Here is a 55,066-nt window from a genome sequence, read left to right on the forward strand (position 1 = left end):
CAGCAGAATGCCGAGTGCGCTCGCCCAGAGTTTCGGCGGCTGATCGCTGAAAAAGTCGAGCACGACGCTTGAGACCATCTGGCCGCTGATGACGAGAAGTGCGGTATTGACCGCGCCGATGCGGGGGATGAGCCAGCTTCCCGAAGCGATGAAGACAACACCGATGGGGCCACCGATAAAGGCAAGCCACGGCGCGTCGGCCGCGCCCGGCGGAATGAGGCCACCGACGATGAGGCCGATGACGGTCAATACCCCGAAACCGACGATATGGTTCCAGAACGAGGCGATCAGCGGTGAGTTCGACAGGCTGAGGCGACCGTTGACCTGACGGCTCAGCGCCACAAAGACGCCGCCGGTAAACGCCATGGCTATCCAGACGATCATGCCGTTCTCCCGACAAGGATAATAAGTGCGCTGCCACAGAGAATCAGTGCCACCGCCGCCATGTCACGCAAATCCGGCCGCCGTTTGGGCAGGCCAAACAGGCCGAAGAAATCGGCCAGAAGGCTGAAGATCACCTGTCCGCCCAACCCGAGCGCGATGGTGCCGGAGAGGGCAAGCGGCGAATTGACGGCGGTGGAGGTGAGGATGACGATGGCCGCACCAATCACCCCACCGCAATAGGCCCAGAGCGGCGCCTTCGGTTTGTTCAGCGAACCCGCCTCCGTCTTCGGGCGCATGATCGCGAGATAGATCAGCGCCGCCACCGTGCCGGTGCCGTGTGCAGTCCAGGAGGAGAAAAGTGCGTTACCGTAGTGCGCAAGCTGGCCGTTGAAATGCACCATCAATGTCAGAAGACAGCCGCTTGCGAAGGCGGCGGCAAGGTGCAACGGGTTCAGGCGGGGAAGGGTCGTTTCTGTCATGGCCAGCCAAAATATGATTATTCAGCGAAGCGTTACAACATCGGCACCTGAATCGAAATCGATTTGTCAGTTGTTTCCAGAAACATGTGCAACCAGCGCAATCTACCTTCTTACTTAGCGCAGTCTGACATAACATCCGCGAAAAAATCGGCGATCAGCGTGGATACGCCCTTCGGGTTTTCCCAATGCGGATTGTGGCCATGCCCATCGAGCGTAACGGTTTGAGCCTCGGGAAAGGCGGCGGCCAATTTTCGACGATGCGACGCGCCGAAAAGGGGGTCTTCGAAACCGGCGAGGCACAGTACCGGTTTTTTTATTCTGGACGCGCTGTGATGCAGGTTTGTATCCGCAAAGCGCTCAACGACGCCATGCCAGATGGCAGCCGGCATGTTGGCGGCATCCTGTTTCATTTTCGACAAAAAATCATCGTCGACTGGCTGACTGCACGAATACCAGCCGCGCAGAAAGCCGCTATTGGGTCCGATCGGGTCCCGAAGTGCGAGAATATCTCTGGTCAACTGGCTTTCCGCGCCAAAATCCGGCTCAAGCGTTGCCGAGATGAGGGCAAGAGCCCGGATCGTGTCGCCTCGCCGGGCGGCAAGTTCGATAGTGGTCATCGCACCCATGGAGTGGCCGAGCAGAAACAGCCGTGAAATACCCAGGAGCGTTAGAAACCGATCGACCGTTTCGGCGAAATCAGCGACATGCAGGCTCTGTCCCGCCGAGGAAACCCCGTGTCCGGGCAGGTCAGGGACGATGAGCCTGTATTCGCTGAAAAAAGGCTCAAGCATGGAGAAGCTGCGGCTGGTGTCCGAAAAACCATGCAGCATCAGCAGGACTGGGCCCGGACCGCCGGTGTCGATGAAAGCCAGCTGGCGACCGCGGGGCAATTCTACATACTGCTTCCGCTTCTCCCAATCATCCTGCAATATTGCCGTCACAGGCCGATCCCCGCCTTTACGGCAGTGAGACCATCCTGCCCGTCGAACGTCGATACGCCCTTCAGCCAAGCGTCCAGTCGTTGCGGCTCATCCTTGATCGCCTGCTTTGCCGCGTCTTCCGGGGACATTCCACCGTTCATGATATAGTCCATGCCCTTGTTCTCGTACTCCACGTCGAATGCGAGATTATCGAGCAGCTTCGCCACATTCGGGCATTCCTGTAGGTAGCCTTTGCGTACCTGCGTATCGACTGTGGCAGCGCCGAAGTCGGGCCCGTAAAATTTATCGCCGCCCGTCAGGTACTTGATGTCGAATTTGCTGTTCATCGGGTGCGGCGCCCACCCCTGGAACACAATGAAGGACTTGTTGCGGGCGAAACGGGTTACCTGCGAAAGCATGCCCTGTTCGCTGGACTCGACCACTTCCCAATTGTGCAGTCCCAGTGCCGGATCGTTGACGGCATCCAGCATCAACTGGTTGGAGCCCGGTTCGATGCCGTAGAGCTTGCTGTCGAACTTGTCCGCGAATTTTTGCAGGTCGGAGAAATCCCTGACGCCGGCATCCCAAACATAGGTCGGAACCGCGAAAGTGTATTTGGCGCCCACCAGATTGGTTCGGACTTTTTCGACCGATCCGTCTTCCTTGTAAGGCTTGTAGTAGTTCACCATTGCCGGGTTCCAATAGCCCAGAAAGACGTCGAGATCCTTGCTCTTCAGGCTCGTGTAGATGACGTCGATCCCGAGAAGCTGGCTTTGCGGCTCATATCCCAGTGATTTCAACAGCGACATGGCGATGCCGGTGGTGAAAGCAAGATCGTTCCAGCCGGGTTCGGCCAGTCGCACAACCTTGCAAGTTTCAGCATCCGATGCGAGCGCGGAAGTGCCGACGGTTGTCAAAACCATCGCGGCCGAAAAAACACCTGCCCATTTTTTCATTGTTCCACCTTTTTTGTCTATTGGGTCATTAGATTGACCGGTGGGACAATAATTGATCTTTACGGAAAATTTGTCAATATTGCTCACGCAAGGAGACAAAGATGCGACTGACCAAGATAAGCGATATTCGCCGGGCGGAGCTGAGGCGGGCTGCATTCGAAGTTCTTCAGCGTGAGGGAATGGCGGGTGCCACGCTTGAAAGGGTGGCGGCACAGGCAGGCGCCTCGAAAGGCATCGTGCTGCATTATTTCGCCAACAAGCAGGAACTATTCGAGCACGCGATGCGCGAAGCCAATGTGAAGCTGAAGGAGGCCGTGGTGGCGCGCCTCAATCGGGCGGTCAGTCCGCGTGAGCGGCTCGATGCGATTATCGAGGCGAATTTCGACGAGAGCTTCTTTCAGCCCTCGATCTGCCACGCCTGGCTGTCGCTTTGCGCCGAGGTTCCGCGCGAGCCGCAGCTCGCCAGGATCCAGAAGGTGATCCATGCGCGGATGCGCTCCAATCTTTTGTCGGCTTTGGTGCATCTCGTGCCGAGGCAAGACTGCGCAACTGTCGCGCTTGGGATCACTTCGCTTATCGACGGCCTCTGGTTGCGCTCAGGATTGCAGTCCGGTGGTTTGACGCGCGACGAGGCAATGGAGCAGATGCGGGATTACCTGTCTCACAGGTTACCGCAGGCAAAAGCTGACAATCCGTAGGGAACCAGTACGCGCGCTTCGCATTATTCCACCATGAAGAAAACGACGCGCAAACCCTTGAACCGGATGACGATTTTCGTCATTTCGATTTTCACTCTCGCAGCTGTGATCGCGGCGGTCTATCTGGTTGGGTTCACGCCCGGCGAAGTGTAAGCCAGCGCAGTCAATTGCCGGTGGGAACGGTCTTGCCCTTGCGGCGCTCCAGCGCAACGGTCAGCTTGGCAACGGCAAACCGGAGGCTGCGCATGAGGAAACGGCTGGTTTCCAGAAAAGTGCGGTAGGGCAGCACGGTGAAGTAGCGCCAGCGGGGCAGACGGTATATCCGCAGATTGTTCTGGATCTGGCTTTCCCCGTCCGCATCCTGCGTGGCGCAGAGTGGGTAAATGAAGGCTGCCTTCAGGCCGGCGAGATATTCCAGGTCGAAGGCAATATCGTAGGCAAGCCGCATGGGGATCAGCTTCGAGATCCATTTGCCGGCACGGCGGTTGACGAGATATGCGCCCGAACCCTTTTCCCGCGTCAACGCAATTGCGAGTGAGCGTCCGCTAACGAGCTTGCGGAACGGAAACTTGCGACCGTTGCTGACCGTGGTCAGCCGAAGCAGATCCCAGTCGCTCCCGTTCACTATCGCCTCGTCGATCGCTTCCAGGAAATCCTTTTCGAAGACGACATCGTCTTCAAGAATGAGCGCGATATCGGCATCGCTGCCCATGAACCTGTTGGCACAGGCGACATGGCTGAGATAGCAGCCGATTTCCGGCGGCGAGGTGCGGCGGCCATGCATGAGCATGTAGGAAAGCTCGCTGAATTCCGGGATAGGATAATTCAGTTCACGGCCATTGACGCCCGGGACCCGCTCTGCCTTCAGCCCGATGGCGTCGAGGCGTGCGTTCATGTCCTCGAGGCGCTTGGTGGCGCTGTCCATATTGATCAGGAAAACGGCAAGCTTGCGCCCGCTTTTCGGTAAAATATGCAAAGCAGTCCTCGCCCGGTTTCTGCACCCTGTTGCAACTCCTTTATTGCAACGGCGTGACGGGGGCTATGGAAAAAACTGCATTCGCACACTCATAGTTGTCGAATCAAACCTTTTCCACAAATCCATCCAGCACACGCTTTTGTCCGGCGCGGTCAAAATCGATGGTCAGTTTGTTACCCTCGATGGCGGAGATGTTGCCATTGCCGAATTTGATATGGAAAACGCGGTCTCCGACCACGAATTTCGACGGTGTGTCGGCAACCGATTTGGCCACCAGTTCGCCGTCGATCGTGCGGGCGCGGGGGCCGCTTTCGCCATAACCAATCCTCTCGACCGCATGGCCGGAGCGTGTGCCCCAGTTATCGCGGGTCGCGTCGGACTTGTTGGCCTGGGCACGTTTCCAGCCGGGGGTGGAGTAGTTGTTGGCGAAGGGCTCCGCCTTGTCGAAACGGGACTGGCCATAACCGCCGCGTCCGCCGTAACCACCGTAATTGCTGTCGGATGCCGCGACATCCACGTGCGCTGGCGGCAGTTCATCGAGAAAACGCGAGGGCAGGGTGGATTGCCACAGACCATGGATACGCCGGTTCGATACGAACCAGATATGGCATAGCTTCTTGGCGCGGGTGATGCCGACGTAGGCTAGACGACGTTCTTCCTCCAGACCGGAGCGGCCGCCTTCGTCCAGCGCCCGCTGGTGCGGGAACAGACCTTCTTCCCAACCGGGAAGGAAAACGGTGTCGAATTCCAGCCCCTTGGCGGAATGCAGCGTCATGATGGAGACGGCATCGAGATTTTCGTTCTGCTCGGCATCCATGACGAGCGCGACATGCTCGAGGAAACCGCGGAGGCTCTCGAAGGCCTCCATCGAGCGGATGAGTTCCTTCAGGTTTTCCAGCCGACCGGGCGCTTCCGCCGTCTTGTCGGCCTGCCACATGGCAGTATAGCCGCTTTCGTCCAGGATCTGCTCGGCAAGCGTGGTGTGTTCGGTGTTTTCCAGAAGCCCCTGCCAGCGGCGGAAATCCTGCACCACGTCGAACAGCGCCTTGCGCGCCTTCGGTTTCAGCTCGTCGGTCTCGATGATGTCGGTCGCTGCCGCCAGCATCGGAATGTCGCGGGCGCGGGCGTAATCATGCAGATTGCGGATGGTCGTGTCGCCTAGGCCGCGCTTGGGGGTGTTGACGATGCGCTCGAAGGCCAGATCGTCGGCCGGCTGGCAGACAAGGCGGAAATAGGCCATGGCATCGCGGATTTCGAGACGCTCGTAGAAGCGCGGACCGCCGATGACGCGGTAATTGAGGCCAAGCGTGACGAAACGGTCTTCGAACTCGCGCATCTGGAAGGAGGCGCGAACGAGAATGGCCATGTCGTTCAGCTTGTGGTTCTTGCGCTGAAGCTGCTCGATTTCTTCACCGACGGCGCGGGCTTCCTCTTCGGAATCCCAGGCCGCATGCACCACGACCTTCTCATCGTCGGGGCTGCTGCGCTCGGTGAACAGGGTCTTGCCGAGACGCCCTTCATTATGGGCGATCAGATGGCCGGCGGTGCCTAGAATATGCTCGGTGGAGCGGTAGTTACGCTCCAGCTTGATGACCTTGGCACCGGGAAAATCCTTGTCGAAGCGCAGGATGTTGTCCACTTCGGCGCCGCGCCAGCCATAGATCGACTGGTCATCGTCGCCGACGCAGCAGACGTTTTGCGGCTCGCCTTTGGGGCGCTGGGCAAGAAGCCTGAGCCACATATATTGCGCCGTATTGGTGTCCTGATACTCGTCCACCAGAATGTAGCGGAATTTCTGGTGGTACTCCTTCAGAATATCGGGATTGCGGCGGAAGATGCTGATGGGGTGCAGCAGAAGATCGCCGAAATCGCAGGCGTTCAGCGTTTTCAGTCGGTTCTGATAGGCCGTGTAAAGTTCGCGGCCCTTGCCATTGGCAAAGGCACGGGAATCGCCCTCGGGAATATCCGGCGGTGTCAGTCCCTTGTTCTTCCAGCCGTCAATCATGCCGGCGAATTGTTTGGCCGGCCAGCGCTTGTCATCAAGACCTTCGGCCTGGATAAGCTGTTTGATCAGCCGCACCACATCGTCGGTGTCGAGAATGGTGAAATCAGACTTCAGGCCGATGAGTTCGGCATGGCGACGCAAGAGCTTGACACCGATGGAGTGGAAGGTGCCGAGCCAGGGCATGCCCTCAACCGCGCCGCCGACCAGAACGCCAATACGTTCCTTCATCTCGCGGGCGGCCTTGTTGGTGAAGGTCACGGCCAGAATCTGGCTGGGATAGGCGCGTCCGGTCGCCAGAATATGGGCGATGCGGGTGGTCAGAACGCGGGTCTTGCCGGTGCCGGCGCCCGCAAGCACCAGAACAGCGCCGTCCAGTGTCTCCACGGCCTCGCGCTGCTCCGGGTTGAGGCCGGAAAGATAGTCGGGCGTGGGCCGGGCCTGATCGCGTGCCGCCATGGCGCGCGCGGCAATGCCAAGCCCGCCGGCGTTGCCTGCATCGGCATTGTTCGTCGCCTTGCGCGGCGCCTCAGGTTCTTCGTCGAAGAACGGCATATCGTCAAAACTGTTGCTCATGCGGCCCAATGTAGTGATTCGGGATATAAAGGCTAGAACCGTGTTCTGCTTTTATTCCGGTATCATCCGTCAAAACGCCTATTCCAAGACGTTTTTTTCGTCTCAGGCCCGCCTGTCGGCATCAAAAGCCGCGTCCACCGGCAATTGCAGCGCCACGGCCAGTTGGTTGGTCTTGGCGGCAAGGGCGATGACGCGCATGAGATCGGCATGCTGTTCGCCCGTCATGCCCTTGGCTTTTGCAGCCGCGGTATGGGAGTGGGCGCAGTAGGAGCAGCCATTGGTGACGGAAACGGCGATATAAAGCATTTCCTTCACCAGCGGATCGAGCGCTGAAGGTGTGGCCATCACCGCCTTGACCTCGGCCCAGGTCTTTTCCAGAAGATCGGGGTCGAAGGCGAGGTAGAGCCACATATTGTTGATGAAATCCGATTTCCGCGTTGTGCGGATATCGTCGAACACAGCCTTGACGCGCGGGTTGGCTTCGGCATTTTCGGCTTTCGTTACGGTGCTCATGCATTCCTCCGGTCATGGCTATTTCAGCTGCAGATTACCGGATTGGTGAATGTTTGCGACAGAAATGGCCGTCAGTGCGCTTTCGACGACAATTCATCACAAATTACAATTATGTAAGGAACGGATTTGTGCGTTGCCTTCGTTAACGCATGCGGGAATACTTCTACCGTTCCGAAAAGCTCTTTTCGGGGCGGGTTTATGCTGTGCGGATAATCGGAGAATTGTATGCGGGTGTGGAAACAGGTGGGTGTCTGTCTTGCTGTGGCGGGAGCAGGACTCTGTCTTTGGGGGTTTTATTCACCCGAAGCGCGGAATCTGCTCGCGGGTATCGGCATCGGCAAAACACCTGTTGGCGCGGTCGAGGTTGCCGCATCCGGTGCCAGAACACCCGGTTCGTCATCCGGCCAAAATGCCGGCGCCGCACGCCGCGATGACAATGCGACCCTGGTGGCGATGGCCCCGGTCAAGCAGGGCACGGTCAATGACAGGCTGAACGCCATCGGCAGTGGCGAGGCCATCCAGTCGGTCGTCGTCATGCCGCAGACATCAGGCACGCTTTCGGAAATCCGCATTTCATCCGGCGCCCGCGTCGTAAAGGGGCAGGTGCTCGCGCGGCTCGATGACGAGGAGCAGGTGATCGAGCGGGACAAGGCGCAGGTTGCGCTACGCAGCGCCGTCGAAAAATCGAGTTCCTACAGTAACCTGAAATCCGTATCCCGCCTTGATGTGCTGGATGCGCAGATTGCCGAGGAAGCCGCCAAGCTTGCACTGAGCACCGCCGAGCTGAACCTCAGGCGCCGCGACATCGTCGCACCGATTGAGGGTGTTGTCGGGATCGTGGCCGCCAATATCGGCGACAATGTCACCACGCAATCTACGATCGTCGGCATTGATGACCGTTCTCAAATTCTGGTCAATTTCTGGGCGCCGGAACGGTTCGTAACTGCAATTACCGTCGGAATGCCTGTGGAGGCCACCTCGATTTCACGCCCCGGCGAGACGTTCAAAGGTGAGGTCGAGGCCGTCGACAACCGTGTCGACGCCGCAAGCCGTACCATCCGCATCCGGGCACGGTTTGCTAACGACAAGGATGAGCTTCGGGCCGGTATGTCCTTCGGCGTTACCATGCGTTTTGCCGGAGAGACCTATGCATCCGTCGATCCGCTGGCCGTGCAGTGGGATGCCGAAGGTTCGTATGTCTGGCGCGTGACCGACAATAAATCGGCCAAGGTGCGGGTGCAGATTGTGCAGCGTAACCCCGACGCCGTTCTCGTGAAAGCGGAACTGGCGGAAGGCGATCAGGTCGTGACCGAAGGATTGCAGCGGGTGCGGGAGGGTGGTGCCGTCCGTGTCGCAAGCCAGCCGAAGCCCGAGGAGGTTGCCAGCCAATGACGACTCAGTCGCCTTCGGGTCAGGATTCCAAGCTCGCCTTCACCGCACTGTTCGTTCGCCGGCCCATTCTGGCAGCGGTTCTCAATACGTTGCTTGTGGTTGCCGGCCTTGCCGCGCTGGTTGGCGTTGAGGTGCGCGAGTTGCCGGATGTGGACCGGCCGTCCATCAGCGTCAGGACGACCTATGAAGGTGCGGCGCCCGAAACCATCGATCAGGAAGTGACGCAGACCATCGAGGGAGCTGTTGCGCGCGTCAGCGGCGTCAAAACCATCTCCTCCAATTCGCAATTCGGCACCAGCCGCGTAACGATGGAATTCGGCGACAATGTCGATATGGCCGTTGCCGCAAACGATGTGCGCGATGCCATTGGCCGCGTAACCAACCAGTTGCCTGATGATGCTGACGAGCCGCAGATCATCAAGGCGGATTCCGACAGCCAGCCGATCATGCGTCTTGCCGTCACTTCGTCCACGCTCAGCATGGAAGATCTGACCAAGCTGGTGGATGACGAAGTCATCGACCGCCTTGCCGCAGTCGATGGCGTGGCGGATGTGGAGCTTTACGGCGATCAGGAAAAAGTCTTCCGTGTCGATCTCAATCAGGCCGCACTTGCCAGCCGTGGTCTGACGGTGACGGATATTTCCACCGCGCTGGCCAGTGCCGCGCTGGATGTGCCGGCGGGATCGCTGAAAAGTTCGACGCAGGACATCGTCGTGCGCGCGACTGCGAGCCTCACGAAGCCTGAGGATTTTTCCAACCTTCTGATCAAGGACAATATCCGCCTGCGCGATGTGGCAACCGTGATGCTGGGTGCGGATGACGAATCCACCTCGCTGCGGTCCAATGGTGTGCAGGGCGTGGGTCTCGGCGTCATCCGGCAGGCGCAGTCCAATACGCTCAATATCTCCACCGGCGTGAAGGCTGCCGTCGAGGCCATGTCGGCCAACCTGCCGCAGGGTACGCGCATCGTGGTGACCAGTGACGACGCCGTCTTCATCGAAGGCGCGTTGCACGAGGTGGAACTGGCGCTTGGTCTTTCCGCACTCATCGTGGTTGTGGTGCTCTACCTGTTCCTGCGTGACTGGCGGGCAACCCTCATTCCGGCGATCACCATGCCGGTGGCTTTGATCGGCACGATCATCGCCATCTACATGGTCGGATTCTCGATCAACATCCTTACGCTGCTCGCCATCGTTCTGGCGACGGGTCTGGTGGTCGATGATGCGATCGTGGTGCTGGAAAATATCGTACGCCGCCGTGCGGAGGGCATGGGGCCGCGCGCTGCCGCTGTTCTCGGCACGCAGGAAGTGTTCTTCGCGGTGATTGCGACGACGGCGACACTTGCCGCAGTGTTCATTCCGCTCTCCTTCCTGCCGGGCCAGCTGGGTGGCCTTTTCCGTGAATTCGGTTTCGTTCTCGCCTTCGCTGTCGGTCTTTCCTCCATCGTGGCCTTGACGCTCTGTCCGATGCTCGCTTCGCGGATGCTGAAAGACGGATTGAAGGAACCCACGGGACCGCTGGCGTGGTTCGGCAATGTCTTTGCCTCCACCTACAAGAAGACGCTTTCCGCCTGCCTCAACAACCCGCTCATCGTCATCATCGTTGCGCTCGTCTTTTCGGGCCTGTCTTGGATTGCCTTCGGCATGATCCAGAACGAACTGACGCCGCGCGAGGACCGCGCCTCGGTGATGATGCGTGTGACGGCGCCGCAGGGTGTCAGCCTCGACTATACGCGCGACCAGTTGCAGCGGATCGAGGAAAATCTCCAGCCGCTGCGCGACAGTGGCGAAATCCGCAATATTTACTCCATCACCGGTATGAACGGTTCCTCGAACACCGGTTTTCTGGTGCTGACGCTGGCGCCGTGGGCTGATCGCGACCGCACGCAGAACCAGATTGCCGCCGACGTTACCGCTGCCGCCAACAAGGTGCCGGCGCTGCGCGGCAACGCCATGCAGCCGAACAGCCTGCGCATTCGCGGTGCGGGCAACGGCCTGCAGATGGCAATGGTCGGCAGCAATTATCAGGCACTGACAGCTGCGACGCAGAAACTACTGCTTTCCATGGAGGAAAGCGGCCTGTTCGAAACGCCGCGTTTGGACAACGAGCCCAACCAGGCGCAGCTATCCGTCTCCATCGACCGTGAGCGCGCCTCCGATCTCGGCATTGATATCACCGGCCTGTCACGCGCCATGCAATCGCTGCTGGAAGGACGTTCGGTTGTCGACGTCTTCGTGGATGGGGATGCAATCCCGGTCCGGCTGCTGTCCTCCACCCGGCCGATCAACGACCCGACCGATCTCGAAAACGTCTTCCTGAAAACGGGTGACGGCAAGATCGTGCCGATGTCGGTCATTGCCACCCTGAAGGAAAATGCGGTGGCGCCGCAGCTGAACCGCGAGCAGCAGCTTCCCTCCGTCGGCTTTACCGCCAATCTCAAGGACGGCGTTTCGCTCGGTCAGGCTCTGGAAAAGGTGAACGAGCTCTCACAATCCCTCCTGCCGCCCGGCGCCCGCCTTCTGCCGCTCGGCGAGGCGGCGACGCTTGAGGAAAATTCGAGCGGCATGCTGCTGACCTTCGGTTTCGCCATCGCCATCATCTTCCTGGTCCTGGCTGCGCAGTTCGAAAGTGTCCTGAGTTCGATCATCATCATGTCGACGGTGCCGCTCGGTCTTGCCTGCGCCGTCATCGCGCTGCTCGTCACCGGATCGAGCCTCAACGTTTATAGCCAGATCGGGCTTGTGCTTCTGGTGGGCGTGATGGCGAAGAACGGCATTCTCATCGTGGAATTCGCCAACCATCTGCGTGACCAGGGCGCCACCGTGCGCGAGGCCATCGAAAAAGCCACCAGCATCCGCCTGCGCCCGGTGATGATGACAATGATCGCGACCATTTTGGGCGGCGTTCCGCTGGTGCTGGCACAGGGAGCAGGGGCGGAAGCACGCATCGCGCTCGGCTGGGTCATCGTTGGCGGTCTGGGTTTTGCGACGCTGGTGACGCTTTACATCACCCCGGTTTCCTACCTGCTGATTGCCCGTTTCGCCAAACCGCAAGCCGATGAGGAAATCCGCCTCCACCGCGAACTGGAACTTGCCGCGCGTCGGAAGGCGCTGGAGGAGGACAAGCAGCTGCTTGCGGCGGAATAAACGGTCCTCGCCAAATGTGTCCCGCGCAATCGCGATGCTGGACAAAGCCTTAACCTTATCCCATACCACCCAACGGAATTTCGTAACGGATCGAGTCCGTTACGGCGGTATCTTGCGGTGGAGATGGACGATGGCGCTGAAAGATGTAGTCGCGGGAAAACGCAACGAGGAAGGCATCGCGTCGGTGCTTGCAGCGCTGAAGCAGCAGCTGGGTGACAAGCTCCAGACTGGGCAGGCGTTTCGCGAGCAGCATGGCCATACCACCACCTATCTGACCTTGCAGGCGCCTGATGGTGTCGTCTTTGCCGAAAACGCAGATGATGTGAAAGCTGTGGTGAAAGCCTGCGCGCTCTATAAGGTGCCGGTCATTCCTTTCGGTACGGGGTCGTCGCTTGAAGGGCAGGTCAATGCGCCTGATGGCGGAATCTGCATCGATTTCAGCCGGATGAATCGCATCATTGAGGTAAACGCCGAAGATCTTGACGTGACGGTGGAGCCGGGTGTGACGCGCGAGGACCTTAACGTCTATCTGCGTGATACCGGCCTGTTCTTTCCGATCGATCCGGGTGCCAATGCCTCTATCGGCGGCATGGCCTCGACGCGGGCGTCGGGCACCAATGCCGTGCGTTACGGCACGATGAAGGACAATGTGCTGGCCGTTACCGCCGTTGTTGCCAATGGTGAGGAAATCCGCACTGCTCGCCGTGCCCGCAAGTCGTCGGCCGGTTACGATCTGACGCGGCTTTTCGTCGGCGCCGAGGGCACGCTTGGGGTTCTGACCTCGGTTACGCTGCGGTTGCAGGGTATCCCGGAAAAGATCGCCGGTGGCGTCTGCACCTTCGACAGTATTCAGGCGGCCTGTGATGCCGTTATCATGACGATCCAGATGGGTGTTCCGGTTGCGCGCATCGAACTGCTTGATGAAGTGCAGGTGCGGGCCTGCAATGCCTATTCCGGCCTGAACTACGCGGAAAAACCGACGTTGTTCGTGGAGTTCCACGGCACCGAAGAGACGGCGGCCCTGCAATCGCAGCAATTTGCAGAGATCGCGGCGGAATGCGGCAGCGTCGATTTCCGCTGGACCAGCGATGCGGCCGAGCGCAACAAGCTGTGGAAGGCCCGACATGACGCTTATTGGGCCTCGCGGGCGCTCGCGCCGCATCTCGACGGTTTGTCCACCGATGTCTGCGTGCCGATTTCGCGGCTGGCGGACTGCGTGGTGGAAACGCAGCGGGATATCAAGGAAAACGGCTTTCTGGCGCCGATCGTCGGTCATGCCGGAGACGGCAATTTCCATGTACTCATCCTGTTCGATGGCAAGGATGCCGAAAGTGTCGCCAAAACCGAAGCTTTCGTTGCGCGTCTCAATCGCCGGGCCATCGCCATGGACGGCACCTGCACCGGAGAACACGGCATCGGCCAGGGCAAGATGAGTTTTCTGGCCGAAGAGGCGGGAAATGCGCTGGATGTGATGCGCGCCATCAAAACGTCGCTCGACCCCGATAACATCTTCAATCCAGGCAAACTGTTCCGTCTTGTCTGATCATTCTCACAATTGATTGGTACAAAAGGCTGCTTGCCGTTAAGGCAAATAAGAATAGGTTTGCAGCGTTCGCGAAGGGAGAAGCAGTTCAGTGCTCGGGCGTATTCTGGTTTTTCTGGGCGGACTGCTGGCCGTGGTGCTGTTTTCAGCGCTGCTCATTCCTTATTTCGTTGACTGGACGGATTTCCGCCGCGATTTCGAAGATCAGGCAAGCCGCATTCTGGGCAAGAAGGTGGTGGTGCACGGTCGCGTCGAAGCCCGGCTTCTGCCTTTCCCTTCGGTGACGCTGCATGACGTGCGCGCCGGAACGGATGCGGACGGATCGCCGCTCATTCAGGTGGCGCGTTTTTCCATGGATGCCGAGCTGGCGCCTTTCCTTTCCGGTGAAGCGCGTATCTTCGACATGCGCATCGAGGAACCCAAGGCCAAGATCCGGCTTTTGAAAGACGGCACTCTGGACTGGATGCGCGGCAGCCGGGCGGAAATTCCAGCCCGCACCGTGGTTCTGGAAAGTGTGCAGATCGAAGGCGGGCAGATCGAATTCATCGACGAGCAATCCGGCCGCAACCGTGTTGTGACGGGTCTTAACGCCGACATGTCCGCCAATTCGCTGGCCGGACCATGGAAGGCGGAAGGGCGCGCCGCCGTTGACGGGCATCCAGGCTCGTTCTCGCTGTCGAGCAGCGAGCCGGATTACGCCAATGGGCGCATGGGCCTGCGGATTCGCGTGGTGCCGGATGAACATCCGGTCGAGGTCGATCTGGACGGTGCGATTGCCGCGACTGCGGGAAAGCCCGCCTATAGCGGTTCCTTCGCCTTCAGTTTCCGTGAAGACCAAAAACAGAAGCAGCAGGGCGGGCAATCGCTGTTCTCGTCGCCGCGCACCCGCGGCAGCTTCGAACTGACGAATGAAAGCGTGCGCATACCGAGCTACCGCATGGAGCTCGGTGGCAACGAAAATCCTTACGTTGTGACCGGCGAGGCAACGCTGGATACCGGGGCCAAGCCTGAATTCCTGCTCACGGCGGATGGCCAGCAGATCGACGTCAATCGTTTCGCACCGCCCGTCGTGCAGACCGGCAAGACCTCGCGCCAGCCCACCGCCTCCGTGCGCCAGCGCATCGAGGCATTTGCCGCCATGGTCGCCCGCATTCCGGTTCCGCCGGTCCCGGGCAAGGCCAGTATCAGCCTACCGGCGCTGGTTTCCGACGACACGACAATTCGTGACATCCGGCTGGACGTGCGCCCTGATGGCAGCGGCTGGCAGGTGGTTAACGCCGTGGCAACGCTGCCCGGCAGGACGCAGCTAGAAGCCAAAGGTTCCCTGACGCTGCTGGATGGTCCCGCTTTCAACGGCAATCTGCTCGTTGCCTCCAACCAGCCATCCGGGCTGGCAAACTGGCTTTCCGGTTCTGTCGATCCGGCGATCCGCCAGCTCAATGCCGCCGGTTTTTCCGCCGACGTCTCGTTGACGACGCTGAACCAGCGTTTCGACAATCTCGAGCTTGCCATTGGCGACGCCTCTCTGAAGGGGAAGCTGGAACGGCGCTCTGACGGCAAGGCCTCCAATCTTTCGATCGATCTTGCCGGTAACGAGATCGATCTCGACGCCCTGAAGGCGCTTGGCAGCCTGGCGCTCGGCGATCAGGTCGGAAGTTCTGTTCTCGACCATCGCATCGACGCCAAGTTCAAGGCCGACCGGTTCAACATGGCCGGTGTGACTGCAAATCATGTGGAAACCGCCTTCACCATGGCGGGCGGCGTTCTCTCGCTTGAAAAGATGACGGCTGGCGATATCGCCGGTGCCGAAGTCAAGGCGAAAGGGCAGTTGCAGGGGTCGTTGCTGAAATATGCGGGCAAGGGCACGGTAAACCTGCATGCGACAGATATGCAGCCGTTCTTCGCCATGCTGCAGCAGAAATTGCCTGGTCATCCGTTCCTCAGCCGTCTGGCGGCGAGTTCTCCGTGGTACGCCAATTCCGACCTTGCCATGGATGTTTCGGTCAATAGCGAAAATGGCGGCGCCAATGTCGCCGTTTCCGGCACAGTCAACGGCAGCCGTCTTTCGGCCGTGGCCAAGATGCCGGATTTCCTGTCCATCACCGACGATACGGCGATGTCGCTGGAAGGGGTTTTGAAAAACCAGTCGACGGCGATCCTGTTCGGGCAGGCAGGGCTTGATCCTCTGCCGTTCGATGCCGACGGGGAAGGGCTGCTTTCCGTCAAGCTCAACGGCACGCTCGGTTCTCCCGTCCAGACCGATATCCGTTTCTCGACGGAGCGCACGCATTTCTCGATGATTGGATCCTTTGCCGTTGCCGCCGCCAATTTCGGCGAGGGTAGTGCGGATCTGGCGCTCGAAAGCGCCGATATAGAGCCCTATCTCATCATGAACGCCGTTGGCCTGCCCCAGCTTGGTGGTGGCATGGCGCTGAAGGCGAACGGAAAAATGGCGGTGGATGCGCAGAAGATTGCGTTTTCCGCCCTCGGCGGGCAGGCGGGCGGCAACCCCTTCTCGGGCAGTCTGGCGTTCCAGCGCGCGGCCCCCCATTCCGTCACCGGTGATCTTGCCCTTCGGACCGTCGATCTTGCCTGGCTCGGAGATGCGATCTACGGACCGGTGATCGACCCGGAGACGGGCACGCTCAACGCCAAGCCGCTGGCCATGCCGGCTTTCCCGCAACTCAAGGCCGCGCTGTCGCTGAAAGCGGAGAGTTTCGAAGCCGGTCCCTTCGGTACGGTCACGGGTCTGTCGACCAAGATCACGCATGATGATGGCAATCTCGCGCTTGATGATATCGCCGGCACCTTCATGGGCGGAAAGCTGACCGGGCGGCTTGCCATGTCCACAGGCGAGGGAGCGGGCATTTTCCGCACCAAGATTGCGGTGAACGACGCCAATCCCGAGTCGATATTGTGGGCGAACGCCAACGGCCCGGTCGCGACGGGCCGGGTGGCGATCGATCTGACCGCCGAATCGACGGGCAAAAGCGTTGGTGAAATTTTGAAATCGGCAGGTGGCTCGGGGGAAGTGCGTGCCAGCGGGCTTGTGCTCAAAGGGCTTAATCCCGGTGCCTTTCCGCCGATCCTGCAGGCGGCGGAAGGCTTGCAGCAGCCGATCGACGCGCCGAAGGTTCGGCCGCTGGTGGATCAGAGCCTGTGGCAGGGCGAAATACCGCTCGGCAACGTAGCCCTGCCATTCACCCTGAATGGCGGCGCGCTGCACTTCCAGAATTTGCGCGCCGGGATCGATCCGGTGACGCTTACCGGAGATGCGACGGTCGATATTGCAGCATCGACCGTGAATGGCGATCTCGATCTTATCTTCAATCCCGGCACCGAAGTAGTTGCTGGGGCCGAACCGTCGCTGCGTCTCAACTATAACGGTCCGCTCGCCGCACCGGCTTTGACGACTGATGTTTCGGCGCTCGGCAATTATCTGTCACTCCGGGCTTTCGAAAAGGAACGCCGTCGCGTCGAGGCCATGCAGGCCAGCGTTCTCGAAAAGCAGCGCCTGCGTCGTGAAACGGCGCTTTATCGTTCTCAGGCGGCTGAACGTCAGGCTGAAAAGGAACGGGTGGAGGCGGAAGCCAAGGCCAAGGCCGAAGAGGAGGCGCGCCTTAAGGCGGCGGCAGAGGAGCGTCTGCGGCAGGAAAAGGAACAGCAGGAGCGGTTGCAACAGCAACAGCAGCAGCAGCAGCAGCAACCTGTTCCCGAGCGGCAATCAACGCCGGCCCTGACGGTGCCTCCAACGGAAGATGCGATCAGGCAACTGGCGCCCGAAAACGCTCCGGCCAATCCGTAAGTTTGCCGCGACGACGGCGCGTTTTGGGGAGAGGTTAGAGCCCGTGTCTCAGGGCGAATTTTGACACGGTCCGGACAGCTGCCGCTTCGACCGCTTTGCCAAAATTATCCGTTAGCCTGTTAAATCCAGGCTTCACGCTTGCCGAAGGGCGTGTCGGCATCAAAATTCTTGGTGCCGATCCTGCTGCTTTCCCCCGACAGGCTGGGCTTGTCCGCGCTGTTGCTTGAGGAAGCCGATTTGTCGGAGCTGTTTTCGAGTGCCTCGAGCTGCGCTTGCAGCGATGCAATAGTACTCTTCAGTTCTTCCTGTGCTTTCGCTTCGGAGGTCTGGGCGAGTTCTGACTGCTTTTCGGCAATCTGCGATTTCAGTTCGGCAACGCTTGAAGACGAGGTGGATGAAGAGGAGAGGACGGAAACAGCGATGCTCGTTCCCGAAGCGGCGGAAACCATGGGTCGCCTCGTGGCGTGCGGATGGAAAGGAAAAGCTTGAAATACAAATCTGGAAGCAAGGCTACGCAGTACTGAAGCGCCTTGCAGTACAAATTAGCGCGCTAATGTTTAATGAATGCTTTCACGACATTATGAGTTTTCGGCAAGAATGTTTGTAGTCGGAGAATGGCTGGAGATGAGCCGGCGCATATGCGCGCCTCTGCAGTGTCATCTTTCGATGCCACCTTGCAGAAAGCTCACCTGCTCTTCAGCCAATTCAGCACATGGACCCGAAGGGATGAGGACAGATTGCTGTCGGCTGGCCGGTTGTCGTCTATTTCCGCAAGCAGGGCGGCGAAACTGATCTTGCGCTTTTCGGCGATGATTTTCAGCTCGTCCCAGAAGGCATCCTCGAGTGAAATGCTGGTGCGGTGGCCGTGCAATGTCGTGGAGTGCTTGCGGATCATCAGATCAATCTCTCCGGCTGGTCCGGTTGGGAATCTGAATCATGTCGTGCCTGCAAGCCTCTGTTTAGCGGTGTTTTTTCCGGTCTTCCGAAAGCTTGCCCGGGCAGGCCGGCTCTTCAATCCCTATCGGTCCTGTCATCGTCCTTTTCAAGCCGCCCCTGATCGAGCGCCTTTGCGGCTTTTTCGTTAAGGGCCGATGTGAGGTTTTTTTCCGCTTTGGTGCGACCGAAGGACAGGCGGTTCTGATCCGCCTGTTTTTCTTTTTCGCTACGGGCTTTCTGCTTCCGTAACTGACGCAGATTGACGATATCGGCGGGCATGCGGATATGTCTCCTTGAGCTTCACGCGGTCGGGCAAAAAGCCGTTATTGCTTCTTGCGGAAGGCATCCAGAGAAACGACGGAGCCTTCCTTCTTTTCCTCGCCGGACTTGGGCGTCTCCGACGTTGTAGCCGGCTTTGCTTCATGGGAAACGGGATAGGCGGTGATTTCGGCCTCTTCCAGCTCTTCCTCGTCTGCCAGGGGCACATCGAACTCAAGCTCGAAATTGACGGAAGGATCGTAGAAACCTCTGATGGCGTTATAGGGAACAACCAGCTTTTCCGGCGTATCCGAGAAGGACAGGCCGATTTCAAAGCCGATCTCCGTAACCTTCAGGTCCCAGAACTGATGCTGGATGACGATGGTCATCTGCTCGGCATATTTGGACTTGAGGTGCTGCGAAATCCGCACACCGGGCGCGCCGGTCAGAAATGTTATGAAGAAATGGTGGTCGCCGGGCAGGCGGCCGGTTGCGGCCACTTCACCCAAAACTTTGCGAATAACGCCGCGAAGGGCATCCTGTGCGAGAATGTCGTAACGGATATGATCCTGCCCCATGCGGTCCTGTCTTTCCCTTATTCGAACGTCTTTTAAAGCGCTGCGCACCAAGTGCGCCAAGGACGCTGTAACACTTTGAATCTTTGCGTAATCCGCAAGCCGGGATCAATTTCGATCCTGGCGGCTACGCATTACCCAAGTATACGCAATGTCCTGAACGGCAGCAACGGAAAAGCCGATGCTGTGTGCAAGTCAGCTATCATATAACCAATTCAGGCAAAATGGAGAAGGTGGAGGTTTCTGTTGCCAGGTACCTCCGAACCCCGCCTCACGGGGCTAACCGTGAGGACTTTAGAGCGGAATTCCCGCACCGCCATTAGGCAGCGAGAGCGTATTCCTTAGCGTTGTTGTCATTTGCAACTACACTTGTGACCCGATAACGGCGGTATCATGCCGAGCAAAAGTTCGATCTTTACGCCCTTGTCGATCCTATTTCGCCCCCATCAAAAGCCGGCCTTCATCTTGAAAAGCCGCCGGTTTTTGGTGGAGGCGCCGGGTACCGCCCCCGGGTCCAATAGGTTTATTACACCGACCGTTTATCGCCATAGCCGGGTTGCCCCGGCAAGGTTCATATAGGCGTTTCCCTTGGCGGAGAAAAGGGGCCGATGACAATTCCATGAAAAGATTTCGTGTTTGCCGCCCACAATTTAGACAATTCTTGACGACGAGGGATTGCTGACACATTCTCCCTACAACCGGTCACCACAAGCAACACCGGGCCGGGGACACACGAAGGAGTGGACATGACTGACTATCTCGCAGATGTGAAGAAATACGACGCAGCAGCCGACGAAGCGATTGTCGGCAAGATCGTCAAACATCTCGGCATTGCCCTGCGCAACCGGGATTCATCGCTGGTGTCCGCTTCCGATCCGGAAGAGCTTGCACGTGTGAAGGCGAACTGGTGCGGCAAGAAGCTTGGCGTTACCGATGAGAGCGCCGACAAGGCGATCGATGCAACCGCCAAGGCCATGGCCGCAGACCGCTCCAAGTCGCGTGTGACCTTTTATTATCTGGTGGCCAAGGAACTGGGCAAACTCCAGTCGCTCTGATTTTTTCGCGGGGATAAGCGACCCGCTGGTGATTGGTTCTGTCGCCCTGTGTTGTTATATTCCCTTGATATCAGGGAATCGGCGGCAGAACACATGAAACAATATCTCGATCTTCTCCGGCATGTGATGGATACCGGCTCCGACCGCGGAGATCGCACCGGCACGGGTACGCGTTCGGTCTTCGGTTACCAGATGCGTTTCGATCTTGCGGAAGGTTTTCCGGTTCTCACCACCAAGAAGCTGCATCTGCGCTCGATCATCCATGAACTCCTGTGGTTCCTGAAGGGCGACACCAATATCGCCTATCTCAAGGAAAACGGCGTTTCCATATGGGACGAATGGGCCGATGAAAATGGTGATCTGGGTCCGGTTTACGGAGCACAGTGGCGTTCCTGGCCGGCGCCCGACGGCCGCCACATCGACCAGATCGCGCTTTTGATCGAGGCCCTCAAAACCAATCCCAATTCCCGCCGCCACATCGTTTCGGCCTGGAACCCGGCGCTGGTGGACGAGATGGCGCTGCCGCCCTGCCATTGCCTGTTCCAGTTCTATGTTTCGGATGGAAAGCTGTCCTGCCAGCTTTACCAGCGCTCGGCCGATATTTTCCTCGGCGTGCCTTTCAATATTGCTTCCTACGCACTTCTGACGCTGATGGTGGCGCAGGTCACGGGGCTGAAGCCCGGCGATTTCGTCCATACGCTTGGTGACGCGCATATCTACGCCAACCATTTCGAACAGGCGAAATTGCAGATGACGCGGACCCCCAAGGCCCTGCCGACGATGCGCCTCAACCCGGATGTACGAGATCTCTTCTCCTTTAAGTTCGAAGACTTTACGCTGGAGAACTACGAGGCGGATTCAACCATCAAGGCACCGATCGCGGTATGAGCGAGCCGCGCATCACCATCATCGTCGCGGTGTCGGAAAACGGCGTTATCGGCCGCGACCTCGATATGCCTTGGAAGCTTTCCACTGACCTCAAGCGCTTCAAGGCGATGACGATGGGCAAACCGCTCATCATGGGCAGGAAGACATTTCTCTCGGTGGGCGAGCGTCCTTTGCCGGGCCGGCCGCACATCATCGTCAGCCGCAATGCCGATTACAGGCCTGATGGCGTGGATGTCGTGTCATCGCTTGAAGATGCCCTCGCGCTTGGCAAAAGCAAGGCTGCGGAACTGGGTGTGGACGAGGTTTTCGTGGCCGGTGGCGGGGAAATCTACCGTCAGGCCATGCCGTTTGCCGATCAACTTTCCGTCACCCATGTGGCCGTAAAGCTTGATGGCGACACTTTTTTTCCGGAAATCGATCCCGCCGTGTTTGAAAAAATCGAGGAAAATGCCGTTCCCGCCGGGGAAAAGGACAATTATCCGGTTCTGTTCACCACTTATTTGCGCAGAGCCGCGTCAAAGTGAACTATTTACCCTGATTGGGTATTTAGTTACCACCTCTGCGTTGAAACGCACGCTTCTCCTTCTTATAACGGGTCCATATTCCCGCCGCACGCGAGCAATCGCTTTCGAACGGGATCGGGAGAGGCTTTTATAAAGAGGTATTGATGCCCTGGAGCAATCAGAATGGCGGCGGCGGCCCTTGGGGCGGCGGCGGTGGTGGCGGAAACAACCAGGGCGGCGGTGGCGGCCCATGGGGGCAGGGACCTAACCGGCCTCGCGGCGGTGGCGGCGGCAATGGCGGCCCGCCCGATCTGGAAGAGATCATCCGGCGCAGCCAGGACCGCTTCAAGAATGTCCTGCCGGGCGGGTTCAATGGCGGCGCGATTGCGATCGTCGCTCTCGTCGTTCTGGTTTTCCTCGGCATTCAGTCCATCTACACCGTCCAGCCGGACGAGCGCGGCGTGGAGCTGCGTTTCGGGCGTCCGAAGGATGAGATTTCGATGCCCGGCCTGCATTTCCATCTGTGGCCGATCGAGACGGTTGAAATCGTCAAGGTGACCGAACAGCAGCAGAATATCGGTTCGCGCGCTTCGTCTTCCTCCGCGAACGGCGTGATGCTGACCGGTGACCAGAACATCGTCAACGTGCAGTTCTCGGTGCTCTATACGGTTTCCGATCCGAAATCCTACCTGTTCAACGTCGATAGCCCGGCTGAGACCTTGCAGCAGGTTTCCGAAAGCGCGATGCGCGAAATCGTCGGCCGTCGTCCCGCACAGGACATTTTCCGTGATAACCGTCAGGCGATCGCGGCGGATGTGCGCACCATCATCCAGTCCACCATGGACGGATACGGGGCCGGCATCTCCATCAATGCTGTCGCCATCGAAGACGCGGCGCCGCCGCGCGAAGTGGCCGACGCCTTCGATGAAGTGCAGCGTGCCGAGCAGGACGAGGACCGCTTCGTGCAGGAAGCCAACCAGTACGCCAACCAGAAGCTGGGTGCCGCACGTGGTCAGGCAGCACAGATCATCGAAGAGGCGAACGCCTACAAATCTCGTGTCGTCAACGAGGCAGAGGGTGAGGCACAGCGCTTCATTTCCATCTACGATCAATATCGCACGGCACCTGACGTGACCCGCCAGCGCATGTTCCTGGAAACGATGGAACAGGTCCTCAAGGGTTCCAACAAGGTCATCATCGACGAAAAACAGGGTGTGGTGCCTTATCTGCCTCTGAACGAGATCATGCGCGGCAATCCGGGCGCGGCACAGCAGGGAGGCAACTGATATGAGCAACCGTCTTACGGCCGTTCTCGTCGGTCTCGCCGCCGTGCTTTTCCTGGCCTATTCGTCGATCTTCGTCGTCACCGAGCGCCAGCAGGCCATCGTTGTGCGCTTCGGTCAGATCCAGGACGTAAAAACGGCGCCGGGCCTCTACTTCAAGCTGCCCTTCGCCTTCATGGATGCCGATCGGGTGCAATATATCGAGAACCGGGCGCTGCGCTTCGATCACGACAACATCCGTGTTCAGGTTTCCGGCGGCAAGTTCTACGAGGTTGATGCCTTCGTGGTCTATCGCATCACGGATGCCCGCCGCTTCCGGCAGACGGTCTCCGGTGACCAGATGTCGGCGGAATCGCGTCTACGCACTCGTCTCGACGCATCGTTGCGCCGGGTCTACGGTCTTCGCGGCTTCGAATCGGCGCTTTCGGATGCGCGTGCATCGATGATGCAGGAAGTACGTGACGATCTGCGTCCCGATGCGGAATCGCTTGGCGTCAGCATCGTTGATGTCCGTATCCGCCGCACCGATCTCACGCAGGAAGTCTCGCAGCAGACCTTCGAGCGTATGAAGTCGGAACGACTGGCCGAAGCCGAACTGATCCGCGCCCGCGGTAACGAGGCGGCACAGCGTCGTCGCGCTATTGCCGACCGTCAGGTCGTGGAATTCGAATCCGACGCCCAGCGTCAGTCCGAAGTCCTGCGCGGTGAAGGCGATGCGGAGCGTAACCGGGTCTTCGGTGAAGCTTTCCAGCGCGACCCTAGCTTCTTCGAGTTCTATCGTTCCATGGCGGCCTATTCCAGCGCGCTGTCTGGAACCGGCACTACGCTGGTCCTGTCTCCCGACTCGACCTTCTTCCGTTATTTCAACGACATCAACGGTGCTCCATCCACGGCTCCGGCCGCACCTGCCGCACCGCCGGCAAATTGATAACGGATCGATTGATTTTGGAGGGGCCGGTTTTAACCGGCCCTTTCTTTTTGAGTGAATGGCTGGGTGGCAGCAAAACGGAAAGGGGACAAAATCCTGTTGTCTCGCGCCCGGAAAGGGATATCCGTTTTCGCGCCGATGCTGTAGGCAGTGAGCAAGGCAGCCGTTGCTGTTCACGAAAAGGTATTTTTACACTTCATCATTCCGCCTTATGCTTTGACGATATATGCAGGGAATGACGATTTGAAACGCGAGGACGCTTATGGCCGTGACCCTTCTTTCGCCTTTTCGCAGCAGCATTGCCGCAGTCGCGGGCTTCGCACTTGTGGCGGGTAGCCTTTCGGCACCGGTTGCGGCATGGGCGCAGAGCCATGGGCCGGCATCGGTCGCTGATCTTGCCGCGCCGCTTCTTGATGCGGTGGTGAATATTTCGACGTCGCAGAACGTCAAGACCGAAGGCAAAGGGCCTGTGCCGCCGAAACTGCCGGAAGGTTCGCCTTTCCAGGAGTTCTTCAAGGATTATTTCGACAACCAGAAACCGGAAGGCGGCGACAAGGTCAGTTCGCTGGGATCCGGCTTCGTTATCGATCCGGCTGGCTACATCGTCACCAACAATCACGTCATTGAGGGCGCAGACGCCATCGAGGTGATTTTCCCGAATGGTTCGAAGCTGAAGGCAACGCTGGTCGGCACTGATACCAAGACCGATCTTTCCGTTTTGAAGGTAGAGCCGAAGGCTCCGCTGAAGGCAGTCAAGTTCGGCGATTCGCGCAGCATGCGCATCGGTGACTGGGTCATGGCCGTTGGCAATCCCTTCGGCCTCGGCGGATCGCTGACCGTCGGCGTCGTTTCCGCGCGCGGGCGCAACATCAATGCCGGTCCCTATGACAACTTCATCCAGACGGATGCTGCAATCAACAAGGGTAATTCCGGCGGTCCGCTCTTCAACATGAAGGGTGAGGTGATCGGCATCAATACGGCGATCATTTCGCCGAGCGGGGGTTCGATTGGCATCGGTTTCGCGGTTCCGACGGAACTCGCCCAGAATATCGTCGAGCAGCTCATCCAATTCGGCGAAACCCGCCGTGGCTGGCTCGGCGTGCGCGTCCAGCCGGTTACCGACGACGTGGCCGCAAGCCTTGGCATGGAAGCGGCAAAGGGTGCCTTGATTTCCGGCGTGGCCAAGGGTGGCCCGGTGGAAAACGGCCCGATCCAGGCCGGTGATATTGTGCTGAAATTCGACGGCAAGGATATTCACGAGATGCGTGACCTCTTGAGGATCGTGGCGGAAAGCCCGGTCGGCAAGGAAGTCGATGTCGTGGTCTTCCGTGACGGCAAGGAAGAGACCGTCAAGGTAAAGCTTGGCCAGTTGCAGGATGCGCCCGATGAAAAGGCCGCAACCGACGATCCGCAGGCCGAGGACGGTGACGGTGGCATGGTCGTGCCTGATGACAAGGGCGGTTCCGACGATCAGGCGCAGGACCAGACGCCGGAGGTGCGCGAAGCGCCGCAGCGTGTGCTCGGCATGAACCTCGTAGTGCTGAGCAACGAGTTGCGGACGGAGAAGGGCATTGCCGAAAGCGTCGAAGGCGTGCTTGTTGCCAGCGTCGATCAGGGTTCGCCGGCCGAACAGAAGGGCATGAAGGCGGGTGATGTCATCGTCGAGGTTGGACAGGACTTCATGGAGGTTCCGGGCGACGTGCTTGTGCGTGTCAACGGCCTGAAATCCGAGGGTCGCAAGAATGCGCATATGATGGTTGCCGATGCACAGGGCAATCTACGCGTCGTGGCGCTGCCGCTGGAGTAAAGCTTCTTTCGCCCGGTTCGGCAGGAATCGGGCGGCTGTGGTTCGGCTTGCTCTCTATTCCTCGGTCTCCGCCAAAGGAGGCCAAGGATATGAAATTATTGGAAAACAAGGTTGCGATCATAACTGGCGCGTCATCCGGCATCGGCCGGGCGACGGCAAGGCTGTTTGCCGAACAGGGCGCGGCCGTCATTATCAACGCGCGTGGTGCCGAGGCACTCGAGGACGTGGCTTCCGCCATTCGCCAGGCCGGCGGTCGCGTTCACCCCGTGGCGGGTGACGTCACAGTTGCGGAAACCCATGCCCGTCTGACGGATGCGGCCATGACCGTCTTTGGCGGTCTCGATATCGCCGTCAACAATGCCGGTGCCGTTGGCGCAACAAAACCGCTTGCGGAGATTTCGGTAGAGGAATGGGATCACGTGATCACCGCCAACCTCACTTCCGCATTTCTCGGCGTGCGCAGCCAGATCCCTGCGATGTTGAAGCGGGGAGGCGGTTCGGTCGTCTTCATCTCCAGCTTCGTCGGCACCAGCGCCGGCATACCCGGCATGGCAGCCTATGGCACCGCCAAGGCGGCGCTGATGGGGCTGGTGAAGGGCATTACTGCCGACTACGCCTTCAAGGGAATTCGCGCCAATGCACTGCTTCCCGGCGGAGTCGATACGCCGATGGCGGGAGATGCGGCCCAGAAGGAGTGGGCTGCGGGGCTGCATGCGATGAAGCGCATTGCGGAACCGGAGGAACTGGCGCAGGCCGCCCTTTTTCTCTCCAGCCCGATGTCGAGCTTTGTTGCCGGATCGGCCCTGTTTGCCGACGGCGGAAATGCGGCGGTGAAGTAATTGCCGAACTGGCGGACGAGGGCGCTACTGCGCTCGTCGTTCCCGCCACTCCGCGAGCGTCAGCGCATAGGTCACATGCGGGCGCAGATGCGGATGGGTGTCTTCCGGGACGCGCGGGTGGTCGAAGTCTCGTGACGGGTCACGCTTGAGGCCGATACGTTCCATCACCCGCGTCGAACGCTGGTTGTCATGGACGGCAAAGGAGACGATTTCCGGCGTTTCCTTTTCGTCAAAAGCCATGACGAGCAGCGATTGCGCGGCCTCGGTGACATAGCCGTGACCCCAGAAACGGGTGGCGAGCCGCCAGCCGATTTCCATGGTTCCGAGCGGGAAGGGCGGATCGAGGTTCATGACCGGCGATATGCCGCAAAATCCCATAACCTCGCCGGTTTCGCGCAGTTCCATGGCGTAGAAGCCGTAACCGCTGCCGCGGATCATGCCATTGATGGTTTCGAGAACCGCATCCGCTTCCGCATGGCTGCGGCGGAAGGGAAAAAATTCCATGACCTTTTCGTCGGCGTTGATTTCGCGGAACAGATTGCGGTCGCTCTCCTTCCACTCGCGCAGAATGAGCCTTGATGTTTCGCGGATGATCATGGAACGACAAAATCCGTCTTGCGGTAACCCTGAATATAAAGGAGTGCGGTCAGGTCGCCATGGTCGATGCGCATCTGCGCCTCGGCGGCGACGGCGGGCTTGGCGTGCAGGGCAACGCCCGCGCCGGCCAGATGCAGCATGCCGAGATCGTTGGCGCCATCGCCGACCGCCATTGCCTCGTCCGGCGAGATGCCGAGCTTTGCGGCGATATCGTTCAGCGCATCCACCTTGGCCTGTTTGCCGAGGATCGGTTCGGCAACGGTGCCATCCAACTGGCCATCGGCCTCGCCGAGAAGATTGGCGCGGTTCTCGTCAAACCCCAGCATCGCCGCCACCCGGCCGGTGAAGACCGTGAAACCGCCAGAAACGAGGGCGGTATAGTAGCCTTTCGCCTTCATGGTGGCGATCAGCTCCTTGCCGCCTGATGTCAGCGTGATGCGCTTTTCGATAACGTCATCGATGACGGAGACTGGCAGGCCCTTCAGCAGCGCCACGCGCTCGCGGAGCGCCGGCTCAAAAGCGATTTCGCCATTCATGGCGCGAGCGGTAATCGTGGAAACCTTGTCCTTCAATCCCACTTCGGCGGCCAGCTCGTCGATGCATTCCTGACCGATCATGGTCGAATCCATATCGGCGATCAGAAGCTTCTTGCGGCGCTTGTCCTGTTCCTGAACGACGATATCGATCGGCTGGCCCGAAAGCACGTCGGCAATCGCGTCACGTGCCTGTTCGGCATCGGTGCCAGAGGGCAGGGCAATATCGCAGGCGATGCCATCGGCCAGCCAGTAGAGACCGGATGCGTTTACGGCATTGGCGGCCGCTTCGCCGAGGGCCGGTGTCAGAACAGGATTTGACGGATTGGCGATAAGCGTGGCAACGAAAGCCATGATGAAAAACCTTGATGAGAATTTTGATGCGATCCTGATAACCGGCCCGACGGCAAGCGGCAAGTCCGCGCTTGCGCTTCGTATGGCGCGGGAGCGGAACGGTGTCGTGATCAATGCCGACAGCATGCAGGTTTATGACACGCTGCGGGTGCTGACCGCTCGGCCATCCGAGGAAGAAATGGCAGGCGTGCCACATCTGCTATACGGCCATGTGCCGGCAAGCAGTTCCTATTCAACGGGTGAATGGCTGCGGGACATTTCCGCCCTGCTTGGGGATTTGCGCAGGCAGCAGCGTTTTCCGGTCATCGTTGGCGGTACGGGGCTTTATTTCAAGGCACTGACGGGCGGCTTGTCCGATATGCCAGCCATTCCTGACGACATACGCGAGAGGCTGCGCGCCCGGCTGATCGAAGAGGGGTCAACGGTCCTGCACGCGGAACTGTCGCGGTGCGATCCCTTGATGGCACAGGGGCTTCAGCCGGGGGACGGCCAGCGGATCGTCCGGGCGCTGGAGGTCATGGAGGCGACCGGAAAGTCGATCATGGAGTTCCAAAAAGCCAGTGGTCCGATGATAGTTGATCCGGACCGAGCGGAGAAATTCGTGGTCCTGCCGGAACGGCCCGTGCTGCACGACCGCATCAATCGGCGGTTCGAAACCATGATGGAGAGTGGTGCTGTGGAAGAGGTGAAGGCTCTTCTCGCCCTGAAACTTGCGCCTGACGCCACAGCGATGAAGGCGATCGGCGTTTCCCAGATCGCCGATATGCTGGCTGGCGGTATGAGTGAGGTAGAGGTCATCGAAAAATCGGCGGCCGCGACCCGCCAATATGCCAAGCGGCAGATGACCTGGTTCCGCAACCAGATGGGGCCGGACTGGGCACGTATCCAGCCGTAAGGGCCGCGCTCAGTCCTTGCGGTAAAGGCTGCCTAGCGGCTTTTTCATCAGGCTCTCCCGCAGCGAAGGGCGTGTCTCTGATGGAGGCGGGCCACTCTGTGCCTGCATCTGGAAGCCGACTTTGCGCAATTCGTTGACAGCGCTGGTATCCGTTGCCGTTGCGGGCGACTGTGGCGCGAGGGTTGTGCGTCCGGGCAGCATGTCGGGGCGGTAAGGTTCGTATCCCTCTGTCGCCGCCGTCCCCAGTTCGCGTTTCCAGCGATCGACGTCGTCCGCCTCTCTGGGAGCGGACATCGGTTCCTGCATATCGGAGAAGGCCGCTTCGACGCTTTGCTGGAAGCCGGTGATGACGGGCTTGGCTACCGCGCGCATGCGGCTGACGATGGTGTTTAGATCCACCGTATCGGGCGTTTCGTGGGGCGTATGGCTGACTGCGCCGTTCGCCTTCGGCAATTTTGCCGTGGAGACGCGGTCGAAGCGCATGCGCATCGGTACGCCCACCGCCTCGCCAAAGGCGATTGCCTCGCCATTGCCGATGGACGAGAGGAAACTGGTGGTCGAGGTTGAGGCGTTCGGTACGGCGGACAGAATGATCTTCTGGTCGATCTCGTTCGTCAGCCGCATGGCAAAAACGGTCGAGCACTGCGACAGGATGGTCTGGTCCAGCTCACTCGGACGCTGGCTGATGACGCCAAGCGAAATACCGTATTTGCGGCCTTCCTTGGCGATCTGCGCGATCGCCTGCCGGGTCGGGAAAAATCCGCGCTCAGGGTCGGCGGGAACATAACGGTGCGCTTCTTCGCAGACGACAAGCATATGAAGCGAGCCGCGCGCCAGCACCGCGAGTTCGAAGGACATACGGCAAAGGACGGAGACGACCGAGTTCACCACTTCCGAGGGGATGCCGGACAGCTGGAAAACCGAAATCGGCTTGCCTTCTCCTGGAATACGGAAGATATGCGCCACCGTTTCCAGAATGGTGTCGCTGATCGTATTGCTGGAGAACATGAAGTTATAGCGCGTATCGTTGATGGCCGAGAGGATGCGGCCCTTGAGGGATCGCAGAGTCGGCTTTTCGCCGCGCCCTTCCAGCCGCCCGATGCGCTCGTCGATGAGGGCGAGAATATCGGCCATGCGGTAAGGCACCGGCGTGTCGGGCGTGATCGCGCTCTTGTCGGACGTGCGGCGAACGGCGGAGCCATCTGTGCCGCGAAATGCCTTTTTCGCTTCCGGAATGATGTCGCGAAGGACGTCCATCTCTTCCGGTACGGGCTTGCGTCCGCGGAAAATCACTTCCGCGAATTCTTCAAGGCGCATCAGCCAGAAGGGAAGGTCGAGCGTGTCGGTGTCGATGACGACAGAATGATCGGGAAAGGCGGCCGCAAATTCATTGTGCGGATCGAGAATGAGGACACGCAGCTTCGGGTCCGTCTCGATCGCCTTGTTCAGAAGAAGGGAGACGGCGGTGGTTTTGCCCACGCCCGTCGAGCCGACGACGGCGAAATGTTTCGCCAGCATCTGCTGGATGTTGATGGCCGCGCCAATCGTGTCGTCCTGCGTCAGCTTGCCAATGACGCATGTGTCTCGCTTGCCGCTGTCATAGATCTTGGAAAGGTCTCCCGTGCGGATGCGATGCGCGACCGCGCCCAGGTAGGGGTAACGGGAAATGCCGGTGGAAAAACGTTCGCTGCCATCTTCGGTGCGGTATACTTCGCCAACGAGTTCCACGTCGATCAGCAGCCTGTTCGGCTTGTCCGACGACCAGTGTTCTTCGCCCGTGCGCATGGCATATACCAGTGCGGCGACACGGCTCGTTCCCATTTCGATCGAGATCAGGCGTCCGACGGACCAGAGCTGCGCGACATCGGTTGAACCGATTTCAGTTTCTGCGGCGATTGTCGCATGGGCGCCATCACAGGCGATGACGCGGCCGAGCATGCGGTTAGCCGGCTGCTGGCCGGATCGCCGTTCGTTTTCGTCCATGCGGGACGCTCTATGAAACTCGTCACTATTCACGTCTTATCCCGGTACATGCGGATGATCGCGGTGGTTCGGGCATTATCTGCATTTTTGATTGTAAAAGATTATATTTAACAACCTGTGTATCTGTTGCGTTCGAAAATTTCGTCCATGGCGCCTTGCGGGTAATAAAAGAAGCCGACGCCGATTTTTTCCGCAATATGCGTTGACGACTGGCGCTTTTCTGGCTAACACTCCGGCCCATGAAAAATCTTAACGTACTTATCGTGGTGGGACGGCGCATGGGCAGGATGGTGTAACCATCCGGCGAAAGCACCCATGCGCTGAACGAGGCTCCTCTAGGGGCCTTTTTTTATGTCTTCAAACAGGCCCTCGGGCTCCTCGATATCCAAAGCCAAAGCGGGATGGAAACAGGCAATGACGGATAAGGATAATACGGAAAACAGCAATAGCATGACAGGTGCGGAGATTGTTCTGAAGGCGCTGAAGGACAACGGCGTCGAGCACATCTTCGGTTATCCTGGTGGTGCCGTGCTTCCGATCTACGACGAGATTTTCCAGCAGGAAGACATTCAGCATATTCTCGTACGTCACGAGCAGGGTGCCGGCCATGCTGCCGAAGGTTATGCCCGCTCCACCGGCAAGGTCGGTGTCATGCTCGTTACCTCCGGCCCCGGCGCCACCAATGCGGTCACCCCGCTGCAGGATGCGCTGATGGATTCCATTCCGCTCGTTTGCCTCTCCGGCCAGGTTCCGACATCGCTGATCGGCTCCGACGCATTTCAGGAATGCGATACCGTCGGCATTACGCGCCCCTGCACCAAGCACAACTGGCTGGTAAAGGACGTCAACGAACTGGCGGGCATCATCCATGAGGCCTTCCGCATCGCACAGACTGGTCGTCCCGGCCCCGTCGTCGTCGATATTCCGAAGGACATCCAGTTCGCCACCGGCACCTATACGCCGCCTTCCGCCGCCATTCAGCAGAAGAGCTACAAGCCGAAGGTTCAGGGCGATCTTAATGCCATTCACGCGGCCATCGAATTGATGTCTAAGGCAAAGAAGCCGGTTTTCTACACCGGTGGCGGTGTCATCAACTCCGGCCCGGAAGCGACACGGCTGCTGCGTGAACTGGTAGAGCTGACCGGTTTCCCGATCACCTCGACGCTGATGGGTCTCGGCGCCTATCCGGCTTCCGGCAAGAACTGGCTCGGCATGCTGGGCATGCACGGTTCATACGAAGCCAATATGACAATGCATGATTGCGACGTGCTGGTCTGCATCGGCGCACGTTTCGACGACCGTATTACCGGACGCCTGAATGCGTTTTCGCCGAATTCCAAGAAGATTCACGTCGATATCGATCCGTCCTCGATCAACAAGACCGTGCGCGTCGACGTTCCGATCATTGGCGACGTCAGCCATGTTCTGGAAGATATGGTTCGCCTGTGGCGCGCTTTGCCGAAGAAGCCGGAAAAAGCGCAGACCGCGGACTGGTGGCTGCAGATCGAGCGCTGGCGCGCCCGCAACTCCTTTGCCTACAAGAATTCCAACGATGTCATCATGCCGCAATATGCATTGCAGCGTCTTTACGAGGCATCGAAGGGGCGCGAGACCTTCATCACCACCGAAGTTGGCCAGCATCAGATGTGGGCGGCGCAGTTCTTCGGCTTCGAGGAGCCGAACCACTGGATGACTTCGGGCGGTCTCGGTACCATGGGATACGGCCTGCCGGCAGCTATCGGCGTGCAGGTCGCGCATCCGGAAGCGCTGGTTATCGACATTGCCGGTGATGCCTCGATCCAGATGTGCATTCAGGAAATGTCCTGCGCCATCCAGTACGGTCTGCCGGTGAAGATTTTGATCCTCAACAACCAGTATATGGGCATGGTGCGGCAGTGGCAGCAGTTGCTGCACGGCAACCGCCTGTCCAACTCCTATACCGAAGCCATGCCTGACTTCGTCAAACTGGCGGAAGCCTATGGCGCGGTTGGCATGTATTGCGACGATCCGAAGGAACTGGACGACAAGATCGCCGAGATGATTGCGGTCAACAGGCCGGTCATCTTCGATTGCCGCGTTGCCAATCTCGCCAATTGCTTCCCGATGATCCCATCTGGTAAAGCCCATAACGAGATGCTGTTGCCGGACGAGGCGACGGATGAAGCTGTTGCCAACGCCATCGATGCCAAGGGCCGTCAGCTAGTCTGAGCCGGGAGAGGAAAAGGACATGAACGCACACCTACAACCCACCGGCTCCGCCTATTTCATCCAGAAGGAAACGGCTGCCGTCGAAAATCACACGCTGTCGGTTCTCGTCAGCAACGAGCCGGGCGTTCTCGCCCGGGTCATCGGCCTGTTTTCCGGCCGGGGTTACAACATCGAAAGCCTGACGGTTTCGGAAACCGAGCATGAGGCGCATCTGTCGCGCATCACGATCGTAACGCGCGGCACGCCGATCGTGCTGGAGCAGATCAAGGCGCAGCTGGAACGCATCGTTCCTGTGCACCGGGTGCTCGATCTCACCGTTCGCGCCCGCGAACTCGGGCAGGAACGGCCGATCGAGCGTGAAGTAGCGCTGATCAAGGTCGCCGGTTCGGGTGAAGCCCGCGCCGAGACGCTCCGTCTTGCGGATGCGTTTCAGGCCAAGGTGGTGGACGCGACAGTCGAGCATTTCATCTTCGAAATCACCGGCAAGTCGTCCAAGATCGACCAGTTCGTGGCCATCATCAAACCGCTCGGCCTGATCGAGATCTGCCGCACGGGTATCGCAGCGATGAACCGCGGTTCGCAGGGGATGTGATCCTCCGCCTTTCGAATATCCTTGTAATACCAAGCCCGCGGTTCGCCGCGGGTTTTTTTTATGGGCTGCGCTCCGGTGAATTGATATTCAACCATATGGTTGACTTTCTAGTCTGGCGGCCTATATTCAACAACATGGTTGAATTATCTGTTCCACATCTCGACACTGTCTTTCATGCCCTTGGCGATGCGACGCGGCGCACGATGCTGCGCGATCTATCCCGTGGCGAGCGAACGGTGAGCCAGCTGGCCGAGCCGTTCGACATATCGCTGGCTGCGGCATCCAAGCACATCAAGGCGCTGGAAAACGCCGGGCTTATTCGCCGTGAGGTGAGGGGGCGTACCCATGTCTGCCGCCTTGCGCCGGAACGGTTGGCAGAGGCGCATGAATGGCTGGATTTCTACCGGCAGTTCTGGAACAGCCGCCTCGATATTCTTGAGCAGATGCTCAGGGAGGATGATCAGGGAAAATCCCCTGCAGATGGAGGAAATGACAATGGCTGATATTGCAATGCCTGACGCCTATGGCCGGCTCGTCGAGCCGACAACCCTGAAAATAGAACGGCTCCTGCCGGGACCAATCGAGCGGGTCTGGGCCTATCTGACACAGAGCGAACTTCGCCGCCGGTGGCTGGCGTCCGGCGAGATGCGGCTTGCGCCCGACGCACCATTTGAACTCGTCTGGCGCAACGACGAGCTTTCCGACCCGCCGGGCAGCCGCCCGGAAGGTTTTTCCGAAGAGAACAGGATGACCTCACGCATCATCACCGTCGTTGCGCCGCATCGCCTCGTCTTCACCTGGGGTGAGAGCGCAGAGGTGTCGATCGAGCTTCAGGCTCTGGGCAAGGATGTGCTTCTGACACTGGTTCACCGCCGGCTTGCGGATCGCACGACCAAGCTCAATGTCAGCGCCGGCTGGCATGCGCATCTCGACATTCTCGCCGCCCGTCTTCAGGAAAAGGAGCCGGGGCCTTTCTGGGATAGCTGGCTGGGGCTGAAAGAGGAATATGAGCGCCGCATACCGTAACTGGGTGCAGCATGTCTGGGAGACTGACGGCGCGGTTCGCTGCGCCGTTATTGAATTGAAATGGTGCAGCCCAAAGCATCAGTTCGCAGGGCTCACACTTCGATTCAATTGCTTGAGTGCGTGATTCCGAAAAACATTTTAATGCTTTGTTAAATCACAGCATTTCCAGCGCCGTCTTGCGTGTCGGTGGTGGGAAGGCGGCATCCAGTGCGGCCCAGTCCTCATCGGTGATTTCGAGATCGGTGGCACCTCGGTTCTCCTCCACCCGTGCGGCGCTGGCGGATTTTGGAATGGCGATGACGCCTTCTCTTTCCAGAAGAAAGGCCAGTGCCACTTGCGCAGGCGTAGCCTGATAGGCCTTGGCGATGCGGATGAGTTCGTGGTTGTTGAGGATGCGCCCCTGTTCGATTGGCGAATAGGCCATCAGCGGCACGCTGTGCCACTGACACCAGGGCAGAAGCGAAAATTCCGGTCCACGCCGGGAGAGATTGTAGAGCACCTGATTGGCGGCGCAATTCTTACCGTCGGGAACAGCGAAAAGCTCCTCCATGTCGTCGGTGTCGAAATTCGAGACGCCCCAGTCGCCGATCTTGCCGGCTTTTTTCAGCTTTTCGAAAGCGGCCACCGTTTCTTCCAGCGGGTGATCACCACGCCAATGCAGCAGATAGAGATCGAGCCGGTCGGTGCCGAGCCTTGCGAGGCTGCGCTCGCAGGCCTCAATCGTGCCTCGGGCGCTGGCGTTCCAGGGATAGACCTTGCTGACCAGAAACACCTCGTCGCGCCGGCCGGCAATCGCCGTGCCCACCACCTCTTCGGATCGGCCGTCTGCATACATTTCGGCCGTGTCGATCAGCGTCATGCCGAGATCGATCGCCTTGCGAATGCTCTCGACTTCCTGAGGAGCCGATGATCTCATCTCGCCCATGTTCCAGGTGCCGAGGCCAAGGGCTGGTATCTCTTTTCCGGATGGCAGGGTGACGGAAGGAATGTCGTCATACATCGGTTCGCTCCAGCGGTTGTTGACGGAGAATAGCCCTTTGTTCCGACTTCTCAAACCCGGCATGGAAAGGATCGATCCATCAAAAAATTTGACTACGCCTATCGGTTGATCGGACTGGTTTGATGGTGGTTCGGCGGATAGGGTCTTTTCACAGGAGAGATCATGACTGTCGAAACCCTCGTTGCGCTGGTGCTGTTTGCCTTCACAACCTCCATTACGCCCGGCCCGAACAATATGATGCTTTTTGCCTCCGGCGTGAATTTCGGTTTCCGCCGCACGATCCCGCATATGCTGGGCATCGGGGCAGGGTTCCTGTCATTGCTGATCGGCGTCGGATTTGGGCTTGGCGCGCTGCTGCACTCCGTGCCCTTGCTCTACACCGTGCTGAAATTCGCGGGCGGACTTTATCTCGTCTGGATCGCGTGGAAGATCGGCACGTCCCGCAGCCTGAACGAGGGTGCTGCTGCATCAGTGCCGATGAGCTTTCTTGCCGCCGCAGCCTTTCAGTGGGTCAACCCCAAGGCTTGGGTAATGGCCGTGACGGCGATGGCGACCTATACGGATGAGGGGCAATATCTCGTCACCGTTTTGATTGTCGGTGTGGTTTTCGCCGCCGTCAATCTTCCCAGCGTTTCGACCTGGGCGGGCTTCGGCTCGGCCCTGCGCGACTGGCTTTCCGTTCCCGTACGGCTCAAATGGTTCAACATCACCATGGCCGTCCTTCTCGTCGTCAGCCTCTGGCCGATGTTGAAATAGGGGTTCTCCCTTCATCCCTGTGCCAGTCGCATGGATGTGGGGTGGGGGTATAGGTTATTCTACGCAGGGAACTGGCGGTAACATTCCTCGGCGATCTTCTGCACCTCGGCGCGCGTCAGTTCGGCAGAAACCGCATAGCCCAGTTCGTTGTCGATCCAATAAAAAGTCTCGACGCCATCGGCGCTCGCCATGCGGAAGCTGGTGGTGCGGTTTTCCTCGTTGTGGCCGACCAGCACCGTTACCCGGCGGCCGGTCTTGTCCTGATACATCAGCATCGCCCCTGGCTTGCCGCTGACGGGGATCAGGCGCCCGCCGACGAGATCATATCCGATCTTGGAAAGATCGGGGATGGCGAAGGGATAACCGAGCCTTTTGCCGAGCCATTTTGCAAGGTGCTGCTGCTGTTCGGCTCCAACTTCAACGGGGTGGCGCACCTCGCTTGCATAGATGAGATAGGCCGATTTCGCCTGCGCGGGAATGTCAGTCGTCAACGACGCCAGAACCACGTCCTGCGGCGTGGCGAGCGGCGACGGCACAAGCCTGCCGGCTGCCGCACCCGCCGCGAAGATCAGCAACACAGCTGCCGTTCGCAGAAGAACCGGTTTCAGCCGCCACGCGGGCGCCTGTTTTCTTTCGGCAAGCATCGCGGTGTCGTGCGGATGTTCGGCGGCATAGGCGGCGAATGCGGCTCGCAGGGTTTCAGCCTGTTTTTTCCAGTCTTCCACACGCTCCCGCTCCTGCGGCCTTTCGGTCAGCCAGGCCTCGACAGCCGCGCGGTCGTCTTCGGACAAAAGCCCATCGACATACGCGTGCAGATCGTCTTCGGTAATGGCATCGGGCCTTTTCATCGTGGTCTCCGCAGGGGAATGATATTGTCCGCCGCCAGGTGCTGGCGCAGGGTTTCGCGGGCGCGGGAAAGTCTGGACATGACGGTACCCACGGGGATCGACAATGTCTCGGCTGCCTCCTGATAGCTGTAGCCTTCCACCGTCACCAGCATCAGCACCGCCCGCATCTCTGGCGACAGCAGCCCGAGCGCGACGTGCAGCCTATCGTTTTCCAGCGTGTCGCCGAGTGTGTCGGCAACGGCCAGGCTTTCATGGCCGTCGAGACTTTCGGACGGGTGACGTTTCGCGGCGCGGTGGCGGTTGCGATAAAGATTCGTCATTATCGCGTAAGCCCATGATTTCAAAGCCGTTCCGTGCCATTGCCTCTTGTTGGTCAGCGCCTTTTCCACGCAGTCCTGCAATAGGTCCTCGCCATCGGCGTCGGAGCGGGAAAGGCTGCGAGAATAACGCCGCAGCATGGGTATCAGCGCCAGCATCTCCGCCTCGAAGGAGCCGGCTGCGGGGGAGAGGCTCCCCCGCGTATTGCCATTCATGCCATCATGGTTTTGCGGCATCCCATACACCGTTCATACCGTCGCCGGTTGCATCGCCTTTTTTCATGTCCTTGGCCCAGTAGTAGAGCGGCATGCCGTCCTTTGCCCACTGCATCTTGCCGTCCTTGCGCGTCACGAGAGAATAGGCGCCTTCGGCCTTGTCGCCAGTAGCCGCGAAGAACGGCGGCCAGTTGGTGGCGCACTTGTCATAACAATTGGATACGCCCTTCTTGTCGTTCTTGAAAGTGTAGAGCGTCATGCCTTTTTCGCCCGCGAGCACATTGCCTTTGGCGGTCTTGACCGTTTCGACCGCGGGTGCCGCATAGGCCGTTCCGGCAAATGCCAAAACGAGGGCGGGAACGATAAAGCGGATTTTCATGGACATATCCTCCTTGGTTCGGGCGGCTTCTGCCGCCAGCACATCAAAAGACACCGCAGGTCACTGCTTTATTCCCTCCGCCGGTGCGATTTTTAAACTTATCCGTTGAGCTAAGTGTTTCGCCGTGATAGTTAGTCTTATGGATAACTATTCAGCCCCACTTGACGATATCTTCCAGTCCCTTGCCGATCCGACACGACGGGCCGTGCTTTTGCGGTTGGGCAGCGGGGATGCGAGCGTCGGCACGCTTTCCGAACCTTTCGCCATGGCCCTGCCGTCGTTCATGAAACACATCCGCCAGCTGGAAGGAGCGGGGTTGATCGTGACGCGCAAGCAGGGCCGGGTGCGGTTCTGCTCGCTGGAGAAACAACGGCTTTCGATGATCGAGGGCTGGCTTTCGCAACAGCATGCCATCTGGGAAGGCCGGACGGACCGGCTTGAACAGTTCGTCATGGCGCAGCAGGACAGAACCTCCGATAAAGGGGAGAATGACAAATGACCGACACTTTCAATCCCGATCTCGATCTGAAGATTTCAAGGATCATCAGGGCGCCGCGCCAGCTGGTCTGGAACGCCTGGGTCGACAAAAACAGCCTCGAACAGTGGTGGGTGCCGCATCCCGGCCAATGCCGTGTCGAGAAAATGGAGCTTTTCCCCGGCGGCGCTTTCGAGACCCGCTACAGCGAAGACGGGAAGGCATTTGGCGATCACATAAGCGGATGTTTCCTGGCGGTGGATCATGAGGAGCGTCTGGTCTTCACCGATGCGCTGACTTCAGGCTTTCGCCCGTCCGCGCGCCCATTCCTCACCGCGGTGATGAGTTTTCGCGATCATCCTGAAGGAATGGAATATGTGGCCTATGCCATGCACAGAAATCCTGGGGATCGCGACAAGCACGCGGAGATGGGCTTTTTCGACGGCTGGAACACGGTTGCCGAACAACTGGCGCAGCTTGTCGAAAGACAGGCGATCAATTGAGGCGCATCAACCGAACAGGGCAATATCCGGCTTGGTCAGCATCAGCCAGATGATGCCGAGAACCGCGAAGAAAGCCGGAAAACCGCAGGCAAACCAGATGCGGTAGAGACGGAACCATTGCGGCGGCAGGGCCTCGTCCGCAGCGACACAATCGCGGGCGATATCGCGTAGCTTGATCTGGATCCACACCACCGGCAGCCAGAAAATGCCGGTGAAGACATAAAGGCAGAGCGAAAGGGCGATCCAGCCTTCGCTCAGCGGCCAGCCGATGATGCGCGCCAGAAAATAACCGGTGACCGGCTGGATGATCGCCGCCGTGGCGGTGAAGATGGTGTCGGCGATGACGACCGTGCCCGAAACATGGGCGATCAGCGCCGGGTTTGCCGTCCGCCGCGCCATCACCATGAAAAACGCTATGCCAGCCCCGGTGCCGAACAGCACGGTTGCGCCGATGACATGGGCGAGCCGCAGAAGGTCTTCAGGTGTCATCAGCGTTCATCCAATGTGGCAAGGGCGACAAGTGTCAGGGCGATGGAGGGCAGGACCTTGACGAGGGGGCCGAGCGGATCGAGCCACAGACCCGGCTCCAGCAGACTGCCACCAGTCAGATAGGCGGCGGTGACCAGGAGCATGGCGACGAGTGCTTTTCTGGCAAGTGGTCTTATCAGGACGGTGACGCCCAGGGCGATATCGATGAGGCAGGTGGCGAGTGTGAGGGCGACGGCTGGCACTTGCGGCATGAAGGGCAGGAAATGCGCCGCCGAGCTGTCGATATCAAGCAGCGGTACGAGGCCGGACAATAACCAGAACAGCGACAGGCAGAGAATGAGGACGGGTTTGAGCAGATATGATCTGGCAAACCACAGGTCCTGCACGCCGGAAGGGTGAGCTGCCAGCGTGTCCCTCAAGCTCTTGAGCGACGTCGTCGCTTTTGGCGGGCTGTTCTCCGTCACGATACCTTCCGACATCACCGTCATGGCGGTTGAGCGCAACGGCGACCGCCAGCCGAGCTTTCCCGCAATATCCGCCGTGAGGGCGACAGGGCGCATGAAGGCAGCCGGAAGATTTAGCGCGGGAGCAGGGGTGAGGCCGAGCCATTGCCGGTGCGCAGCGACCACGCCTTGCAATGTCATCGTTTCGTTTGCTGCCAGCTCGATATCGCTACCTGACGGGATTTCGCCATCTATTGCCGCGCTGACTGCCAACGCGACATCTTCGACTGCGACGGTCTGTACAGGCATCTTGCCGTTTACGAGCGGCACAGCGAAGGGGAAGCTTGCAAGCGCGCGCACGAGTGATGTGCCGCCATGGGCGTTGCGGCCGACAACCAGTGCGGGGCGGAGAATGACAAAGCGCAGACCGCTTGCGGCAAGTGCCACATCGGCGCGGCGTTTGGTTGCGAGGAAGGGCAGTTGGGAAGCGGCTCCGGAAGTGCGGGCCGATATCTGGATCACAAGCTTGCCGCCCGCATTTACCGCTGCCCGGTAGAGCGCCAGCATCGCTTTTTCCTGCGTCGCGGCAAGATCATCCGACAGGCCGTCCTGAAGCGCACCTGCGCAATTGACAATGGCGTCATGGTCGCTAACGAGTGCCGCCCAGTCGGCAGCGCTGGTCATACGCGAGAGATCGGCCGGAACCCAGCTGGCGAAAGGCCATTTATCTTTCGCGCGCGCAATGGTGCGAGCCAGCCCAGTAACGGTGTGACCTTTGCCGTGAAGGCTGCGGATCACTTCGGAACCGATGAAACCCGTTGCGCCCAGAATCAATATCTTCATGCGCGGCATGATACCCGCCATGGTTTAAAAACCAGCCGTGTTTTATTGCCGCATTCTGATGGTGTGATTCATCTTTCGTTCTTTTTCTGTTGCGCACGGTGCTCGAATCCTGCGATGAGGGCGCATGTTATTTTCACCGCAACAGGACGAAGCGCTCAAGGCTGTTTCCCGCTGGCTGAAGGAAGGCCGGACGCCGGTTTTTCGGTTGTTCGGTTATGCCGGAACCGGCAAGACGACGCTTGCCAAACATTTCGCGGAAAATGTCGATGGCGAAGTGCTGTTTGCGGCCTTCACCGGCAAGGCGGCGCAGGTGCTGCGCTCGCGCGGGGCGACCAATGCCCGCACCATCCATTCGCTGATCTACCGCCCGCGCGGCGAAGAGACCGTGGAAGACGAGGAAACCGGCAAGACCTCGGTCGCACCGATGTTTTCCATCAACCGCCAGAGCCCGCTCGCCAAGGCGGCACTCATCATCATCGATGAATGTTCGATGGTGGATGAGCAGCTCGGCAAGGATCTCATGAGCTTCGGCACGCCGATTCTCGTGCTCGGCGATCCCGGGCAGTTGCCGCCAGTTTCAGGCGGTGGCTTCTTCACGGAGCAGGAGCCTGATTACCTGCTCTCCGAAATTCATCGGCAGGCCAAGGACAATCCCATCATCCACCTTGCCATGGATGTGCGGGAAGGCCGCGAGATCATGCGTGGCGATTACGGTGCCGCGCAGGTGATTTCCAAGTCCGAGGTGACACAGTCGCTCGTGCTCGATGCCGATCAGGTGCTCGTCGGCACAAATCGCACGCGACGCCGTTATAACCAGCGGCTTCGCGAGCTGAAGGGATTTACGGCCGATTATCCGCAATCCGGCGACAAGCTGGTTTGCTTGAGGAACGATCCGGCCAAGGGCCTGCTGAACGGCTCTCTCTGGCAGGTCATGAGTTCGTCGCGCGAGACGGTGAAACCCGGCATCAACCTGATGATCCGGCCTGAAGACGACGATATGGATCGGGGCGCGGCCAAGATCAAATTGCTGAAGGCGGCTTTCGAGGATGTGGAAACGGAAATTCCGTGGACCACCCGCAAGCGTTATGACGAGTTCGATTTCGGCTATGCGCTGACCGTGCACAAGGCGCAGGGTTCGCAGTGGAACAATGTGGTTCTCTTTGACGAGAGCTATGCCTTCCGCGATTCGCGCGAGCGGTGGCTTTACACCGCCATCACCCGCGCCGCAGAAACACTCACAATCGTTCGCTGAGATAGAGCATTTCCGGTGAATAGCGGGACACCTTCAATGCTCCATTTCTTTTGTCTGCGCATTGTCCGGACGGAAAACCGCTGTGCAGTATTCGTGGAAATGTTCTGTCAGGCGCGGATGACGCCCAGCAGAACCGCTTTGGCGACCGCCTGAAAGCGGTTGCTTGCACTGAACTTGCCGATGATCTTCGCCTCCAGTTCGTTGAGGTCGTTACCTGAAAGGCCGAGAGCGCGCGCGAGCCTTACCGGGGCGTACCCCTCCGCCATCAATTCCAGGCATTTTCGCTCGTTGTCTGTCAGCGCGATATCCTTGCCCGGTCCCCGCTCAGCCGCGTCGAGGCCATCAGTATCGTTATCGGTGGCGAGCAGTTCCTCGATCTGCTGGGCCTGGCGCTGAAGCGTGGAGCGTTCCGCGGTCAGTTCTCTTTTTCGCTGCCGCAGCGCGGAGTGGAATATCTCGTCCGCTTCTTCCTGCGAGAGAGAGCGTGCAAGTTTTTCCATGATGTCTGTAATGGCTGCGACGGAAATGCCGACTTCGCGACAGACATTTATCACCGCCATGCGTTGCACGTTGCGGTGGGAATAAACCCGCATCTGGCCGATGCGTTTCGAGGTCAGCAGCGCCTTTTCTTCGTAAAAATGCAGGGTCCGGTGCGTTACGCCGAAAATGTTGGCCATGTCGGCGATGGGAACCGGTTCGGCGGGCAGGGAGGAGGGCAGGCTTATATCCGGTAAAAAGCTGCTGATCCTTAGATTGGGTTTGTCCTCGTCGCCGTGTTCAAACGGCATCCTGCCATTCTGCATCGTTTCCCCCTTCGCGCGTTTTGACAGTGTGCCTGCTTTTTATGGCATTCGTTACTTGTTCCCCACCGCAGACCTGTCTTCTGATCAAGACATTTTGCCGATGCTGCATGAGAACCGTAACCTGTATTGCCTGCTTTCGTTCCCGTATCCTTAAAAAATTTTATCGGCCTCCTTGCGGTCGGCGTCAACCTGCGTGAAACAGGATGTCAATTCCGAACCGGAGCCTCGACTGTCATGCCCGCAAAACTTTCCGTCAATCTGAACGCAATTGCCATGCTGCGCAACCGTCGCGATCTCCCATGGCCGGATGTCGCGCATTTCGGGCATATTGCACTCGCTGCGGGTGCTAGCGGGCTGACTGTACACCCTCGACCGGACCAGCGCCATATCCGCTTTTCGGACCTGCCGGTGCTGCGTGCGCTCATCGATGACAGTTTCCCAAGTGCGGAATTCAACATCGAAGGTTATCCGACGGAGGATTTTCTAGTTCTGTGCGAACAGACCCAGCCTGAGCAGGTGACGCTGGTGCCCGACGATCCGTCGCAGGCGACATCAGACCATGGCTGGGATTTCCGCAAGCACGCGGTTTTCCTGAGAGAAGCCGTTGGGCGCCTGAAGGCTGGCGGTATGCGGGTTTCGCTTTTTGCCGATGGTGACGGCGAGCGCGAAGCGGTGGAGCTGGCGGCTGAGACGGGTGCTACCCGCATCGAGCTCTATACCGGTCCCTATGGCGGCTGTTTTGACGATCCGCAAAAGGGTGACGCGCTTCTGGAAAAACTCGGACAGACGGCGGACTACGCCGCAGCGCTCGGGCTTGCCGTCAATGCCGGGCACGACCTGATTGTAGCAAACCTGCCCAAGCTTATGAAACGCATACCTTATCTTGCAGAGGTCTCCATCGGTCACGGGTTGACGGCGGATGCGCTGGAATATGGCATGGCTGAAACAGTCCGGCGTTTTTGTCGCGCCTGCGGTCAGGCTATTTCATAACCAAAGTCAATTTTTTTGCCTATAATCTGCTTGCGCATGCTCCGTGCGCGAGCTTTTAAAGGCAGAGACACATGCAAGAACATCACGTTGTCGTCGTGGGTGGAGGCTTCGGCGGCTTACAAATGGTACACGGGCTGGAGGGGGCCCCTGTCCGCATCACATTGATTGACCGCCGCAACCATCATCTATTTCAGCCATTGCTTTATCAGGTTGCGACGACGGCTCTTGCGACATCCGAAATCGCCTGGCCGATCCGCCATCTTTACCGCGACCGCAAGGAAGTGACGACGCTGCTTGCGGAAGTGAACGGCGTAGACCGTGACGCCCGCACCGTGCATCTGAGTTCCGGTCAGGTCATCGGCTTCGATACGCTGGTGCTGGCCACCGGCGCCCGTCATGCCTATTTCGGCCGTGACGAATGGGAGCGTGCCGCTCCCGGCCTCAAGACGCTCGAGGATGCAACGACGATCCGCCGCCGCCTGCTTCTGGCTTTCGAGCGTGCGGAACTTGCCAGCAGCGAAGAGGAACGGCAGGCGCAACTGACCTTCGTCATCATCGGGGCAGGCCCGACGGGCGTGGAAATGGCGGGCATGATCGCCGAGCTTGCCCACAAGGCGCTGCCGCCGGAATTCCGCAATGTGGATACCAGAAAGAGCCGCGTGCTGCTTGTCGAGGCAGGTCCGCGCGTTCTGCCGGTTTTCACGGACGATCTTTCCGCCTATGCAAAGCAGGCGCTTGAAAAGCTCGGCGTCGAGGTTCTGCTCGGCACACCGGTGACGGCCTGCACCGATGAGGGCGTGACGGTGGGTGAGACCTTTTATCCGTGCCGCACGGTGGTCTGGGCCGCTGGCGTGCAGGCGTCTCCCGCTGCAAAGTGGCTGAATGCTGCTGCCGACAGGGCGGGACGCGCTATCGTCGGGCCGCATCTCAATCTGGAAGACGACCCCAATATTTTCGTCATCGGCGATACGGCCGCCGTCAATCAGGAAAACGGCAAACCGGTGCCGGGCATTGCGCCTGCAGCCAAGCAGCAGGGCGCCCATGTGGCAAAGGTCATCAAGGCGCAGCTATCCGGAGAGCCGGAGCCCGCGCCGTTCCGCTACAGCCATCAGGGTAATCTGGCGACCATCGGCAAACGCGCGGCGGTGATCGATTTCGGCAAGTTCAAGCTCAAGGGCGTGCTTGCATGGTGGATCTGGGGGCTTGCCCATATCTATTTCCTGATCGGAACGCGCTCGCGGCTGGCCGTGGCGTGGAGCTGGCTGTGGATTTACCTCAGCGGCCAGCACAGCGCGCGGCTGATCACCCAGAAAGAGACGTTGAAGGACGAGGCCTGAGGGCAGGGCGGGTAAAGGAAAGCGCGGGAAGCATTGGCTTCCCGCGCTTGCGTTTATGGTCAGTGCGCCAAACCATTCCTCCGTCACGCCGTATTAAGTGCGGGGTGACGGAGTGCGGATGTGGCGAGCTTGTGCCAATCCAGGGCTCAAGCGTCGAGCGATGCCATGTCGATGACGAAGCGGTAGCGAACGTCGCTCTTCAGCACGCGCTCATAGGCTTCGTTGACATCCTGGATGTTGATCGTTTCGATCTCCGAGACGATGTCATGCTCGCCGCAGAAATCCAGCATTTCCTGGGTTTCCTTGATCGAGCCGATCATTGAGCCGGAGAGGCTCTTCGCACCGATGATGAGCGAGAAGGCGTGGACCGGGATCGCATGTTCCGGTGCACCGACCACGACCATGCTGCCCTTGGGCTTCAGGAGGCCGAGATAGGCGTTCCAGTCGATTGCGACACCTGCCGTGCAGATGATCAGGTCGAAGGTGCCGGCCAGCTTTTCGAAGGTCGAGGCGTCGCTGGTGGCGTAATATTCCTTCGCGCCGAGCTTCAGTCCGTCTTCCTTCTTCGACAGGGTCTGGGAAAGAACTGTGACATCCGCGCCCATGGCAGCGCCGAGCTTGACGCCCATGTGGCCAAGACCACCCATGCCGACGATTGCGACCTTCTGACCGGGACCGGCGTTCCAGCGGCGCAGCGGCGAGTAGAGCGTGATGCCTGCGCATAGAAGCGGCGCGGAAGCGTCGAGCGGCAGGTTGTCCGGGATCGACAGGACATAACCTTCCTTGACGACGATCGAGTCGGAATAACCGCCATGGGTGGCTGTCTTCGTATTTGGATCAACATCGTTATAGGTCTGGACGAGGCCGGGCATGTAGTGTTCGTTGTCGAGGTCGCGGGTGGCGCAGCCGACGCAGGAATCGACGAAACAGCCAACGCCGACATGATCGCCGACCTTGAATTTCGTGACCTTGGAGCCGACGGCCTTCACGACACCGGCAATCTCATGGCCGGGAACGATCGGGAAGACGGCATTCTTCCATTCGTTGCGGACGGTGTGGATGTCCGAGTGGCAGATGCCGGCATATTTGATATCGATGACAACGTCGTCATCGTTAGGCTCGCGGCGTTCGAAGGTGAACGGGGTAAGCGGCTTCGACGCATCGGTCGCAGCATAACCTCTTGCAATGGCCATCTGAATATCCTTTCGGGAGTTGGGGACGGCGGAATATGCAATGGAAGGGTGCCGCGGCGTTAGAGCGATCCTCCGAGCTTTTTGCACGATCCTGCAAAAAATTGCGGTGGGCTATTTGCGGAAACTGGCCCGGCTTTCTAGATAATGCAAACAGACACGCTGCTTCCTTCCCTAAAGGGTTTCCCAGATGACCATGCCGTTCAATCTCTATCAGGAGATCGCCTCCATCGCCGCACGGCATGCCACCCGCGATGGCGAGGTCCAGACGGCAATCGAAACCCTCGGCATCAGCCGCCGGTCCACACCCAGCGCGCCGTGCCACGGCAGCTATCGTCCCTGTTTGGCAATGGTGATCCAGGGGTCGAAAAGCGTTCAGCTGGGAACGGACACCATCAATTACGGGGCCGGCGACTATCTTCTGACCTCGCTCGACCTGCCGGTTGCCTGGCGTGTGGTGGAAGCGAGCGAGGAAGTACCGCATTTTTGCATCGGGCTTGCGATCGACAGCGAAAAGCTGCTCGACCTTATGAGCCGCATGCCGATCGAGCGGCCTCAGGAGCCGGTAAGCGGCCAGCGCGGCATCGTGGTGAACGCCGCCACACCGGAGCTGCTTGATGCGGCCATCCGGCTGATGCGCCTGCTTGACCGCCCGGCGGATATTGCGGCCATGGCTCCGCTGATCGAGCAGGAAATCCTCTATCGAATCCTGACGGGACCAGCGGGTGGGCAGCTGATGAACATCGTCGCTGCCGGAAGCCACGGCAATCGGATTGCCCGCGCCATCGCCTGGCTGCGCGAGAATTTCGCGCGCCAGCTGCGTATCGAGGAACTTGCGGAGCATATCGGCATGAGCGTGTCGTCTTTCCATCACCATTTCAAGACGATCACGGCCATGACCCCCATTCAGTACCAGAAGCAGCTGCGGCTGCATGAGGCGCGCCGGCTGATGCTGCTGGAGCGCTTGGATGCAGGCACGGCCGGCCATCGTGTCGGTTACCAGAGCCCTTCGCAGTTCAGCCGGGAATACAGCCGCTTTTACGGGATGTCGCCCTCACGCGACGTCGACGCCTCGCGTGAGATAAGCGCGTCCGGATAAAGCGGCATTATGGTGCGGCGCATCCTGCTGCCGCATCGCGTCAATTCGTACATCACTGTGAAGAAAGCGCTTGACGGGCAAGCTGCCTCCGCTTAAATGGCGCTCGAACCGTACCGTACGGTACATTAATCGAGCCTCTGGAGTGGAAATAAGTGGCCTCCGACCCGATCACAGCGCAGGAATTTTCGCCGCGCCAGAACGCCGTTCTGGATCAGGCATTGCGTCTTCTGGTCGAGGGTGGCGAGAAAGCGCTGACGACCTCTGGTCTTGCGCGCGCGGCCAACTGTTCCAAGGAAAGCCTCTACAAATGGTTTGGCGACCGGGACGGCCTGCTGGCTGCGATGATCACCTTCCAGCAGAGCAAGGTTCGCACCTTCGAGAAGGCGGGCGACCGCGTGTCTGCGCCGCAGCTTGCCGATCATCTCGAGGTTTTCGCACATGATCTGCTTGATGTGCTGGCGGGCGATGTGTCGTTGGCGCTCAACCGTCTGGCGATAGGGCAGGCGAGCCGTGATGGTTCCAAGCTTGGCGATCTTCTTCTGGAACGTGGCCGTCGCCAGATCGACCGCCGCGCCCGCGGGTTGATCGAGGCGGGTCGCCGTTCGGGTTACCTGCGTTTCGATGACGCCGAAGAGGCGTATCGCAGTTTTTACGGCCTCATCGTTTCGGATCTGCATGTGCGCATGCTGCTGGGCGAGGCGCCTGACAAGGATTTTTCCGCCCGGGCAAAGAAGGCGGTGGTCGCCTTTCTAACACTCTACGGCACGGAAAAGGTACATTCGGAACTGGGCGGCAAGGTCGCCTGAGGTTCCGGTTCACACAGAGACAAGCATTAGGGAAGGACCATAAAATGCGCGTTTATTATGATCGTGATGCGGATCTCAATCTCATCAAGTCCAAGAATGTCGTCATCGTCGGCTACGGTTCCCAGGGCCGCGCCCATGCGCTGAACCTCAAGGATTCCGGCGCCAAGAACGTCGTCATTGCTCTGAAGGCCGGTTCGCCGACCGTCAAGAAGGCGGAAGCCGACGGCTTCAAGGTCATGACCGTTGCCGAAGCCGCCAAGTGGGGCGACCTTTTGATGATGGCGACGCCTGACGAATTGCAGGCCGACATCTACAAGGCCGACATTGCCGGCAACATCCGTGACGGTGCGGCGATTGCTTTCGCACACGGCCTCAACGTTCACTTCGGCCTCATCGAGCCGAAGGCTTCGCTCGACGTCGTCATGATCGCACCGAAGGGCCCCGGCCACACGGTTCGCGGCGAATACCAGAAGGGCGGCGGCGTGCCCTGCCTCGTTGCCGTTCACCAGAACGCTTCCGGCAACGCACTTGAACTCGCTCTCTCCTACGCCTGCGGCGTTGGCGGCGGCCGTTCGGGCATCATCGAAACCAACTTCAAGGAAGAGTGCGAAACCGACCTCTTCGGCGAACAGGTCGTTCTGTGCGGCGGTCTCGTAGAACTCATCCGCGCCGGTTTCGAAACCCTGGTCGAAGCCGGTTACGCACCGGAAATGGCCTATTTCGAATGCCTGCACGAAGTGAAGCTGATCGTTGACCTGATCTATGAAGGCGGCATCGCCAACATGAACTACTCGATCTCCAACACGGCCGAGTGGGGCGAATACGTCACCGGTCCTCGCATCATCACCGCTGACACCAAGGCTGAAATGAAGCGCGTTCTTCACGACATCCAGACCGGCAAGTTCACGACCGAGTGGATGCAGGAATGGAAGGCCGGCGGCGCACGCTTCAAGGGCATCCGTCGCAACAACGACGCCCACCAGATCGAAGAAGTCGGCGCAAAGCTGCGCGGCATGATGCCCTGGATCGGCAAGAACAAGCTGGTTGACAAGGCCGTCAACTAAGCTTCATTGCTTGACAGAATATTGGAAGGCCGGGGCGAGAGCTCCGGCCTTTCTGCATTGCGCCTGGCTAGGATCACACGATGGCGTCGGCTTCCTCGATAATGACCGATACGGGAAAGTGATCGGAGAAACCACCGAGATTGACGTTTTTGACTGCATCGCCTTTCGACAGGCCGAAGCGGATCGGCCCCTCATTCTTGCTGTGGCTGACCATGGCGGCAATGGCTTCAATTTTCGCGGTTTCCTCGCGCACCGCGAAGCCGCTGCTCCCGGTCAGAAGCGATCTTGAGACGAGGATCTGGTCGAAGATATTGGCGTCGCCGTTGAAATAGAGCGTGCCATAGATCGTTCTTGCCGTACCGACTGAATCCACCACCTGCTGGCGCAGGTAGTTCCAGGTGAGATTGTAGAACATTGCCGATTGCGAGCTTTCGACATCGTCGCGCTCGCGGGTGGAATTGGCGTGATAGCGCAGCGATGCATCGGAAGGGTCGTCGTTGAAATCGCCGAAGGCGACGACGGCGATGTCGTTTCCTTTTTCTTCCCTGATCCGCTGGTGCCAGTAGCCAAGCGTCTCACCGGCGGTCATGCGAAAACCGGCGCTTTCCACCGCGCCGCCGGAGCGCGACGGCCAGTGATTGGAAAGGGCGATAAGCTGGCGTCCGCCCTTGGTGATGAAGGTGCATTGGGTAATGTCGCGGGTACCGGTGCGGCGCATCACGAAATGGCTGAAAATCTCGGTTTCGTTGATCAGTAGCTTCTTGCTGTCATAGATGAAGGCCGTATCGATGCCGCGCTGGTCCTTGCTGGAATCTGCATGCACCACACGGTAGGCGCGCTCGGGCATGAGGTCGTTCAGATGTTCCGCAAGCGTCTCCAGAACGAAACGGTTCTCGACTTCGCACACGCCGAGCAGATCCGGCCCGGCGCCGCCGATCTGTCTTATGATCAAACCGAGTTGCCTGAGCTTGGTCTTGAACAGATCTTCGGTCCAGCCTTTCAGATCGTTCTTCAGTCGCTCGGCAATCCAAGGTTCGCGCGCCGGATAACCTTCCGGCGCAAACAGGTTTTCGACATTCCAGAACGCCAGGACATATTGGGTCATGATACCTCACACCTCCGGTTGGTTTTACAAAACCTAGTGGAAGTTTTTGCCACAACAACTTGAAATTGTCATGACGGGTTTAGCACACGACCCATTTTGCCGTTCGATCTTACTTGCCCGGAGGGATGACGCCCTTCGTCAGCAGGAAGCAGCCGTAAAAACGGGTCTCGCCTGTTGTGATGACGCAATATGCTTTTTTAGCCTGTTCATAGAAGGCGAAGCGTTCGATACCGTACATGGGGGCGGATTTTCCCTCCGCCGCGTCTATTTCCTTCTGCACTTCGACCTGTACGGGTTCCAGCTGGTCCGGTGCGCCCATCACTTCCATGCGTCCGACCGAAGGCTGCAGCGGCGTGTCGAGTGGCAGCACCGAGAGAATCGCCTGCATGGCGCGGGCGGCGGAAATGTTGTCCATGCGCAGCACCTTGCCGACCGTTGTCTGGCGAGCCACCGAATCGGAAGGGAAGTTGGTGTCGGAAATCACCAGCGTATCGCCGTGACCCATGGCGCGTAGCGCGTGAAGGACATCGGCATTCAGCGCCGGGTCGATATTTTTCAGCATGTCGTCAAACTCCCATGATGCTTTCGCCGTGTCGCGGCGCGTGGCCGCAATCCAGCCGGAAAACCTTGCCGCGTCAATCGCAAACGGAAGATTGTGAAGCTTTGCGCAAGGGTGTATTTGGCTTTGTCCGCCAAAGGCGGGCCCAAATGCGGGTAACGTGCAGGGAGGCAGAAATAATTCGAAAAACTGATAAGTCAGTATTGCTGACGTATCGACATTTCTGTAAAGATGCACGCATAAAAACGACACAAGAGGAAACGTACCCATGCTTGATTGGGAACAAATTTTCGCCACGCGCTCTTCGCGCATGAAAGCGTCTGAAATCCGCGAGCTGCTGAAGCTGCTCGAGCAGCCCGATATCATCTCCTTTGCCGGCGGTATTCCGGACCCGGCTCTTTTCCCCGCAGAGGAGTTCCAGCAGGCTTATGCGGAAATTTTTTCGGGTTCGCAGGTTAACTCGGCGCTGCAATATTCGGTGAGCGAAGGTTACAAGCCGCTGCGCGAATGGCTGGCGGGCGAAATGGCCGAGATCGGCATTGAATGCACTGCCGACAACGTCTTCATCGTTTCCGGTTCGCAGCAGGGTCTCGACTACCTCGGCAAGCTGTTCCTGTCGCCGAAGGATACCGCGCTGGTAACCTGGCCGACCTATCTCGGCGCACTTTCCGCCTTCAACGCCTATGAGCCGAATTACGACCAGCTCAATCCCGGCGGTAACCGCACGCCCGAAGCTTACCGCGAAACCGCGGCAAAGCTCGGCGGCGCGGTGAAGTTCGCTTATCTCTCTGCCGATTTCTCCAATCCGACCGGGGAAACCGTTGATCTTGCCGGCCGTGAAAAGGTTCTGGCGCTGGCTGACGAGCTGGATATCGCCGTCATCGAAGACGCCGCCTATCAGTCGCTGCGTTACGACGGCGAGGCGGTTCCGCCGATCATGGCGCTGGACATTGCCCGCTCGGGCGGCATCGAGAACACCCGCACCATCTATTGCGGCAGCTTCTCCAAGACGCTCGCACCCGGCCTTCGTGTCGGTTACATCGTCGCGTCTGCGCCTGTTATCCGCAAGCTGGTGCTGATGAAGCAGGCCGCAGACCTGCATTCCTCGACCATCAACCAGATCGCCATCGAACGTGTCGCTTCGCGCGGCTTCGACAAACAGGTCGCCAAGATCAAGGCTGCCTACAGCGCCCGCCGCGATGCGATGCTGGCTGCGCTCGACAGATACATGCCGAAGGGCACGCGCTGGACCAAGCCGGAAGGCGGCATGTTCATCTGGGTCACCCTGCCGGAAGGCATGGATGGCGCCGCACTGCTGGCAAAATCCATCGCAACGGAGAAGGTCGCCTTCGTTCCGGGTCGCGCCTTCTTTGCCGATGGCTCGGGCACGAACACGCTGCGCATAAGCTTCTCCTGCGCCAATGAGGCGATGATCGAGGAAGGCATGAAGCGGCTTGGCCGGTTGATCGCGACGGCCCAGGCGGAGACGACCGAAGTGGTTCCGGCGATTTGAGGGTTGCGAGGTTTTCGGCAGCGACGGAGGTGCGGCTTACCCCCTCTGTCCTGCCGGACATCTCCCCCACAGGTGGGGAGATCGACCTGTGGTGAGGTTTCGCCCATCTCAACGTTTGAAAATTAAGTGACGAAAGAGCGTCTTGCCGATCTCCCTCCTTGTGGGGGAGATGCCCGGCAGGGCAGAGGGGGGTAGGCCCCGGTCTCCACCTTGGCTACCGAGATCACACCCCTAAAATCCTGCCTGTCACATACATGTTATGCAATCATGTTTTAGCGGTCCCACGAAACAACAGGGACTGGACCTATGAAAACGCTGCTTTCCGCTTTTACCGCGATCGTATCGCTCGGCTTCATCGCCACCGCTGCCAATGCCGCCGATCTGGTGCTTTATACCAGCCAGCCGAACGAGGACGCGCAGGCGACCGTTGATGGTTTCAAGGCCGCCAATCCCGGTATCGAAGTCGAATGGGTGCGTGACGGAACGCCGAAGATCATGGCCAAGCTGATGGCTGAGATCAGCGCCGGCAATCCGGTTGCCGACGTGCTCTTGATCGCCGACACCGTCACACTCGAGCGCATGAAGCAGGATGGCCAGCTTATGGCCCACAAGTCCCCGGAAGCGAAGAACATCGACGCCTCGCTCTACGATGCGGACGGCTATTATTATTCCACCAAGCTCATCACCACCGGCATCATGTATAACACTGCCGCTGCGATGAAGCCGACGAGCTGGAAGGATCTTGCCAAGGCGGAAGCCAAGGGTCTCGTGACCATGCCAAGCCCGCTGACCTCTGGTGCAGCGTTGATCCACGCGCAGACGCTGGCCGCTGCCAACGGCCTCGGCTGGGACTATTACAAGCAGCTGAAGGCCAATGAAGCCATTTCCGGCGGCGGTAACGGCGCGGTGCTGAAGTCGGTTGCATCAGGTGAGAAGGCTTACGGCGTTGTCGTCGACTACATGCCGATCCGCGAAAAGGCCAAGGGCGCCCCGGTGGAGTTCGTCTTCCCGGAAGAGGGCGTTTCGGCCGTGACCGAACCGGTCGCGATCCTCAAGGGTACCAAGCATGAGGAAGCCGCTAAGAAGTTCGTCGACTACGTGCTTTCAGAAAAGGGCCAGCAGGGCTTCGTCAAGCTCGGCTACATCCCCGCGCGCGCTGACGCTGGCATGCCGGAAGGTTTCCCCGCCCGCGACAAGCTCAAGGTCCTGCCGCTAAACGCCGCGGACGCGCTGAAGAACTCAGAGCAGGATCTGAAGACCTTCTCCGATATTTTCGGCTCCAAGGGCTGATATAGCGGCATGTCCCGATCAAGTGCCTATGGAAACAGCCAGCCGCGCTGGCTGTTTCCTTTTGTGGTGAGCGTCGTTTTTGCGCTCAGCGCCCTGCCGCTCGGGCGGCTCGCCTATACCGGCATTGTTTCGTCACTCAACGGTGACATATGGCGATTGCTGGCTGATCCCGCCCTTTGGGATGCGGCGCTGAACACGCTGTCCACCTCTTTTTTCGGCATGCTGATTTCACTCATGATCGGCGGGGGCTTCGCGCTGGCGCTGACGCTTTGCGACATACGCGGCAAGTCGATCTTAAGCTTCCTCTTCATGCTGCCGATGATGATCCCGCCGCAGGTGACGGCGCTGTCGTGGATCGGCATGACCGGCCCGTCGAGCACGCTTTTAAAGGCCATCGGCCTTGCGCCGCCCATGGGCTCGCCGCAGCCGCTCTATTCCATTGCCGGTATCGCGCTTTTGCTCGGCGTGCAGCATGCGCCGCTTGTCTATCTGTCGCTGCGCGCCGGCCTGCTCGCTTTGCCGCAGGATGGCATCGAGGCGGCCAAGCTTTCCGGTGCCTCGCCTCGCCGCGTGCTGTTCGATATCATCCTGCCGCTTTCGACGCCGGGATTGATCGCCGGGGCGGCGATCTCGTTTGTGTCCAATGTCGGCAATTTCGGTATTCCGGCGATCCTCGGTATTCCGGCCTCGATCTTCACCCTGCCGACGCTGATCTACAGCCGCTTCGCCAGTTTTGGTGCGAGCACCTTCGGCGATATCGCCATTCTCTCGACCATGATCGCCATCATCTCCGTGGCCGGTCTTGCGCTGCAAGAGCGGGCAATGAAGGGCAGAGACTATCGCATCATCGGTCTTTCCGGCAAGGCCGCGACTTTCAAGCTGTCGCGCTGGCGTGTAGTTGCTGAGCTTGTCCTTTGGCTCGTGCTATTCTTCATGCTGGTCGCACCACTTGCTGCGCTGGTGGCAAGCTCGCTTGCCCCCGCCTATGGCGTGCCGCTCAGTCTCAAGACCGTGACGATGCACGCCTATGAGGAGCTGCTCTACCGGCAGAGCGTGACCCGCACAGCCTTCCGCAACTCGCTGTTTCTGGCGACGGTCACATCCCTTTGCCTGCTTGCGGTGACGGTGTTGACCGCCTA

The 55,066-nt window shown here is 59.2% G+C and carries 53 protein-coding genes and 1 other RNA gene (2 of these 54 running past the window's edge); 29 read left to right on the forward strand and 25 right to left on the reverse strand.

Going from position 1 to position 55,066, the window contains the following annotated elements; genetic code table 11:
• The 4 genes from ACQZ5Y_RS11830 to choX form a co-directional block, all read right to left on the reverse strand.
• A protein-coding gene (locus ACQZ5Y_RS11830; RefSeq protein WP_003513163.1) for a DMT family transporter crosses the window boundary here: on the reverse strand, positions 1 to 384 show its 5' portion. The gene continues 42 nt to the left of window position 1, outside the view; the window shows 384 of its 426 coding nt (coding positions 1-384); it begins with the start codon at positions 382 to 384; its stop codon lies off the left edge, out of view.
• The gene (locus tag ACQZ5Y_RS11835; protein ID WP_174049743.1) at positions 381 to 863 is read right to left on the reverse strand and encodes a DMT family transporter; all 483 of its coding nucleotides are present in this window, start codon (positions 861 to 863) and stop codon (positions 381 to 383) included. Before ACQZ5Y_RS11835 ends, ACQZ5Y_RS11830 begins: the two co-directional genes overlap by 4 nt.
• A 110-nt stretch (positions 864 to 973) precedes the next feature.
• Complete coding sequence (locus tag ACQZ5Y_RS11840) at positions 974 to 1,804, reverse strand: alpha/beta fold hydrolase (RefSeq protein WP_038491582.1); 831 nt, start codon at positions 1,802 to 1,804, stop codon at positions 974 to 976.
• Positions 1,801 to 2,739: a choline ABC transporter substrate-binding protein gene (gene choX / locus ACQZ5Y_RS11845; protein WP_038491579.1), complete on the reverse strand. Its 939-nt coding sequence runs from the start codon at positions 2,737 to 2,739 to the stop codon at positions 1,801 to 1,803. The genes ACQZ5Y_RS11840 and choX overlap by 4 nt, the downstream gene beginning before the upstream one ends.
• A gap of 101 nt (positions 2,740 to 2,840) precedes the next feature.
• Between choX and betI the strand changes: the two genes are divergently transcribed.
• A complete protein-coding gene (gene betI / locus ACQZ5Y_RS11850; protein WP_111790711.1) occupies positions 2,841 to 3,437 on the forward strand; it encodes a choline-binding transcriptional repressor BetI in 597 nt (198 codons plus the stop codon).
• Positions 3,438 to 3,600: 163 nt separating this feature from the next.
• Here the strand turns inward: betI and ACQZ5Y_RS11855 are convergent, their stop codons facing one another.
• From ACQZ5Y_RS11855 to ACQZ5Y_RS11865, 3 genes are all read right to left on the reverse strand, one after another.
• Complete coding sequence (locus ACQZ5Y_RS11855) at positions 3,601 to 4,413, reverse strand: glycosyltransferase family 25 protein (RefSeq protein ID WP_145166704.1); 813 nt, start codon at positions 4,411 to 4,413, stop codon at positions 3,601 to 3,603.
• A 103-nt stretch (positions 4,414 to 4,516) separates the two neighbouring features.
• The gene (locus ACQZ5Y_RS11860) at positions 4,517 to 6,991 is read right to left on the reverse strand and encodes an ATP-dependent helicase (RefSeq protein WP_025594016.1); all 2,475 of its coding nucleotides are present in this window, start codon (positions 6,989 to 6,991) and stop codon (positions 4,517 to 4,519) included.
• Positions 6,992 to 7,093: 102 nt separating this feature from the next.
• Positions 7,094 to 7,504, reverse strand: coding sequence for a carboxymuconolactone decarboxylase family protein (locus tag ACQZ5Y_RS11865; RefSeq protein ID WP_112290531.1), 411 nt, complete (start codon positions 7,502 to 7,504; stop codon positions 7,094 to 7,096).
• A 225-nt stretch (positions 7,505 to 7,729) separates the two neighbouring features.
• On the opposite strand from ACQZ5Y_RS11865, the gene ACQZ5Y_RS11870 reads away from it, so the two are divergent.
• From ACQZ5Y_RS11870 to ACQZ5Y_RS11885, 4 genes are all read left to right on the forward strand, one after another.
• Complete coding sequence (locus ACQZ5Y_RS11870) at positions 7,730 to 8,896, forward strand: efflux RND transporter periplasmic adaptor subunit (RefSeq protein ID WP_174059883.1); 1,167 nt, start codon at positions 7,730 to 7,732, stop codon at positions 8,894 to 8,896.
• Complete coding sequence (locus tag ACQZ5Y_RS11875; RefSeq protein ID WP_111783547.1) at positions 8,893 to 12,042, forward strand: efflux RND transporter permease subunit; 3,150 nt, start codon at positions 8,893 to 8,895, stop codon at positions 12,040 to 12,042. The genes ACQZ5Y_RS11870 and ACQZ5Y_RS11875 overlap by 4 nt, the downstream gene beginning before the upstream one ends.
• A gap of 130 nt (positions 12,043 to 12,172) precedes the next feature.
• Complete coding sequence (locus ACQZ5Y_RS11880) at positions 12,173 to 13,585, forward strand: FAD-binding oxidoreductase (protein ID WP_112154019.1); 1,413 nt, start codon at positions 12,173 to 12,175, stop codon at positions 13,583 to 13,585.
• A 91-nt stretch (positions 13,586 to 13,676) separates the two neighbouring features.
• Positions 13,677 to 17,390, forward strand: a complete 3,714-nt coding sequence (locus ACQZ5Y_RS11885) for an AsmA family protein (protein WP_174049741.1) — start codon at positions 13,677 to 13,679, stop codon at positions 17,388 to 17,390.
• Between the two features lie 119 nt (positions 17,391 to 17,509).
• Here the strand turns inward: ACQZ5Y_RS11885 and ACQZ5Y_RS11890 are convergent, their stop codons facing one another.
• From ACQZ5Y_RS11890 to ssrA, 5 genes are all read right to left on the reverse strand, one after another.
• A complete protein-coding gene (locus ACQZ5Y_RS11890) occupies positions 17,510 to 17,839 on the reverse strand; it encodes a hypothetical protein (protein ID WP_174049739.1) in 330 nt (109 codons plus the stop codon).
• Positions 17,840 to 18,075: 236 nt separating this feature from the next.
• On the reverse strand, positions 18,076 to 18,285 hold the full coding sequence (locus tag ACQZ5Y_RS11895) for a ribbon-helix-helix domain-containing protein (protein WP_003513131.1): 210 nt from the start codon (positions 18,283 to 18,285) through the stop codon (positions 18,076 to 18,078).
• A gap of 116 nt (positions 18,286 to 18,401) precedes the next feature.
• Positions 18,402 to 18,605, reverse strand: coding sequence for a DUF4169 family protein (locus ACQZ5Y_RS11900; protein ID WP_174049738.1), 204 nt, complete (start codon positions 18,603 to 18,605; stop codon positions 18,402 to 18,404).
• Between the two features lie 44 nt (positions 18,606 to 18,649).
• A complete protein-coding gene (locus ACQZ5Y_RS11905) occupies positions 18,650 to 19,162 on the reverse strand; it encodes an SspB family protein (protein WP_003513127.1) in 513 nt (170 codons plus the stop codon).
• 229 nt (positions 19,163 to 19,391) lie between these two features.
• Positions 19,392 to 19,764: a transfer-messenger RNA gene (gene ssrA / locus ACQZ5Y_RS11910) on the reverse strand.
• A gap of 141 nt (positions 19,765 to 19,905) precedes the next feature.
• On the opposite strand from ssrA, the gene ACQZ5Y_RS11915 reads away from it, so the two are divergent.
• From ACQZ5Y_RS11915 to ACQZ5Y_RS11945, 7 genes are all read left to right on the forward strand, one after another.
• Positions 19,906 to 20,214 carry a DUF2853 family protein gene (locus tag ACQZ5Y_RS11915; protein ID WP_025594008.1) on the forward strand — a complete coding sequence of 103 codons (309 nt, stop codon included), beginning with the start codon at positions 19,906 to 19,908 and terminating at the stop codon, positions 20,212 to 20,214.
• Positions 20,215 to 20,307: 93 nt separating this feature from the next.
• Positions 20,308 to 21,102, forward strand: coding sequence for a thymidylate synthase (locus ACQZ5Y_RS11920; RefSeq protein WP_013636479.1), 795 nt, complete (start codon positions 20,308 to 20,310; stop codon positions 21,100 to 21,102).
• The gene (locus tag ACQZ5Y_RS11925) at positions 21,099 to 21,626 is read left to right on the forward strand and encodes a dihydrofolate reductase (protein WP_019565314.1); all 528 of its coding nucleotides are present in this window, start codon (positions 21,099 to 21,101) and stop codon (positions 21,624 to 21,626) included. Before ACQZ5Y_RS11920 ends, ACQZ5Y_RS11925 begins: the two co-directional genes overlap by 4 nt.
• A 143-nt stretch (positions 21,627 to 21,769) precedes the next feature.
• Positions 21,770 to 22,891, forward strand: a complete 1,122-nt coding sequence (gene hflK / locus ACQZ5Y_RS11930) for an FtsH protease activity modulator HflK (RefSeq protein ID WP_003513120.1) — start codon at positions 21,770 to 21,772, stop codon at positions 22,889 to 22,891.
• Between the two features lies 1 nt (position 22,892).
• Positions 22,893 to 23,816: a protease modulator HflC gene (gene hflC / locus ACQZ5Y_RS11935; protein WP_003513118.1), complete on the forward strand. Its 924-nt coding sequence runs from the start codon at positions 22,893 to 22,895 to the stop codon at positions 23,814 to 23,816.
• Positions 23,817 to 24,078: 262 nt separating this feature from the next.
• Positions 24,079 to 25,623: a Do family serine endopeptidase gene (locus tag ACQZ5Y_RS11940; protein WP_003513113.1), complete on the forward strand. Its 1,545-nt coding sequence runs from the start codon at positions 24,079 to 24,081 to the stop codon at positions 25,621 to 25,623.
• Positions 25,624 to 25,712: 89 nt separating this feature from the next.
• A complete protein-coding gene (locus tag ACQZ5Y_RS11945; protein ID WP_174049736.1) occupies positions 25,713 to 26,462 on the forward strand; it encodes an SDR family oxidoreductase in 750 nt (249 codons plus the stop codon).
• 24 nt (positions 26,463 to 26,486) lie between these two features.
• On the opposite strand, the gene ACQZ5Y_RS11950 is transcribed toward ACQZ5Y_RS11945, so the two are convergent.
• Positions 26,487 to 27,059, reverse strand: coding sequence for a GNAT family N-acetyltransferase (locus ACQZ5Y_RS11950; protein WP_003513109.1), 573 nt, complete (start codon positions 27,057 to 27,059; stop codon positions 26,487 to 26,489).
• Positions 27,056 to 27,946: a phosphoserine phosphatase SerB gene (gene serB / locus ACQZ5Y_RS11955; protein WP_003513107.1), complete on the reverse strand. Its 891-nt coding sequence runs from the start codon at positions 27,944 to 27,946 to the stop codon at positions 27,056 to 27,058. The genes ACQZ5Y_RS11950 and serB overlap by 4 nt, the downstream gene beginning before the upstream one ends.
• On the opposite strand from serB, the gene miaA reads away from it, so the two are divergent.
• Positions 27,945 to 28,841, forward strand: coding sequence for a tRNA (adenosine(37)-N6)-dimethylallyltransferase MiaA (gene miaA, locus ACQZ5Y_RS11960; RefSeq protein WP_174049734.1), 897 nt, complete (start codon positions 27,945 to 27,947; stop codon positions 28,839 to 28,841). The two genes, serB and miaA, sit on opposite strands and share 2 nt — an antisense overlap.
• Positions 28,842 to 28,850: 9 nt before the next feature.
• Here miaA and ACQZ5Y_RS11965 read toward each other — a convergent pair whose 3' ends face one another.
• The gene (locus ACQZ5Y_RS11965) at positions 28,851 to 30,857 is read right to left on the reverse strand and encodes an ATP-binding protein (RefSeq protein ID WP_080580898.1); all 2,007 of its coding nucleotides are present in this window, start codon (positions 30,855 to 30,857) and stop codon (positions 28,851 to 28,853) included.
• A 381-nt stretch (positions 30,858 to 31,238) separates the two neighbouring features.
• Here ACQZ5Y_RS11965 and ACQZ5Y_RS11970 point away from each other — a divergent pair, with 381 nt between their 5' ends.
• From ACQZ5Y_RS11970 to ACQZ5Y_RS11985, 4 genes are all read left to right on the forward strand, one after another.
• The gene (locus ACQZ5Y_RS11970; protein ID WP_174049732.1) at positions 31,239 to 33,032 is read left to right on the forward strand and encodes an acetolactate synthase 3 large subunit; all 1,794 of its coding nucleotides are present in this window, start codon (positions 31,239 to 31,241) and stop codon (positions 33,030 to 33,032) included.
• 19 nt (positions 33,033 to 33,051) lie between these two features.
• A complete protein-coding gene (gene ilvN / locus ACQZ5Y_RS11975; protein WP_003513099.1) occupies positions 33,052 to 33,624 on the forward strand; it encodes an acetolactate synthase small subunit in 573 nt (190 codons plus the stop codon).
• Positions 33,625 to 33,758: 134 nt separating this feature from the next.
• Entirely contained in the window at positions 33,759 to 34,127 is a 369-nt protein-coding gene (locus ACQZ5Y_RS11980; protein ID WP_003513097.1) for an ArsR/SmtB family transcription factor, read from the forward strand.
• Positions 34,120 to 34,650, forward strand: a complete 531-nt coding sequence (locus ACQZ5Y_RS11985) for an SRPBCC family protein (protein ID WP_003513094.1) — start codon at positions 34,120 to 34,122, stop codon at positions 34,648 to 34,650. Before ACQZ5Y_RS11980 ends, ACQZ5Y_RS11985 begins: the two co-directional genes overlap by 8 nt.
• A 154-nt stretch (positions 34,651 to 34,804) precedes the next feature.
• On the opposite strand, the gene ACQZ5Y_RS11990 is transcribed toward ACQZ5Y_RS11985, so the two are convergent.
• Complete coding sequence (locus ACQZ5Y_RS11990; RefSeq protein ID WP_174049730.1) at positions 34,805 to 35,650, reverse strand: aldo/keto reductase; 846 nt, start codon at positions 35,648 to 35,650, stop codon at positions 34,805 to 34,807.
• Between the two features lie 162 nt (positions 35,651 to 35,812).
• Between ACQZ5Y_RS11990 and ACQZ5Y_RS11995 the strand changes: the two genes are divergently transcribed.
• Positions 35,813 to 36,406, forward strand: a complete 594-nt coding sequence (locus tag ACQZ5Y_RS11995; protein ID WP_065659219.1) for a LysE family translocator — start codon at positions 35,813 to 35,815, stop codon at positions 36,404 to 36,406.
• A 59-nt stretch (positions 36,407 to 36,465) separates the two neighbouring features.
• Here the strand turns inward: ACQZ5Y_RS11995 and ACQZ5Y_RS12000 are convergent, their stop codons facing one another.
• Genes ACQZ5Y_RS12000 through ACQZ5Y_RS12010 form a run of 3 tightly spaced genes read right to left on the reverse strand, consistent with a single transcriptional unit; the run spans position 36,466 to position 38,172 of the window.
• Positions 36,466 to 37,254, reverse strand: coding sequence for an anti-sigma factor family protein (locus ACQZ5Y_RS12000; RefSeq protein ID WP_174049728.1), 789 nt, complete (start codon positions 37,252 to 37,254; stop codon positions 36,466 to 36,468).
• A complete protein-coding gene (locus tag ACQZ5Y_RS12005; RefSeq protein WP_013636468.1) occupies positions 37,251 to 37,808 on the reverse strand; it encodes an RNA polymerase sigma factor in 558 nt (185 codons plus the stop codon). The genes ACQZ5Y_RS12000 and ACQZ5Y_RS12005 overlap by 4 nt, the downstream gene beginning before the upstream one ends.
• Entirely contained in the window at positions 37,792 to 38,172 is a 381-nt protein-coding gene (locus ACQZ5Y_RS12010; RefSeq protein ID WP_075807749.1) for a COG4315 family predicted lipoprotein, read from the reverse strand. The genes ACQZ5Y_RS12005 and ACQZ5Y_RS12010 overlap by 17 nt, the downstream gene beginning before the upstream one ends.
• A 133-nt stretch (positions 38,173 to 38,305) precedes the next feature.
• Between ACQZ5Y_RS12010 and ACQZ5Y_RS12015 the strand changes: the two genes are divergently transcribed.
• Together ACQZ5Y_RS12015 and ACQZ5Y_RS12020 are read left to right on the forward strand one after the other, a co-directional pair.
• Entirely contained in the window at positions 38,306 to 38,665 is a 360-nt protein-coding gene (locus tag ACQZ5Y_RS12015) for an ArsR/SmtB family transcription factor (protein ID WP_174049726.1), read from the forward strand.
• Positions 38,662 to 39,144: an SRPBCC family protein gene (locus ACQZ5Y_RS12020; RefSeq protein WP_013636465.1), complete on the forward strand. Its 483-nt coding sequence runs from the start codon at positions 38,662 to 38,664 to the stop codon at positions 39,142 to 39,144. The genes ACQZ5Y_RS12015 and ACQZ5Y_RS12020 overlap by 4 nt, the downstream gene beginning before the upstream one ends.
• Positions 39,145 to 39,150: 6 nt before the next feature.
• Here ACQZ5Y_RS12020 and ACQZ5Y_RS12025 read toward each other — a convergent pair whose 3' ends face one another.
• Positions 39,151 to 39,633: a DUF2269 family protein gene (locus ACQZ5Y_RS12025; RefSeq protein WP_003513079.1), complete on the reverse strand. Its 483-nt coding sequence runs from the start codon at positions 39,631 to 39,633 to the stop codon at positions 39,151 to 39,153.
• Positions 39,633 to 40,919, reverse strand: a complete 1,287-nt coding sequence (locus ACQZ5Y_RS12030; RefSeq protein ID WP_174049724.1) for an SDR family oxidoreductase — start codon at positions 40,917 to 40,919, stop codon at positions 39,633 to 39,635. The genes ACQZ5Y_RS12025 and ACQZ5Y_RS12030 overlap by 1 nt, the downstream gene beginning before the upstream one ends.
• 124 nt (positions 40,920 to 41,043) lie before the next feature.
• Here ACQZ5Y_RS12030 and ACQZ5Y_RS12035 point away from each other — a divergent pair, with 124 nt between their 5' ends.
• The gene (locus ACQZ5Y_RS12035; protein ID WP_003513075.1) at positions 41,044 to 42,171 is read left to right on the forward strand and encodes an ATP-dependent DNA helicase; all 1,128 of its coding nucleotides are present in this window, start codon (positions 41,044 to 41,046) and stop codon (positions 42,169 to 42,171) included.
• A gap of 107 nt (positions 42,172 to 42,278) precedes the next feature.
• Here the strand turns inward: ACQZ5Y_RS12035 and ACQZ5Y_RS12040 are convergent, their stop codons facing one another.
• A complete protein-coding gene (locus ACQZ5Y_RS12040; protein WP_003513073.1) occupies positions 42,279 to 42,974 on the reverse strand; it encodes a MerR family transcriptional regulator in 696 nt (231 codons plus the stop codon).
• Between the two features lie 234 nt (positions 42,975 to 43,208).
• Here ACQZ5Y_RS12040 and ACQZ5Y_RS12045 point away from each other — a divergent pair, with 234 nt between their 5' ends.
• Together ACQZ5Y_RS12045 and ACQZ5Y_RS12050 are read left to right on the forward strand one after the other, a co-directional pair.
• Positions 43,209 to 43,964 (forward strand): pyridoxine 5'-phosphate synthase, encoded by a 756-nt coding sequence (locus ACQZ5Y_RS12045; RefSeq protein ID WP_038491513.1) that lies wholly within the window; start codon positions 43,209 to 43,211, stop codon positions 43,962 to 43,964.
• A gap of 71 nt (positions 43,965 to 44,035) precedes the next feature.
• Complete coding sequence (locus ACQZ5Y_RS12050) at positions 44,036 to 45,301, forward strand: NAD(P)/FAD-dependent oxidoreductase (protein ID WP_174049722.1); 1,266 nt, start codon at positions 44,036 to 44,038, stop codon at positions 45,299 to 45,301.
• A 146-nt stretch (positions 45,302 to 45,447) separates the two neighbouring features.
• Here the strand turns inward: ACQZ5Y_RS12050 and ACQZ5Y_RS12055 are convergent, their stop codons facing one another.
• A complete protein-coding gene (locus tag ACQZ5Y_RS12055; protein ID WP_003513067.1) occupies positions 45,448 to 46,494 on the reverse strand; it encodes an NAD(P)-dependent alcohol dehydrogenase in 1,047 nt (348 codons plus the stop codon).
• A 187-nt stretch (positions 46,495 to 46,681) separates the two neighbouring features.
• On the opposite strand from ACQZ5Y_RS12055, the gene ACQZ5Y_RS12060 reads away from it, so the two are divergent.
• The 3 genes from ACQZ5Y_RS12060 to ilvC all read left to right on the forward strand — a co-directional run bounded on the left by ACQZ5Y_RS12060 (position 46,682) and on the right by ilvC (position 49,460).
• Positions 46,682 to 47,590 (forward strand): AraC family transcriptional regulator, encoded by a 909-nt coding sequence (locus ACQZ5Y_RS12060; protein ID WP_038491507.1) that lies wholly within the window; start codon positions 46,682 to 46,684, stop codon positions 47,588 to 47,590.
• A gap of 152 nt (positions 47,591 to 47,742) precedes the next feature.
• Entirely contained in the window at positions 47,743 to 48,396 is a 654-nt protein-coding gene (locus tag ACQZ5Y_RS12065) for a TetR/AcrR family transcriptional regulator (RefSeq protein ID WP_003513063.1), read from the forward strand.
• Positions 48,397 to 48,440: 44 nt separating this feature from the next.
• Positions 48,441 to 49,460, forward strand: coding sequence for a ketol-acid reductoisomerase (ilvC, locus tag ACQZ5Y_RS12070; RefSeq protein WP_003507583.1), 1,020 nt, complete (start codon positions 48,441 to 48,443; stop codon positions 49,458 to 49,460).
• A 73-nt stretch (positions 49,461 to 49,533) separates the two neighbouring features.
• On the opposite strand, the gene ACQZ5Y_RS12075 is transcribed toward ilvC, so the two are convergent.
• Both ACQZ5Y_RS12075 and ACQZ5Y_RS12080 read right to left on the reverse strand, forming a co-directional pair.
• On the reverse strand, positions 49,534 to 50,565 hold the full coding sequence (locus ACQZ5Y_RS12075) for an endonuclease/exonuclease/phosphatase family protein (RefSeq protein WP_019565331.1): 1,032 nt from the start codon (positions 50,563 to 50,565) through the stop codon (positions 49,534 to 49,536).
• Between the two features lie 109 nt (positions 50,566 to 50,674).
• Positions 50,675 to 51,127 (reverse strand): RbsD/FucU family protein, encoded by a 453-nt coding sequence (locus tag ACQZ5Y_RS12080; protein ID WP_003513061.1) that lies wholly within the window; start codon positions 51,125 to 51,127, stop codon positions 50,675 to 50,677.
• Positions 51,128 to 51,392: 265 nt separating this feature from the next.
• Here ACQZ5Y_RS12080 and ACQZ5Y_RS12085 point away from each other — a divergent pair, with 265 nt between their 5' ends.
• From ACQZ5Y_RS12085 to ACQZ5Y_RS12095, 3 genes are all read left to right on the forward strand, one after another.
• The gene (locus ACQZ5Y_RS12085; RefSeq protein WP_025593984.1) at positions 51,393 to 52,637 is read left to right on the forward strand and encodes an aminotransferase-like domain-containing protein; all 1,245 of its coding nucleotides are present in this window, start codon (positions 51,393 to 51,395) and stop codon (positions 52,635 to 52,637) included.
• 306 nt (positions 52,638 to 52,943) lie between these two features.
• A complete protein-coding gene (locus tag ACQZ5Y_RS12090) occupies positions 52,944 to 53,927 on the forward strand; it encodes an ABC transporter substrate-binding protein (RefSeq protein WP_174049720.1) in 984 nt (327 codons plus the stop codon).
• Positions 53,928 to 53,936: 9 nt separating this feature from the next.
• Positions 53,937 to 55,066: the 5' portion of an ABC transporter permease gene (locus tag ACQZ5Y_RS12095; RefSeq protein ID WP_025593981.1), read on the forward strand. 565 nt of this gene lie beyond the right edge of the window; only the first 1,130 of its 1,695 coding nucleotides appear in the window; its start codon is at positions 53,937 to 53,939; the stop codon falls past the right edge of the window.

Source organism: Agrobacterium sp. A3-95, assembly GCF_053521785.1.

What these genes read in the sequence shown, in the direction of transcription:
- ACQZ5Y_RS11835 (WP_174049743.1), bottom strand. Translation starts at nt 863, where the DNA reads ATGACAGAAACGACCCTTCCCCGCCTGAACCCGTTGCACCTTGCCGCC.
- choX (WP_038491579.1), bottom strand. Translation starts at nt 2,739, where the DNA reads ATGAAAAAATGGGCAGGTGTTTTTTCGGCCGCGATGGTTTTGACAACC.
- betI (WP_111790711.1), top strand. Translation starts at nt 2,841, where the DNA reads ATGCGACTGACCAAGATAAGCGATATTCGCCGGGCGGAGCTGAGGCGG.
- ACQZ5Y_RS11860 (WP_025594016.1), bottom strand. Translation starts at nt 6,991, where the DNA reads ATGAGCAACAGTTTTGACGATATGCCGTTCTTCGACGAAGAACCTGAG.
- ACQZ5Y_RS11865 (WP_112290531.1), bottom strand. Translation starts at nt 7,504, where the DNA reads ATGAGCACCGTAACGAAAGCCGAAAATGCCGAAGCCAACCCGCGCGTC.
- ACQZ5Y_RS11870 (WP_174059883.1), top strand. Translation starts at nt 7,730, where the DNA reads ATGCGGGTGTGGAAACAGGTGGGTGTCTGTCTTGCTGTGGCGGGAGCA.
- ACQZ5Y_RS11875 (WP_111783547.1), top strand. Translation starts at nt 8,893, where the DNA reads ATGACGACTCAGTCGCCTTCGGGTCAGGATTCCAAGCTCGCCTTCACC.
- ACQZ5Y_RS11880 (WP_112154019.1), top strand. Translation starts at nt 12,173, where the DNA reads ATGGCGCTGAAAGATGTAGTCGCGGGAAAACGCAACGAGGAAGGCATC.
- ACQZ5Y_RS11890 (WP_174049739.1), bottom strand. Translation starts at nt 17,839, where the DNA reads ATGGTTTCCGCCGCTTCGGGAACGAGCATCGCTGTTTCCGTCCTCTCC.
- ACQZ5Y_RS11895 (WP_003513131.1), bottom strand. Translation starts at nt 18,285, where the DNA reads ATGATCCGCAAGCACTCCACGACATTGCACGGCCACCGCACCAGCATT.
- ACQZ5Y_RS11900 (WP_174049738.1), bottom strand. Translation starts at nt 18,605, where the DNA reads ATGCCCGCCGATATCGTCAATCTGCGTCAGTTACGGAAGCAGAAAGCC.
- ACQZ5Y_RS11905 (WP_003513127.1), bottom strand. Translation starts at nt 19,162, where the DNA reads ATGGGGCAGGATCATATCCGTTACGACATTCTCGCACAGGATGCCCTT.
- ACQZ5Y_RS11915 (WP_025594008.1), top strand. Translation starts at nt 19,906, where the DNA reads ATGACTGACTATCTCGCAGATGTGAAGAAATACGACGCAGCAGCCGAC.
- ACQZ5Y_RS11920 (WP_013636479.1), top strand. Translation starts at nt 20,308, where the DNA reads ATGAAACAATATCTCGATCTTCTCCGGCATGTGATGGATACCGGCTCC.
- ACQZ5Y_RS11925 (WP_019565314.1), top strand. Translation starts at nt 21,099, where the DNA reads ATGAGCGAGCCGCGCATCACCATCATCGTCGCGGTGTCGGAAAACGGC.
- hflK (WP_003513120.1), top strand. Translation starts at nt 21,770, where the DNA reads ATGCCCTGGAGCAATCAGAATGGCGGCGGCGGCCCTTGGGGCGGCGGC.
- hflC (WP_003513118.1), top strand. Translation starts at nt 22,893, where the DNA reads ATGAGCAACCGTCTTACGGCCGTTCTCGTCGGTCTCGCCGCCGTGCTT.
- ACQZ5Y_RS11940 (WP_003513113.1), top strand. Translation starts at nt 24,079, where the DNA reads ATGGCCGTGACCCTTCTTTCGCCTTTTCGCAGCAGCATTGCCGCAGTC.
- ACQZ5Y_RS11945 (WP_174049736.1), top strand. Translation starts at nt 25,713, where the DNA reads ATGAAATTATTGGAAAACAAGGTTGCGATCATAACTGGCGCGTCATCC.
- ACQZ5Y_RS11950 (WP_003513109.1), bottom strand. Translation starts at nt 27,059, where the DNA reads ATGATCATCCGCGAAACATCAAGGCTCATTCTGCGCGAGTGGAAGGAG.
- miaA (WP_174049734.1), top strand. Translation starts at nt 27,945, where the DNA reads ATGATGAAAAACCTTGATGAGAATTTTGATGCGATCCTGATAACCGGC.
- serB (WP_003513107.1), bottom strand. Translation starts at nt 27,946, where the DNA reads ATGGCTTTCGTTGCCACGCTTATCGCCAATCCGTCAAATCCTGTTCTG.
- ACQZ5Y_RS11970 (WP_174049732.1), top strand. Translation starts at nt 31,239, where the DNA reads ATGACGGATAAGGATAATACGGAAAACAGCAATAGCATGACAGGTGCG.
- ilvN (WP_003513099.1), top strand. Translation starts at nt 33,052, where the DNA reads ATGAACGCACACCTACAACCCACCGGCTCCGCCTATTTCATCCAGAAG.
- ACQZ5Y_RS11980 (WP_003513097.1), top strand. Translation starts at nt 33,759, where the DNA reads ATGGTTGAATTATCTGTTCCACATCTCGACACTGTCTTTCATGCCCTT.
- ACQZ5Y_RS11985 (WP_003513094.1), top strand. Translation starts at nt 34,120, where the DNA reads ATGGCTGATATTGCAATGCCTGACGCCTATGGCCGGCTCGTCGAGCCG.
- ACQZ5Y_RS11990 (WP_174049730.1), bottom strand. Translation starts at nt 35,650, where the DNA reads ATGTATGACGACATTCCTTCCGTCACCCTGCCATCCGGAAAAGAGATA.
- ACQZ5Y_RS11995 (WP_065659219.1), top strand. Translation starts at nt 35,813, where the DNA reads ATGACTGTCGAAACCCTCGTTGCGCTGGTGCTGTTTGCCTTCACAACC.
- ACQZ5Y_RS12000 (WP_174049728.1), bottom strand. Translation starts at nt 37,254, where the DNA reads ATGAAAAGGCCCGATGCCATTACCGAAGACGATCTGCACGCGTATGTC.
- ACQZ5Y_RS12005 (WP_013636468.1), bottom strand. Translation starts at nt 37,808, where the DNA reads ATGCCGCAAAACCATGATGGCATGAATGGCAATACGCGGGGGAGCCTC.
- ACQZ5Y_RS12010 (WP_075807749.1), bottom strand. Translation starts at nt 38,172, where the DNA reads ATGTCCATGAAAATCCGCTTTATCGTTCCCGCCCTCGTTTTGGCATTT.
- ACQZ5Y_RS12015 (WP_174049726.1), top strand. Translation starts at nt 38,306, where the DNA reads ATGGATAACTATTCAGCCCCACTTGACGATATCTTCCAGTCCCTTGCC.
- ACQZ5Y_RS12020 (WP_013636465.1), top strand. Translation starts at nt 38,662, where the DNA reads ATGACCGACACTTTCAATCCCGATCTCGATCTGAAGATTTCAAGGATC.
- ACQZ5Y_RS12025 (WP_003513079.1), bottom strand. Translation starts at nt 39,633, where the DNA reads ATGACACCTGAAGACCTTCTGCGGCTCGCCCATGTCATCGGCGCAACC.
- ACQZ5Y_RS12030 (WP_174049724.1), bottom strand. Translation starts at nt 40,919, where the DNA reads ATGAAGATATTGATTCTGGGCGCAACGGGTTTCATCGGTTCCGAAGTG.
- ACQZ5Y_RS12035 (WP_003513075.1), top strand. Translation starts at nt 41,044, where the DNA reads ATGTTATTTTCACCGCAACAGGACGAAGCGCTCAAGGCTGTTTCCCGC.
- ACQZ5Y_RS12040 (WP_003513073.1), bottom strand. Translation starts at nt 42,974, where the DNA reads ATGCAGAATGGCAGGATGCCGTTTGAACACGGCGACGAGGACAAACCC.
- ACQZ5Y_RS12045 (WP_038491513.1), top strand. Translation starts at nt 43,209, where the DNA reads ATGCCCGCAAAACTTTCCGTCAATCTGAACGCAATTGCCATGCTGCGC.
- ACQZ5Y_RS12050 (WP_174049722.1), top strand. Translation starts at nt 44,036, where the DNA reads ATGCAAGAACATCACGTTGTCGTCGTGGGTGGAGGCTTCGGCGGCTTA.
- ACQZ5Y_RS12055 (WP_003513067.1), bottom strand. Translation starts at nt 46,494, where the DNA reads ATGGCCATTGCAAGAGGTTATGCTGCGACCGATGCGTCGAAGCCGCTT.
- ACQZ5Y_RS12060 (WP_038491507.1), top strand. Translation starts at nt 46,682, where the DNA reads ATGACCATGCCGTTCAATCTCTATCAGGAGATCGCCTCCATCGCCGCA.
- ilvC (WP_003507583.1), top strand. Translation starts at nt 48,441, where the DNA reads ATGCGCGTTTATTATGATCGTGATGCGGATCTCAATCTCATCAAGTCC.
- ACQZ5Y_RS12075 (WP_019565331.1), bottom strand. Translation starts at nt 50,565, where the DNA reads ATGACCCAATATGTCCTGGCGTTCTGGAATGTCGAAAACCTGTTTGCG.
- ACQZ5Y_RS12080 (WP_003513061.1), bottom strand. Translation starts at nt 51,127, where the DNA reads ATGCTGAAAAATATCGACCCGGCGCTGAATGCCGATGTCCTTCACGCG.
- ACQZ5Y_RS12085 (WP_025593984.1), top strand. Translation starts at nt 51,393, where the DNA reads ATGCTTGATTGGGAACAAATTTTCGCCACGCGCTCTTCGCGCATGAAA.
- ACQZ5Y_RS12090 (WP_174049720.1), top strand. Translation starts at nt 52,944, where the DNA reads ATGAAAACGCTGCTTTCCGCTTTTACCGCGATCGTATCGCTCGGCTTC.